This window comes from Parabacteroides johnsonii DSM 18315 (assembly GCF_025151045.1).
Taxonomy (GTDB): domain Bacteria; phylum Bacteroidota; class Bacteroidia; order Bacteroidales; family Tannerellaceae; genus Parabacteroides; species Parabacteroides johnsonii.
The window spans coordinates 3,171,933-3,229,603 of record NZ_CP102285.1 but is presented as its reverse complement, the minus strand read 5'-3'; the positions used below and the strand labels follow the sequence as shown (position 1 = coordinate 3,229,603).

The window sequence follows — 57,671 nt, the reverse complement described above, 5'->3', positions numbered from 1 at the left end:
TGCAGATAGTATAACTGTAAAGGCTGTCCGGTTTATTGAAAAGAATAAAGAGACACCCTTCTTCCTGTATGTCGGAACAAATGATGCGCATGTGCCCCGTTGGCCGCATCCTCGTTTTGTCGGCAAAAGCGGCATGGGACCTCGTGGTGATGCTTTGCTGCAATTCGACTGGACGGTAGGCGAAATCATGGCGGCTCTCGAAAAAGCGGGGATTGCCGAAAATACGTTGATCGTCCTGAGTAGCGACAATGGCCCGGTAGTGGATGACGGTTATGCAGATCAGGCTGTGGAACTATTGGGTGACCATAAACCTTGGGGTGCCTTCCGTGGGGGAAAATACAGTAGTTTCGAGGCTGGTACACGTGTGCCTTTTATTGTTAGTTGGCCGGCAGAAGTGAAACCCGGTGTTTCGGATGCTTTGGTTTCGCAAGTGGACTTGTATGCTTCTATGGCCGGTTTGATGGGAAAGACATTGGAGAATGGTGCCGGGCCTGACAGCCGGAATCAATTGGAAGCTTTTTTAGGCAAAGACAATAAAGGTCGCGATTATATAATCGAACAGGCCGGTTCGTTGTCCGTTTCCGACGGTGAATGGAAGTATATAGCTCCAAGTAAAGGGGCTGCCTATAATAAATTAACGAATACGGAACTGGGGAATAATAAGGAAGCACAGCTTTACAACTTGAAACAGGATATTGGCGAAAAGAAGAATTTGGCTGCCGAACATCCTGAAATCGTTGCAAAGCTGAAAGCTATTTTAGAGAAAGAAAAGGCTAAATAGTCTTTTAGCACAAAGTGTGAAAACGCCTGTAGGTAATCTAAAAAACATTCCTGCAGGCGTTTTTTCTTTTTTTATCAGGAATACAGCTTATCTTTGCAGAGGATTAGGCAGAAAATAAAAGGATAATGCTGGGATTGATAAGTAAAGGAATTGTTATCGGTGTACTGGTTTCCGCCCCGATGGGCCCGATCGGTATGCTGTGCATACAACGAACGCTGAACAAAGGACGTTGGCACGGGTTTGTCACCGGATTAGGGGCTGCTCTGTCAGACGTGATCTACGCTGCACTGACCTGCTTGGGGATGGGAGTCGTGGTGAATTTTGTGGAGGCGAATCAGGCTCCCTTGCAATTGATCGGCAGTATCGTATTGGGTATTTTCGGCTATTATATTTTCCAATCCAATCCTGTCCGGAACCTTAAAAAACAACGGGAGAAAAAGTTATCCTTCACTCAGGATTTTATTACAGCTTTTCTTCTTACCTTTAGCAACGTATTAATCGTATTACTATATATCGGTTTGTTTGCCCGCTTTGGTTTTGTCTTGCCGGAACATTCTGTTTGGATGCTGTTGGGAGGCATTGCTTTTATTGGGGTGGGCGCTGTTCTCTGGTGGTTCGGAATCACTTATATAGTTGCTAAGTTGAAGAAATGGTTTAACGTGCGAGGTATATGGTTATTGAATAGGATTGTGGGATCGGTCATTATTGTCTTGGCTATAATCGGAGCTTTATCCGTATTGCTGACTTCTTATTTACATTTGCCATTACTCCAAATCTATAATTGATAATGAAGAAACTGAAAGTCCCTTATTTGGAAACGCTGGACGTACTGGACCTGTCGTCCGTAGGCTTTTTGATGGAAAAGGCCCAGCGAGAGTCAATCGATGTGGTTAACTGGGAAGAATATCCCTACAAACCTATTGTGGCCTTCGACATTGCGAGATCGAAGGTGAACCTGTATATCCGCTATTTTGTCAAAGGAAACTCTTTGAAAGCGCTCTACGAAGCAGATGGATCGCCGGTTTATACGGATAGTTGCGTGGAGTTTTTTATGAAGCGGGTGGATGATCCTAATTACTACAATTTCGAGTTTAACTGTATCGGCACGTGCGATGCTTCTTACCGGGAATCGCGTGATTCGAAAAAGTCGCTGACAGCGGAAGAATATGCATCCATTCGTCGCTTTTCGAGTCTGCCGCATACTGCTTTCCCTGAGAAATTAGGGGTATATAGTTGGGAGTTGGTGGTTGCCATTCCTTTCCGGTTGATGGGCCTCGATCCTGATAACCTGCCGGAAAAGATAATGGGCAACTTCTATAAATGTGCGGACGATACGGAATTTCCGCATTTCGTCAGCTGGAGCCCGATTGGCCTTCCCACCCCGAACTTCCATTGCCCGGAGTTCTTTGGGGAAATCTATTTATAGTTGAAAGTTGAGAGTTGAAAGTTAAGAGTTTATATTCCCCTTTAACTTTCAACTTTCAACTCTCAACTTTCAACTCTTCAGTTCCTTGATTTTTACTTCCGAAATACTTGCATTGCCGGAGGTTATTACGATACGGATATCACTGGCGGTCGTGCCTTTGAACCGATAATTCTTCAGTTCGTTCGTAGCCTCTACTGTCCCTTCATATACGGTCAGGAACTGGCCTCCGCCACCGGAGAGCTGGATTTCAAATTTGGCATCTTTGCTTTTTTCTTTCCATGCAATTGCGATGCTGTTAGGCGAAGCGTTGTTTTCAAGTGCGAATGTGATATATTCGCCTTTGTTCGCTTTCCAGGCCGTAGACAGATTGCCGTCCAATACCAACGGGGCAGATTCTTGGGAAGAGCTGGCAATAACCGATTTCTGCTGCCGGGAGGTTGCTGATGTGACTGCCTGCTCTTTACCATATTCCACTACCGTAAAACGGTCGTTCAGGCGGATGTCTTCGGAGGAGGCGCCGACCATAACCTTGAAGTCTCCCGGTTCTACCACCCAATGATTGTCACTGTTCAACAGTTGCAGGTCACGCGGTTCGATCGTGAAAGTAAGCTCTTTCGTCTCTCCCGGATTCAGATGGATACGGTCGAAGCCGACGAGATTCTTCTCGTAGGTCGTAACACTGCTGAGGATATCGCGTACATATAATTGTACTACTTCATCTCCGGCACGTTTACCTGTATTCGTCACCTTGCAACGGACGGTGACCGGTTGAACCTGTGTCACGATAGCTGGCTGGATCGAAATGTCTGAGTATTCGAAAGTCGTATAACTCAATCCGTAGCCGAATGGATACAACGGGCCGTTTACGCGGGACATATTGCCGTCCAGCCCTTTGTTACGTCCGCCGTCGACCTGTGCATTCGGTTTGGTCGGGAAGTTGAACGGGATCTGTCCGACTGTCTTCGGGAAGGTAACGGTCAGCTTTCCGCCCGGATTATAGTCGCCGAATAGAGCGTCTGCAATGGCCGTACCACCTTGTGATCCCGGATACCAGGCTTCGAGGATGGCCGGAACATATTTGTCCGCCCAGTTGATAGAGATCGGACGTCCGTTGATCAGCACCAATACGACCGGTTTTCCAGTGGCTACGACGGCTTGTAGCAAGTCGAGCTGGCGGCCCGGCAGTTCGAGGCTGGAGCGTGATTTGTTTTCTCCACAGGTGCGGTTGCTGCCGCCGAGTACGACAACGGCTACATCGCTTTTCTTTGCGTTTTCGACCGCTTTGTTGATCTCGCTTTGTTCTTCGCTGGTCAGCGGGTAACGGATCAGTTCCGATTCCGGCCAATTGGCATCTACCAGGTCGCAACCTTTGGTGAAGAGCACTTCCGTACCCGGTTTCACCTTGTTTTGAATACCTTCCAACACAGTTGTCACCTCTACGGCAAGCGGACCGTAATGTGTCAAAGCGTATGCTTCTTCATCTGCATTCGGACCGCATACGGCGATTTTGGAAATTTTGTTTACGTCTAAAGGAAGAACGGCATCCTGGTTCTTCAACAGAACGAGCGATTCTTTTGAAGCCTGCAAAGCAACCTGCTGGTTCTCGGCGCTGTTTACTTCTTTGTCTGCCTGTTTCAGATCGATCTGATACGGCTGGTCGAATAACCCGACGAGAAATTTGACACGCAGGATGTCACGCACGCGGTCGTCGATCGTAGACATCGGCAGGGCTCCTTCTGCGATCAGTTCGCGAAGTGGCAGGACGTATGAATCCGGCGAACGGAACGTACAACGTATGTTCAGTCCCGCCAATACGCTTTGCAGCACGGATTCTTTCATGTCGGCGGCAGTCCCGTGCTTAGAGAAAAGATATTCGACGGCGTCGCTGTCCGATACTACGTACCCGCGGAAACCGAATTCGCCGCGCAGGCGTGTCGTCAGCCAATAATAGCTGCTTTGGATCGGGAATCCGTCGTAATCATTGTACGAACTCATGACTCCGAGGATGCCGGCCTCTTTGATGACCCGTTTCCAAGGATATACATGGAGCATCTCGACTTCGCGCGGTGACATTTGCGGATCTACGCGTGCCATTCCTTCACGTCCGCCTTTGTTGTTGCTGTAGGCTATATAATGTTTGGATGTGGCCGCGACCTGATAATCGGTCTGCATGCCTTTTGCCATTTCCACACCTAATTCGGCTACCAGGTAAGGGCTTTCGCCATAGACCTCTTCATAACGTCCCCAACGCTGGTCACGCCCGACATCGAGGATCGGGGCATAAACGTTGGTATATCCTAATAAGCGTCCTTCACGTCCGGTGATGTAGCCGACTTTGTGGACAAGGTCGCGGTTCCAGGTGTGTCCCAACCCCAACTGTGTCGGGAAGTTGGTGGCGATGTAGCTTTCTACCCCGCGTATGCCTTCGTTCGTGAAATCGGTCGGGATGCCGAGACGTGTTTCTTCGATAAAGAACCGTTGTACTTCATTCAAGGCCCAAGCATGGCGGGAAGCCGGCCAAACATACGGGTTGTCGGAAGGAGGAAGTCCCCATTGCTGGAAACCGTTCAGATGTTCGTCGATAGCTCCCATACCATCTTTCCAGAGTTGGTTTTTCCAGTCCGGTGTCGGCAGGTCGTCTTTCAGCACCCGCTTGTAGCCGTAGAGCGTAACCATCTGGCAGGTTTTTTCTTCGACGTTCATCTGCGAAAGAAGGTCCTCGACACGTGCGTCGATCGGGGCTGTAGGATCTTCATACACGTCCTTTTTCCCATTTTTGTTGAAATCTATCCAGCCATTTCGGTAGATGGACTTGTTTGTTAATTTGTAGGTATCCGGTATTCGGATTTCCTGTGGCGTTTTGTTTTGCGCCTGCGTGCAGAAGGTCCCTGATAGGACAAGGCACGACGTAAGGATGGCGAGTTTGTTTTTCTTCATGGATTATAATTTGATGTCGTTTAGTTCAACTAATTTGTTAACAATGGCGTATACGGTCAGACCACTGGCACTGTGTACCTGCAATTTCCGGGCGATGTTGCGCCGGTGCGTAACAACGGTGTGTGTGGAGAGGAACAGCCGGTCGGCTATTTCGCGATTTGTCATCCCTTTGACGACACAGACCACGATTTCTTTTTCTCGTGCGCTGAGCGTCTGCTGTTCTTCGTTTTCCACCTCCTCTTCCGGCGGCGTATGGAGGCGTTCCAGCTTGTGGCGAATCTCGTCCGGGCTGTCGTAGATGCTGATCTGGTCGTCGTAAGGCCGCAGCAGGGCATGGTCGGCAACGGCATACAGCAGGGCTATGCACTTCATCTCCGTACAGCCGGTCTCCTCCCTGAGAAGTTGCATGGTGTAACAACCGGGGAGCGATGGGTTGATAATCAGCATGTCCGGTTTGTGCGAGCGAAGTGTCTCTTGCAAAAGCTCCGCAGTGGCAATTTCGATGATCTGGATGCGGAATCCGGGAAGCCGCTTCAATACCGCTTCGAGCCCGCTACGGATGATAGCGGACGGTTCGGCAATCGCTATGTTTAATAAAGTGCTCATAGGCATCACTGTATTGTTTTTTCGAGAGCTAAGATCGCCGGCACGAAAAGGTAGTCTTCTACATGGTTGTGGGATGACAGGTCTTGTTCGGTTGCAAAAATATCAAACAGGACGCTGTTTAGCAAGTTGCTTCCGGGGCCCGGATAATATTTGATCAGGATGTTTTTCAACTCAATGATCTTCATCTCGATCTGGTCGTGATGTTTCCGGAAGATCGTGATATTGTATTTCGGATCTTTCACGCCTTTTAGCAATCCCCGTACATAAGGGAATACTGTCTTTTCCTCATACGACATATGTTTGTTTACCTCCGTTGCGTAGTCGTCGAAAAATTTGGTAATGACGAACGCCACGTCTTTCGGGCAGTCTGCAATCGCATCTGTCAGTTTGCGGCGGATATGGGGTAGCCGGAAGTCCAGAAAATAGGCGTGTGCATTATGCAGATAAGTGATCAAAGCCTCAATCGACAGGCATTTGTCAATGTTTGTCATCGGTGCGGATACCTCTTCCGTCAGAAAGTTCACGACGGTGAGGAACGTGCAGGGATCGACACCATTTTGGCGGCATACCTCTCCGATGTTCTTTTCACCGAATCCGAGTGCAATACCGAAGCGGCTCATAACAAGTACCATCGGATAATTCTCGCAGATCAGATCACTCATTTTATCGGTTTCCCGATATTTACCATTCTTATACATAGGCTTTTCTCTCTTGTCTTGGTGTTTGAATAGCCAAAGATACATAAAAAATAGATTCCGCAGGCTGTGTTTAAGGAATTAGTGGGTTCGGGAAACCAGATAGTTTCAACTAAAAAAAAGTTTGAAACTAAAGTTTCGCAGAATTGCTTGCTTTGAAACTAAAGTTTCCCCGGTTGAAACAAAAGTTTCCTCGGACGAAACTTTTGTTTCATTGAGAGAAACCGTTTGTGCCAAGTCTTGAAACCATTTGTGCCAAGTCGTGAAACTTAAAAAAATATCAGTCTTGTATAGGGGTTAAAAAGGGCTGTTTTTGGCAGTAATTCGCAAAAAAGGAGTTTTTTGCATTTGGGTGATTTTTGTAACAATCTGATTAATAGGAATGTGCTGATTTATATAATGTACGCGTAAATGAGGAATTTTAGGGGTGAAATAGGGCGTAAAATCAGATATAAGATGTTGAGCTTTAAAAGGATAGGATTTCATTTCAAAATGACTAATGAAAACGTACGTTTAAATTCGTCATTTTTCAGCTACAAAAATACAACTACTTTTTGAACCTGCAATCCTTTTCTCAAAGAAAATTTCCTTTTCTATATCCTTTCTTATCAATCAGATAGCTTAACAAGTACGAAAAACGCTCTTTTTAATACGAACTTTCCGGCACCTTGAAAAAAATGACGAATTTAAACGTACGTTTTCGATTTCAAAAGACAATAGTTAACAAACGTACGATAGAACTGAACTTTTTATAAACATTAGTATTAATATTAAATTTAGAATTATGAACAAAAAGTTTTCTACTCTTTTGGCAGGACTTGCATTGTTAGGTGCGATGAATGCCAATGCAGGGGATCCTGTAACATCCTTGAAGAAGACAGGTAATGGTTTGTACCAATTGAAAGCTGATGATGGAGTGTTGGCTATGACTCCTAATGGTGCTTTGAGATTGGAAGCAACTACTACTTCTGCAAATTTAGCAAGCACATTGTGGTGTGTTGAAGTAATAGAAGAAGGTTATGGTAAAGCTCCTATCTTTGACTTTACAAATAAGGCTACTGGCCAGCGTCTGGATATCCAGTATGCAGGTACTTTGTTAGAAGGTTTGAGCGGAAGTACACCTACTTATACTGATACTGATTCTACCCGTGTAGGTGGTGAAGTTTCAGGTTGGGCTTATTTGAACCAGTACACCTCTATTCCGGCAGCAGAACAAGCAGGTAAGACTTTGTATTCTTATTTTAAAGCTGACTCTGTAATCGGTTTGGTTGCTAATAGTACAAATATTCAGGTCACAAAATTGGCTGCTGCTGATGCTTATGCAGATGCTGCTACGGGAAATGATTTAACAAAATTTTCTCTTGTAGAGGCTGACATGATCCGTTTGCAGGCTCCTGAAATCAATACGATTTTAGGTTTACAAGCTGCTGACAAGGGTGTTGCTTTAACATTCACTCCGGACGAACAGGGTGAAAAGGTCGCTGTTGCCAATCCGTTTAACGGAAAGAATGCTGGTAAGTTCCTGACTGAAGCAACTACTGGCGCTGATGCTAATGATTATGTATTTGTATTAACTACTGATAGCTCTTATCTGCGTGTCGATACTGCTATCGTCAATGAAAGTGGCGAAAGATTCCGCGCTTTCAAGTGGTCTGATTTGAGCTATGCTAAACGTCAGGCAAGTACAGCTGCAACAAAGCCGACTTCTGCAGCCGATTCTATTAGCAGAGTAACAGGCCTTGTAGATCAGTATAAGTTTGCTTTCTCATACTATCCTTCAAAAGATAGCTTGGTAATCCAGGTTAAATCTGCAATGGATTATGATCCGAAAAGTGCTACTAATGGTTCTAATTGGGTTGCTGATGCAGCTGCAGCAGTACTTCCTACAGCTGCTGGTGCGAAAGGTGAGAACAACTTTGTGACTGTTCAGGATTTGATCAAAGATAAAGTTCGTATCGTAACAATCTATGACAAGAAAGAAACAAATATTTCTTTAGGTTATAAAGGCTGCGATGCTGTTTACAACGGCCGTACCTCTGTTGCTGATGGTCTGTATTTCATCATGAACCAGAAAGGTCAGTATTTGGCTTCTCCGATCCATAAGAATGGAACATCTTTGGAATGGGTTACTGTTAAGGCTGACGAACAGCTTCCTGCTCACATGCCGGCTTACCAGTGGGTTGTATTGAAAAAGAATACAGGTGATAAAGTAAAAGATTATTCTCCTGTAAACGTAACGAACCGTGAATATCCGACTCAGACAACTTTATCTCAGTTGATGCAGGCTGAAGGTGCAAAATATATGACTGCTTCTGATGCTCTTTATCAGAGTGAAGATTCCTTGATCTTTGTACAGGTTAAAGATGCTGAAGGTGTTAAAGGTAATGCTGCATTGATCGCTGAAGCTTATCAGGATACATTGTTAGGTTACAAGAATATTCCGGATGCCAAGTTCTTCTTGGATGAATATACATTCAAATATCTGCACCCGTATGCAACTGGTGAAAATAGCAAGTATCTGGCTAAGGGTGACGGTAAAGACTCTCTGTTGAATGTGTTGAATGGTAAGGATGCTTTCCGCTTGGTTGAAAAGAAATGGGCTACATTTGGTTATGCAGGTACTGCTGCTGAATTGAACAGAGCTGGTATCAAAAAACTTTATAGAGTTTCTTATTCTATTCAGTTGAAAGATGCATTTATGGGTGAAGCTGATGAAGCTAAATATGCAATGTCTAAATATTTCGGTGCTCCTGCTGACAGTTTCTTCTTCAAAGAAAATAATCATTATGAAGGCGAATGTTTCTATGCTATCGTAAAGGCAAACAATACAGCTATCGGTACTGTTAAAGCTGGTGTAACAGATGATATCCTGGATGCAACAGTAAAAGTTCAGCCATTGGGTGAAACAAGAACCTCTGCATTTGCAATCAATCCGGACAACACTCCGTTGTATCGTCGTTTCAACAACGTAAATCTGGATGAAAGCGCAACTGACGGTCGTGATAGCTTGAGATTCTTCGAAAATGTTCGTAAAGAATATTTGATGGACGAAAATAACCGTGAGGGTGGCTTGATGGATGCAAATGTAGACTATGTTGGTATGTGGACTGCAGACAAGGCTACTGGTTTGGCATTCCAGATCGATACAGCTTGGGTTGGTCGTGGTCATGGTTATATCAAACCTCAGTACCTGATCTCTGTAAATCATAAAGATTTCGAAGGCGTGGAAGGTTCTCCTTGTACAGAAGGTGCTCCTCATATCAAACCTGACGGAACTCTGACTGACGATCCTATGGAATGTAAACATGCTCATCCGGCAATTCCGGGCTTCGAAAGAGCTAAATATCTGGTTAGCTTCCAGGATTCAGTTGTTCTTTACGGTCAGGATAAGCCTTATGCGGATATTGCAGGTGGTTACACTCGCGTAGGTTTCGTTGAAGGTATCCGTATTGCTGATACATTGTGGGTATTGCCGGCTGAATACAGAAGCGTGGCTAACGATAAGATCGATTTCAAGGAATTGGCAAAGGTAGATTCTACTATGCGTGCTGATTATGGTGTAGGTATTAAGAACCGTCTGGATGGTGACGATCACAAGAACTACACTTGGTCATTCCGCTATGTACATCCTGAAAATGCTGCTAACGTAACAGCCGAAGGTAAAGAAAATTCATTCTTGTTCGAATCTAACAATTATGATGGCGAAAAGATCGCTCCTGAAAATGCAGCATGGTTGAAGATCCAGAACGGATGTGTAGTTCTGACAAAAGATCCTTCTTTGTTCTCTAACGCTAAGACCGGTGGTGATGGTGCCCTGATCTTCAATGTTGAAAATAAAGAAAACGACGAGTTGGCAACAGACAACGAAGAAATTGCAACATCAGAAGTAACAGTAATCGCTCAACAGGGTGCTGTACGTGTTGCTAACGCTGCCGGTAAGAAAGTTGTTGTAACTAATATCTTAGGTCAGACAGTAGCTAACACGGTTATCACTTCAAGCGATGCTACAATTGCTGCTCCTCAGGGTGTAGTTGTAGTAGCTGTTGAAGGCGAAGAGGCTGTTAAGGCTATCGTTAAGTAATAACGACATATTCATCATAAGGTAGAGATATGATCATCGTATCTCTACTTAGATTGAAATAAAGATTTTATAAATCAAATAATGACCACGTGTCCGGTCTTTCCGACCGTTCAATTACCCCGCGAGGGCGAACAAGTGGTACATTAATACTAAAGTAAAAAATAAGAACGCTGCCTGTACTTCTGTGAGGAAGGAAAGCAGACAAAAAACAAGCCCCGGGGGAGTAATTCTGCCGGGGTTTCGTTGTTATTATGATAAAGGTTTAGCCCGAATGGCTAAAGTGCTGCAAACCGTTCATCCCCATTTGCAGTCACCGCCGTACATTCCATCTCGACCAGCCAGCCGGTCCGGCAAACCGGAGCACGCACGATGATATTGGGAAGGGTGGGATGGTGCTCATCCATATATTGCTTGACTCGTGCATAATCAGCCGTATCGCGGATATAGATTACCGCCTGCATGATATCATTCAAAGTGGCATCCGCTTCTTTCAGCAGGGCTTCGATGTTTTCGATCATACGGGAAGCCTGTTTCATGACATCGCCGGCATGTACGATTTCTCCGTATCGGTCGATGCTGGCTGTGCCGGATATAAAAATATGGCGACGGTCGCCGTATGTGACAGCTGTGCCCCGTTCGAACGTAACACCATATTCATATGTGCGGTTCAAGTGTTCGGGAGCATATAGATAGCGGATTTGTTCGGGACGGATACCGGAAACAGCATATGTGTCCATTGTCACAAATACCATCGGGTCGAAATAGCGGCCCTCGATCCCTGTACTGGCGATGAAGTGAGTCTCTTCCGTCAGGTTCTGTGTCGCGAACACCTCTTTACGGGCTTTTACCACACCTGGATAATTTACGTCTACATTCTGTACGAAGATCCACGTGCGCAGGCAGTTTGCCGCCAATGTGCAATTGGCTTCCGTCAATCGCAGGATATAATCGCGGAAAATCAGGCGGGTCTGATATTCCGAATTGGCCGCCCTGTTGCACTGGTTGGCACCTAAAAGCTGGCCGTATGCACCGTGATGCGCCTCAAACAATCCGCTTGGCAATACCTGTGTCTGCACACCTGTCTGCAACCAGGCCCACAGTGCAATCTTCGTACCGTTCATCGGAGCCTGCTGTACGATTGACAGTGCGCAGTAGGGGAAAAGCCGTTCCCGTTCCATCAGTTCATCCGTCTGGTTGGTGACGTCGCTCAGGAAATAACGCCGGAAAATGGCAGCCGGATTACCCGGCAACTCTTCGACTGAACGGGTGTAAACATCTTGTATATGCTGTAACTGGGTGTGGAAATCCTCCATGCAGTCCGTCTGTTGGAAGAAGATATGGTATTCCGTTATACCTTTGGAAGATTGGAATGAGGTGATTTGTACCTCTGTCGTGCCGTATGTTTTCCTTATCAGGTTCATGTCTGTGTGTTTTTGCGGTATAAATCGTAAAAATAAGGCTATTTAATGGAAAATTGAAAATTGAGAATTGAAAATTACTTAAGGTAGAGTCAACAAGCAAGTGCAATTATAGTCATAAAAATGAAATTCATCCAAAAATCGTCATTATTAAAAGAAAAATCAATAAAGATTTGCAAACTTTAAAATAATCGTTTACATTTGTGCATATCAAAACCCTAACTATGAAAAGAAACCGAAACCTTGACAGCAAAAACAAAAAGAATTATTGACCAAAGCCAGGCTATGATTAGTAAGGCTTTTTGTACGGGTGGTATTTATACCACCCGTTTTTGTTGCTCCCATTTCTCGAAAAAATACTCTTTGGGGCTTCTGAAGCCCAGCTTTTCCCGAGGCCTACAGTTGATCTTCTTCTGTATCTCCATGACGAAACGGTCGCTCACCGTATTAAAATCAGTGCCTTTTGGGATGTACTGCCTAACCAGCTTATTGGCATTCTCTATAGCCCCTTTTTGCCAAGAGCAATAACTGTCCGTAAAATAGACGGTAGCTCTTAACTTTTTCTCTATGAGTTCATGGCAGGCAAACTCGCCGCCATTATCCGTCGTTATGGTCCTAACGCCTTTGCCCCTATAAGGGAACAGAAGACGGTTCACCACTCTCGGCAGGGAAGCTGCCTTCTTGCCATCGGGCAGCTTTTCCATCAGCAATAAGTTGCTTGACCTCTCGGTTAAGGTAAGGATCGCCCCTTTGCCCCCCTTGCCAACGATAAGATCCATCTCCCAGTCGCCGAAGCGGGTGTCATCCGCTTCCAAAGGGCGTTCGCGGATACTCGTGCGGTTGGGGATGTTCGTGACTTTTGTAGGACAAAGACGGGATATATGCCGACGATACTTCATCTTGTGACGACAATGGGAAGCAAGCTCACCACTAAAGTCCGCACGTATACGTCTATAGAGGGTCTCATGGGAGATCTTATACCCTTTCCTCTTCAAATAACCGGATATTTGCATGGGAGACCAATCTTCTTCTACCAACAAACGCAACGCCTCTTTTTCTATGGCGCTAGGAATTTTACGATTGCCGGGGAGACGTTCACGCCGTTCGCGCGACATCTCATCCGCAAGGCTATAACTATAAACACGATGACTTTTATTGCGTCTGAGCTCACGACTTACCGTACTGGCCGACACTCCTATTTGAAGAGCTATCGCTTTTTGGGTCTTACCTTCTTTTAGTCCCAAAGATATTGCATATCTTTGCTCACGGGTTAATTGTTTATACTTCATAACAATACAAAAATAATTAATCCTAAGGAGACTTCGGTCTCCTTTTTTATTGTATTGCTAATTGATTCTACGCTCTCAGGGGCTATGCACCCCTGCCGCTGGGGCAAACCCGCAGTGGTTTTTTCATGGGAAACACACTGCGAAGTTGCACTTCTAAGTTGAATTTGCAGAAAATTACTTAATAAAGTAAGGTGTGATACTGTTTGTCAACCGTTCAAGTCCTTCAACTCTATCAATTTGTTTACGATGGCATAGACGGTTAAGCCGCTGGCACTGTGTACCTGTAATTTTCGTGCGATATTCCGTCGGTGTGTGATGACGGTATGGGTGGAGAGATACAACCGGTCTGCAATCTCCCGGTTTGTCATGCCTTTCACCACGCAGACGACAATCTCTTTTTCCCGGCTGCTCAGTGTCTGCTGGTCATCGCTTTCCCCTTCTTCGGGCGGCACTTCTTCGGTGTTGAGGCGTTCCAGCTTGTGCTTCAACTCGTCCGCACTGTCGTATACGGATATCTGGTCGTCGTAGGAGCGAAGCAGGAACGGGTCGCTCACATTATATAAAAGGGCGAAGCATTTCATATCCGGGCAGCCGCATTCGTCTTTCAGATGTTGCAGGTTGAAGTTTCCGGGAATGGAAGGATTCATAATCAGAATGTCCGGCTTATAAATGCGTAAGCCCTCTGTCAGACAGTCTGCCGCTGTTATCTCGGATATCTGGATACGGAATCCGGGTAAGCGTTTCAGCAGCGTTTCCAGTCCGCACCGGATGATGGCGGACGATTCGGCTATCGCTATTTTGATGTTAGTGGACATGGCAGGTGGTTTTATTGTTTTTCTAAAGATAGAATAGCTGGTACGAAGATATAGTCTTCTACCCGGTTATGAGAAGCAAGATCCTGTTCCGTCGCGAAGATATCGAATAGGACGCTGTTGAGCAGGTTACTGTCCGGTCCCGGATAATACTTCAGGATCAGGTTCTTCAGTTCCGTAATTTTCATCTCGATCTGGTCGTGCCGCTTACGGAAGATGGTGATGTTATATTTCGGGTCTTTCTTTCCTTCCAGCAAATTACGGACATACGGAAAGACGGTTTTCTCTTCGTACGACATATGTTTGTGTACCTCTTCGGCATATTCGTCGAAAAAGCGGCGGATCACGAAAGCCACATCTTTTGGGCAACTCACGATCGCCTCTGTCAGTTTGTGGCGGATATGGGGAAGACGGAAGTTCAGGAAATAGTCGTGTGCATTATGCAAATAAGTGATAAGCGAGGAGATAGAGATATCCTTATGGACTTCTGCTGTCGGGACCGTCTCCTCTTCTGTCAGAAAGTTGACGACAGTCAGGAAAGTATGTGTGTCGATCTCATTCTGCCGGCATACTTCCCCGATATTTTTCTCTCCGAACCCCAGGTCGATACCGAAGCGGCTCATCACAAGGACCATCGGATAATTCTCGCATATCAGGTCACTCATCTTACTTGTTTCCCTGTATTTTCCGTTCTTCATGTTTCCCATATCTTTTATTATTTGTATAGTAGGTTGATTATAAGCATGCATATTGAGGTTCATCCGCCGGTACGACAGCTATGCATTCCGTTTCGATCAGCCAGCCCGGACGGCACACGGGAGCATGTACGATCAGATGGGGGAACGACGGATACCGGCTTTCGATATATTGCTTGACCACGACATAATCGGCCGGGTCACGCAAGTAGACGATCGCCTGCATAATGTCTTGCAATCCGGCACCCGCTTCCTGTAATAAGACGTCGATATTTTCCAGCATACGTTCCGCCTGTTTCAGGATATCCCCCGGATATACGATCTCGCCTTTGTTGTCGATGCTCGCGGTTCCGGAGATGAAGATTTGTTTCCGGTCGCCATAGGTTACGGCTGTCCCCCGTTCGAAAGTCACCCCGTATTCGTAGGTCGGATTCAGATGGGTGGGAGCATAGAGGAACTGGATTTGCCCGGGTTGCAAACCTTTTACGGCATAGGTATCCATCTGGACAAAAACATTCGGATCGGCATGGCGTCCTTCTATTCCCGTACTGGAAATATAATGAGTCTTTTCCGTCAGGTCTTGCGTGACGAAAACCTCTTTGCGAGCTTTGACGACACCGGCATAGTTGACATCCACATTTTGGACGAAGAACCAGGTACGGATGCAATCGTTTGCCAATTTGCATCCCTGTTCGGTCAGTTGCAACACGTAATCGTTCAGCAAAAGTCGTGTCTGGTATTCGGAGTTGGAAGCTCTGTTGCAAGAGCCTCCGGTCCAGTATTGTGTATAATGGTTGTGTTTGGCCTTCGACATTCCGTTTTTGATCGTTTCGACGGTGATACCGGTTTGGAACCAAATCCACATGGCTATTTTGCTCCCGTTCAGTGGAGCCTGTTCCACAACGGAAAGCGGGCAATAGGAATTTTCGCATTCCCAGGCCATCACTAAATCGACCTGGTTGGCTGTGTCGCTCAGGAAATAGCGTCGGAAAACGGCAGTCGCATTCTTGGGTAATGCCTCTTGGACAACTGCCGCATAGGCCTGCTGGAGGTTCTGAAGTTGTCCGGAAAACGGCAATGTTTGGTCTGTAATAGCGAGCAGGACGTGATATTCGGTTACCCCGCCTTTCCCGGCAAAAGAAGAAATTTGAACTTCGACAGCTTTGTCTGTATATGTCTTTTTGATATAATCCATGTAATATGTGCTTTCTCTTATTCTTTAGCTCCGTTATTGATCCAATCGTCAAGCAACGTCAGGGTGCTGGACGTTGTAATGATGTTGGTATGATCGTATTTGACAATGTTCTCGTGCAAGATGACGTGCAAGAAACTTTCCTCCGCACTTCCCGGCTTGACCAGCTTCAGCCCTTCCTCGCTTTTATCGGCTACGACATCGACCAGCGCCTTGTAGCTTTTACCTTCCGTAAGGTACAGCCCTGCAGCAGGTTCCGTACTCCCTCCGTGGCAAGCTGTACAGGAACGGTTGAAGATTTCGGTCTGGACGCTGTTGAACATACCGGCGTCCAGATTTCCGGCGTTCAGCCGTATAGTATCCGCCTGTTCCGTATAGTCGGCGGCATAAAAACTGGCGATCCTTTTACGTAGCTTGTTGATGACACAAACTTCGATCTGTGTGACCTCGCTGGGAATACCGGCCAAGACCATGTCTATCGTCCCGTCGTCTGTCTGGCTAATCCCTTTTGCCGTTTGGGCGAAAGCATTGTCGGGAGTGAATCCGGCCAGCACGACGCTGTAACCGCCCGGCCAGGAATCTACCCCGCTGATTTTGGCGGTCAACTTCACCGTCCCTCCCTCTCTTTCCGTCTGATTGTTTTCATCATATATCTTGCCGTCGTCGCAGGAGATGGCAAGACCGGAAAAGAGCAACAGCCCGGAGATGAATGAATAAATTTCTTTTTTCATGACGTTGAGATTAGAAAGTGTACTGAAGTAAGACAGTTCCGGAATGCATGGCCAATCCTAAGTCGTCGTTGTCGCGATCAAGCTGCGTGTCGTGTCCGGTACGCCCGATGAATTGATACATGGCTTGCAGTTTCAGGTTACAGCCGGTGAAGAAATAGTTGAATCCGACGGCCGGCATATTCAGGAAACCGTTTGTGTCCAATCCATTGCGGTTGAAGAAGTCATAGCGGGCTGTCGCCTGCAATTTATTGGTAACGAAATAACCGCCTTGCACATACCCTCCTAAGTAATTATAGCTCTCGTTGATTTTCTGCCGTTTGGTAAAACCTACGTTCATATAATAGATTTCAGCACCGAGGTACAGGCGGTTTTTCAGCATGGCGAATTCGGCTCCTGCACGGAAGTCGTTCGTACTTTCGCTCTCGCTCTCCACATTCAATGAAGTGGAAAGGCCGAACAGCATTTTGTCTTCCTTCAAACGGTTCGGACTGCCCTGGTTGGACGGCATGACGCCTTTCGGCATGTAAGTGACGCGGCCGGCATACAGCAATGACGGGATATGCCAGTCGTCGCTGAACGTTTTGGACGCTATGTTGACGGTACTTCCCGTTCCGTTGAAGATCCCCACTTCGTAGCCGAACTTCTCCTTTACCAATCCATGCACTTCCACTCCGAGATCGAATCCCATGCCGATATTCGGTGTCACGGCATTAAGAGAATAAGGCAGGATAACGGATGAGGTGAGCGATGTCGGCAATGTCGGCATTAACGTTTCGCCCAACGTAGTCAGGTAAGCGTGTGAGAACGGAGTCTTGAACTTGCCGACACGTATAGCAAAACTTTTCTTCATCTCTACGTCGAACCAAGCCTGTTGCAAGATGTTCCCTCCGCTTCCGGCTGCATTGATGGAGAGGTTGAATGTCACCCGGTTGAATGCCTTGCCCGTAAAACCGAGGATGGCATAAGGGATCGAGAAACCGCTGTTGTGTATATTATCCTGATTGTAGGCCGGGTCCAGTCCTTCATCATCGTAGTAATTGATATTGGCACTGGTCTGAACCAGCATATAAGGTTTGAAAACGAAATCCCCCTTTTTGGTGGCGATCGTAAAACCTTCTTTGCCGTTTAGTGATACGACACCGTTTTCCGTATCTTCCTCATATTGGGCTATGGCGGACAACGGCAAGAGTAATAATGCTGCAATTATGATTATCAGTTGTTTCATTTTAGTTTGTCTTATGTATAAATTATAAGGAGTTGAGGAATGCGATCACTGCCTCACGCTCTTCCTTGCTCATTTGTTTGAATAAATTTTTGGAGGCTTCTCCTTCGCCACCATGCCACATGATGGCTTCGGTCAGGTTGCGGGCACGTCCATCGTGGAGGAAATAAGTATGACCGTTGACTTTCTCCTGCAGTCCGATACCCCAGAGCGGCGTGGTACGCCATTCGTTTCCTCGTGCCAAGCCGCTGACATAATTGTCGTTCAACCCGACTCCCATGATTTCCGACCCCATGTCATGTAGTAGGAAATCCGAATAAGGATGAATGGTTTGTCCGCCGAGCCAAGGCAAACGTGTGCCGTTGAGCAGAGTGGAACCGCCCGCTTGCGTATGCAGCGTAGTGACGTGGCAGAGATGACATTTTGCCTCGTAAAACTTTTGTTCTCCCAAGATGACCTGCGGATCGTTTATGTTGCGTCGCGCCGGAACGCCGAGGCTTTGCATATAAAGGTCCACATCTTCCATATCGGCGGTCGATATGTCGAGCTGGTCGTACGAGAGTCCCATCATGCTGCCCTGGTTGATCTGAGCCTGCCCTTCGCAAATCTCTTCCGGATAGCGGCTGTTTGTCACACCCATATCGCTTGAGAAGCCCAGTTCGACGGTCAGGTCGAGATGCTGTGCCTTGTTACCGGAAAGGCCGACACCGGTGACGCCCTTTTCGGTGATATAGTTGCAACGTCCACTGATGCCATATTCAGGATAATTGCTTTTGGCTGCGAGCGCTTCGATTTCCCGGCGGTCGATAGCCATCATCTGTCCCATGCCGACGTGGCGTAACGGGATGCGTACGGTACAGAACAAATCTTCCGGGGCGATACTGTCTTTATACCATTCGGTTATCGTGTAATTAGGTTTGCATAGTTCGTAAGTCTCCCCGTCGGGGAAAGAAAAAGTCTGTTTGTCGTATGTGACGGACAGCTTACCTTCTGGTTTGACGCCGTAGATGGCCTGATCGTGCAATACACGCCCATAGTCGCGGAAGAAAGCACCGTTGCGACGGGAGATATAAACCAGCATGGAAGAGAAACCGTAGTTGCCTGATCCGCCGTTCTCCCACAATGTCGGTTTGGTTCTTCCTGCATTGCGGTGGCAACTGCCGCAAGAATAACCGGCATAGACAGGTCCGAGGCCACCTCCGTCGCCGTTGTTACTGGTGCGTACGTCGTCGTAGAGGCCGTCGCCGTTGTTGAAACGGATCGAGTTGGCTCCTGTTATCCAGTCGGCGTTCGTATCATAGGCGACCGATGAGTTTAGGAAAATCGTTGAAGTCCCTGCTGACAGCGCATATCCGTTCGGGACATCTATTTTATCCATATCCATTTTATCGTCCTCTTCACAAGCTACGCATGAAAAGAGCAGGAATAGCGAGGATGCTAACAGGTAAGATTGCTTCATATCATTTTATTGGTTTTCTGAATTTGTTTCCGAATAACGCGAGTCACATTGTGTAATAACTCTGAAACCCTGAAACAGCGGGCATTTGTCTGCTGCTTCAAGGTTTGTCATGATCTATTATCAAGTTTGTAGTCTCAGAGGCATGTTTATTTTGCTCCGTCGACAGTACGGGGTTGTCCGTCTTTGAACAGGAGATATTCCAATGTATGGTAACCACGTACGCTCTGTGCAGCTCCGATGGCTTCGTCTTCTTCGTCGAAGTTTCCGCTCCATTCCAGATCATCCCAGTTCTGGGAATTCAATACCTGTACGATACCGTTCTGGTCCAGAGGCCAGCTGTCCATGTTCGGGTCCAAGCCTAAGTTGGCAACCGGGCCGATAAGGAAAGCTTCGCTCTTTTCCCACGGTTCGCGGGCCGTAATCCATAAGTTGCAGGCCTTTTCGAAGTTGTCGTTGCTCGGGTTCTGTCTGAACTGGTTTACCGCATCCAGCAAAAGCTTGTTCTTTTCCTGCAAGTCTTTATAAGTCGGAAGAACGACTGCATCGACAAACTGTTCGGCTATCGCATCCAAATCATCGTCGTATTCAGGGTCGCCGAAAGTCTGGTTTACATACGGCTTTACTTCGTTCAACAGCAGGTTGGCCAGTTCCATGCAGGTGTTCATTGCAGCAACAGCCTCTTCGCTGTCGATGTTGTTGCGGAACGGTTGCGGAATAGCCTGAATCGCCTTTGCAGAAGCGAAAATCAGTGTTTTGATTTCTTCGTCGAGATCCGGATTGGTAGAAGCGATCAGTTTAGAAAGCGAGTGCTCTGCGATATCCCCTTCATCGTCGAAATCCTTGTAAGAGTTGAAGGCGCTCAGGTTTCCGTCTACTTTGGACACGTCGTTGTCGTCGATACGGCCGTAGTAGGTGTTACGGATGGAGAAAATATTGTTCGTATAGTCGTCTCGCGAGTGCCAGCTATACCATGATTCGACGGCATAAAGACCGCCTTCCTTGTCACCGCTGGTATATTTGGTATACGGGTCTTTGATCTTGGCATCACCGACTTCGTTGGCGATGTTCCACATACCGCTTTCGATCATTTCCTCGATACACGAAAGAGGGCTTTGGTAAGCGCCGGCAGTCTGATCTTTGAAGATCGTGGCGTATGGACCGTGTGAACCTTGCTCGTCGACATAATCCGTTACCCAGGAATTGTAGAGCGTGGTCGCATCGTTGTTCAGCAACATTGCCACGTTGTACATATAGTTACCCCATGCAACGGCGTTTTCGGAACTGTAGTCCAGGCTGACCGGATCTTTTCCGCCACCATCAGGCGTGGGATCGTCGTTGTCGCTACATGCTCCCATCGAGAATGTCATGGCGAGCGATAAGGCTGCCAGATAGAAATAATTTTTCTTTTTCATTTTATTGATAAGTTATTAAATTGTTTATGTTGTTTTTATTTGCTGAGGAACCAGCCGATGTAGGCGATAGCCAGGCTGAATTCGTTTTCACTGTTATATTTACCGCCTCCGATTTTGCGTGTCGTGTAGTCCGCTTTTACGACAAGGTTAGGTAGAGCGTACCAGTTGGCGCCGGCTGTCCACATACTTACTTTGTTGCGTAAGTCCATCGTGTGTTTGCCTTCGCCTTTCTCCTGCGGGTTGTAGTATTCGTGGCGAACGAACGGATAGATTACAGGCACATTCCTGTTGTCTTTGCAAACCGCACGCAGGTTGAAGCCCACTTCACCGCCGTAGCTGACTGCACGTTTGGCGATCGGGGTTGTCTGTGTGTAAGGAGAACCGCCACTCTGGTGGTTGTTGACGTTGCTGAGGTCGTCGGCTTTACTCAGATTACCGTATATCATGTTGGCACGTGCGGTGACATATTTGTTTTTATATTGCAGGTCGGCCGTATAGATGCGCAAAGGTATGTTCCCATATTTGACGTAGGTCTCCGGTTTGTCGGAATTGGCTCCTGTGTTGTGGCAATAGTAGAAGGAACCGCCTATTTTCAATCCCGGTACCCCTAAATAGTTCAGGCGGGCCACGTAGCCCGGCGAGGTGAAGTTGTCTGTTTCGAACAGTCCCTGCTTGCCGCCGGCAACCCATGTATTACGGTCGAAACCGTTGGCGTTCAATCCGGCAACGACCAAAGCCTGATAGTTGAAACGTGTGTAGCCTCGGCCGAACGTACCGAACACTTCGATACCGTTTTCATGCCAGGTGGAAGGAAGGAGAGTCGTTTCGCCTTCCGGACGGGAAGTCCCGAAGAAGTTGATCGGCTCGTGCTGCTCGTTGGTCAAGCCGACCGGGACGATCAGGTGGCCGGCGCGGACATTGAAGGCCGGGTGGACAAGACGTGTGATGTGGAATTGTTCCAAAGCGACTTCACCGCCTTTTTCCACCTCCATTTCATATTCTCCGTTTTCTGTGTTCTCTATCTCATAGGCACTTCCCGTACCTCCTGCCTCAAATTCTATTTCTGCTCCTAATATCCATTGGGAATTGAATTTGTAATCGAAAGCCAGGACAAAACGAGGAATGGAGATCGAATTGCGATGGTCTTTCTTGCTTCCGTTGTCCGTACCCCGGAAGCGGTTGATGCCGTAGTCCATAAAGTTCGCGAGGATTTCCCCATATCCGCCGAAGCGGAATTTGTTATATCCGGAGGCATAAATATCTGCGGATTGTTCCACTGCGGATTTTCCTGTCGTTGTTTCTTCTTGTTCCTGTGCAAAAGCCGTTGCACAAGAGGTTAGTAGAGTGATTGCTAATAAATTAGTTAACCTTTTCATTGCGTTTTTTAATTTTTGGCAAAATTAGAGGGGCTACGAACGGTGTGCAATCGCAATTAGTAGGTAAAAAGGTGTCGATGTTACCTATTTGTAGGTATTGTGTGCATTTTTACAAGAAAAATATCATGAAATCCCTATAATTAGGGAGGGTAAAGACAAATATACATATTTGTAGGTATTGTGTTAATGATTGTCCGCTCATACCTTTGCTTCTGTCAATTATGTATCATGATTAGGTATAATCGTCGACCGGAACCTTATCGATAGAATGTCAATGTAATGTTTATTTTAAAGTAAATAACAACAGCGGGGATTTTTATTGGTTTTCCTTGCAACAAAAGAAGAACTGTTTTGAGAAAAACGGTTCTTTTTGTTTAAATATCACCCTGATTAGGTAGCAAAAGGCATTTTTTTACTCACATATAGGTATTGTAGGAGGCCGGAGGTGCCCGTATCTTTGCAATGTCATTAAGAAAGTAACACTATTAGTATAATCGCTATATCAAAACCTTTTGCTAATTATGTAAGCATATAAGATGATTAACTATATCGGAAAGTTTTTATTGGTTATTTTCGATATAAAAAAGAAGCCCCTCTGTGAAGAGAGGCTTCTTTTTTATTAGGGAATCGGTTCCTTTCTTTACAGGGGTATCAATTGTTCGACGAGGGATAATTTGTGTGACACAGTAGTGCCACACAAATTCCATCGGCATGGCACAGCAGTTTCATCGGCATGGCACAGTCGTTCCCTTGGCAGGAAACAGCCGTTACATAGGTATGGCACAACAGTTACATCGGTATGTAACCGGTCACAGGCTACCAGTCGTATGTTTCGAAATAGGCATCGAACTTGCCTGGATCACCGATGCCACACTGTTCCAGTATATTCAAAATGCTTTTTTGCTCGTTCGGTGAGAGAGGCCGTTCGCCTTTGCGCACTCGATAGTATGTTCTGCGCCCGAAATGGTTCAAGAGCCTGCTGGCAGCTTCTTGCATTTGCCGGTAGGGCATCCGCTCCAGCATCCCGATGAAACCGAGTGCATAAGTCTGCTTGCCGGAAGGGCGGAAATAGGGGCAGTCGCCGGTTTGGTTCTTTTGGTATTTGGGACTGATGACCCGCCATAGTCTCACTTTATCACTGATTTGTTGCTCGGCGATGCGCCTCAGGCAGCCAGTGGCTTTCGGGCAGTCTTGGTTCATGCAGAGTAGGTAAGCGTCCGGGATGGCGGAGGCGTTGATTTTTTCTTTCATATATTATATAATGTGTTGTAGTCATTTGATCCGTTTGTGACGGACGCTGATGTAAAGATATATAATAATGTAAGGTTTTGCAAGTCTTGATACCATTATTATGCTAAGCAGCCAATACACCGTATTTTGTATATCTTTAACAAAAGGGGAGGCTTTTCCAAGAGGAAATTACGAAATCTGCAGTTTTTGCCGTTTTTCGCCTCCGATGAGGATAAAAGGAGATTAGTTTGTATATGATTGATAATCTTTATTTTAATGGAGATGTGTGGAGACTTGGCGAGTGGTTGAAAACAGTTACTTTTCTGTATGGTTTTAGTTGCTTTTTTGTAATGTAAGTCGTTATTAATAAGAAGTATAGGTATGTGAAAAGAAAAATGGCGAAAAAACGTACGTTTTTTTCGCCATTTTCACTGCACAAAAATACAACTACTTTTTAAACCTGCAATCCTTTCTCCCAATTATTTTTCCTTTTCTATATTCTTTCTTATCAATCAGATAGCTTATCTTGTACAAACCTATCGCCTTTTTACCACGAACTGCCTGAAATCCAAAAAAAAATGACTAAAAAAAACGTACGTTTTCTCTCGTCAAAATACAGGAATTTGGTAAAAACCTGTTAAACAGGAAGTAAGAACGATATTCAATATACATATTATTATTAATTAAACATTTTAGATTATGAACAAGAGATTTTCTACTCTTTTGGCTGCCGCCCTGGTGGCCGGTAGTTCTTTCTCGGTTTACGCACAGTTAGATGGGCGTAGTATCGAGTGGGGAAAGCAAGTAAGTGGTCGTGCTTATTACTTGGCAGGGGTACATTCGGATACCAAACAAGAACTTCAGGCTTTTACGCTGAATGGGTATGTTAATGATGAAAATGTGACAGCCGCTAATTCTGCAGAAAATGCACAGTGGACTGTTGAGACTAAAACAGAAAATGGCGTTTCTTACTACGCATTTAAAAACATTTCCGGTGAACAGTATTTGGCTTTTAAAAAGGACAATGGTGTTTATGTTGTCGCAGGTAAGAAAGAAGCAAATGATGCAACGAAAACACTTCGTTGGTTTTCTTTAGGAACTGATAATAAATTGCAAGCTGCTATTTCTGGAGAAACTCTCTATTTGGGTTTGAAATTGGCTACAGATGGAGTCAATTGGGAACCGACATTAACTTCAGGTGGTAGCAACCTGGTTGTTAAGGATTGCTGTACCCTCTACGAAATCTACAACAAACAAGTCTCTGCAAAAGACTTTGCAAACAAGTTCGGAGATAACTTTACACTGGAGTTCCCGGAAACATTGGAGGATACGGATGTGTTTGAAAATGTAAGCGTTAAAGAAGTTGAAGGTGACGCTCTTGGCTTTAAATTGGTTGACGATAAAGGTACGAAAGATGAGGATGATGATGAATACATCGTTTTGACAAGCGAACGTGTTAAAAACTCTGAATTGGCTAACCCGGAAAACGGTTATTACTACAAACGTATGACTGGTGCTGAGTTTAAAAAGGCTGTTGATGATGAAAAAATCAATGGCAAGAACATTATTTTTTACGCAGAAGAGTCTGCCACTAATATCGGAAAAGGTGCTTACGCAATCGTCCAGAAGGGTGTAAAAGTAAGTGATGATGCTACAAATGTTAATGTTACTTTTGGTAAAGTGACAAACGATGAGACAGTTCGCCAGCTGGCTTCTGTTGCTTATGATTCTCACTCTAAGTTCATGGCTGTTACGGTTGGAAAAGGTACACGTGTTGCTGCTACAGAAGTTGCAAACGAAAGAATGTTGATTGTAAATGTAACAGCTACAGTTAAGGATAGCAAGAAAACTTATGCTTTCGGTATGAACGAAGCATGTTCTGCTGTTCAGCTGTATGATAAAGTATCTTCTGCCGAGTTCGCTCATCCGCAAGGACAGTGGTTGGTTTCTGGTAACAAGAACAACAATACGATCGAACTGATCAACGTACACAATCCGGCACAGAAAGTTACAGGTATTGCCTTGTATGAAGCTGAAGGCGAGAACACATATAAAGTGATGATCAGTGACTATGCTAATGTTGAAACCATCACATTGGCTAAAGTTGCTGATTACGATAAAGCTGCTACCAACGGTTACTATAATACGTTGTCTGCTAAGGGACAGAAATTCGCGTTTGTGACAAACGGAACGTTTGACAATGAAGGAGATGAAGCTGTTGACTTGTTTATGAAAATTGGTGCAGATGAAAGAAAAGATGTAAGTGTTGTTCCTCACGCAGGTTCTGAATGGGAGCTGATCCGTAGCGAAGAGGCTACAGTAGTAGAAACTGGAGCATACAGCTTCTACAATGGTGAGAAATGGGTTGTTGTAAAGGGTAAAAATGGTAAAAAGGCTGATGGCGCTGACTACCCTGCCGACACACTTCGCCAGGCTTACTCCTACTCAATTCAGGCTGGAGAATTGAAACTGGGTTCAGGCTGGAATACACAATTAGTTGCAACAGATAAGACAACATTCCTTTTGAAGGAAAAGGGCAAAGGCACGTATGCAATTGTATATGCACCAAGTACAACAGCGATTGCTGGTTATACTAAAATAGACGGTAATAAAGTTGTTAATGGTGGTACTGGTGAATCTATCGCCCTCTTTGATATCATCGACCTTGATGCCGCTCCTTCTTTGGAACCGGACAGCAAGCACATGACATTTGAAGCAGTCGATAGAGCAAACTTCATTACAGCCGATGCTAATAACGCTGCTGTTTTGGCTACAGAAGCTGCCGCCTTGTGGATTGACTCCGTAAACGTAGAAGGTTTCGCTACTCCGAAATTCTTTATCTCTTACGCAGGCAAGATGATGGTGACAGGTGAAAGACTGGCTGAAATTGCAGAACAGGCTTACGAGTACGATAAGATCGACAAGAAAGAAAAAGACGCTATCGTAGCGAGCACCAAGTATAGCAATGGCGTAAACCGCATCATGTTCATGGATGCTGCACGTGTAGCTGGTGAAGATACATTGATGATCGGCGACCAAAAAGTCGCAGGTAAAGCTATTGATGCATTCAAATTCACGATCACAGAAAACGAAGATGGCGACTATGTTTTGAAGAACGTTGAAGATGGTTCATATGTATATGTAATCAACGGTAACTTGGTCTATGGCAAGAGTGCTAAGGAAGCTGAAGCATTCGTAATCGAAGTAACTTCTACTCCGACAGCTAACGAAGGCATTGCAACATCTGAAGTGAAAGTTCTTGCCGGTAACGGTAACGTAACGATCGCAGGTGCAGCCGGTAAGAAAGTTGTTGTAAGCAACATCTTAGGTCAGGTAGTAGCTAACACGGTTGTTTCTTCTGACAATGCTGTAATCGCTGCTCCGGCAGGTGTAGTAGTTGTAGCAGTTGAAGGCGAAGCCGCTGTAAAAGCTATCGTTAAATAACGATTGATACTAAAAAAAACAATACTGTTGTCTATCGTAAGGGCGGAGTAGAACCCCGCCCCTACAGACACAATGACATTTTATAATCAAATAATTCTTCGGTTGCGCGGAGGCGAAAGCCTCCAACTACCCTGCGACAGGCGAACAAGCGACCGTATTTAATATTAATAATACTAAAGTAATGAAATTAAAAGTTCTACTGCTTTTCCCTCTGTGAAGACCGGACGGCAGACAAAAAACAGGCCCCGGCGGTATTCGTACTGCCGGGGCTTCGTTGTTCCCTTATCCCTATTTGTAGGTATTTTCCCCAGTTTAACATCCCTCGTCCTTTACAATCCTTTTCAGATAGGGGGAAAAGACGTATCTTTGCACGCCTAAACCGAAATAGACAAGATAAGCTTATGAAGTTTGAAAACGAGAACTGGGCGCAGTTCAAAGGAGAAACCTGGAAAAAGGAGATCAACGTAAGAGACTTTATCCAGAACAATTATAAACCTTATGACGGTGATGATACGTTCCTCGTACCCTCTTCGGAGAAAACGAAGAAAGTGTGGAACAAGCTGACCGAAATGTTTAAGGTGGAAAGGGAAAAAGGAGTATATGACGCCGAAACGAAACTTCCTCAGGGGATTGACACATACGGACCCGGTTACATTGATAAGGAGAACGAAGTAATCGTCGGTCTGCAGACAGACGCCCCGTTGAAACGAGGTATCTTTCCGAAAGGTGGTATCCGCATGGTCGAAAACAGTCTGGAAGCCTATGGCTATCATCTGGACCCGATGACAAAAGAAATCTTCACCAAATACAGAAAGACGCACAACGAAGGTGTTTTTTCAGCCTATACGGACGAGATGGTAGCTGCACGCCGTTCTGCCATTATCACCGGACTGCCTGATGCTTACGGACGCGGACGTATCATCGGTGATTACCGCCGTGTGCCTCTGTACGGAACTCAGATCCTGATCGAAGAGAAGAAACGTTTCCAGAAACGTCTCGATATCCAGGAACTGACGGAAGAGATCATTCAAAGCCGTGAGGAGATAACGGAACAGATCAAAGCGTTGAAAGCATTTGAGAAAATGTGTGCCGGTTATGGTTTCGATGTGACACGCCCGGCCAAGGATGCCCGCGAAGCTGTGCAGTATTTGTATCTGGCTTACCTGGCTGCCGTAAAGGATCAGGATGGAGCGGCCATGTCTCTCGGACGTACTTCCACGTTCCTCGATATCTATATCGAAAAGGATATTCGTGAAGGCAAGCTGACGGAAGAAGAGGCACAGGAATTGATCGACCAGTTTATTATCAAACTGCGTATTGTCCGTTTCTTGCGTACTCCGGAATACAACGACCTGTTCTCCGGTGATCCTGTTTGGGTGACAGAATCGCTGGGCGGACAAGGTGTTGACGGCCGTTCGTTGGTGACAAAGACATCTTACCGTTATCTGCATACCTTGTATAATCTCGGCCCGGCGCCCGAACCCAACTTGACGGTGCTTTGGTTCAACAATGCACCGGATAACTGGAAAAACTTCTGTGCGAAAGTATCGATCGATACCTCCGCCATCCAGTACGAGAACGACGATCTGATGCGTCCGGACTATGGCGACGATTACGGTATCGCCTGCTGTGTGTCTCCGATGAAGATCGGTAAGCAGATGCAGTATTTCGGAGCTCGTGCCAACCTGGCAAAGTGCCTGTTGTATGCGATCAATGGCGGACGTGACGAGAAATCGGGCGTGCAGGTGGCTCCCCGCTTCGAGCCGATCACCAGCGAATATCTGGATTACAATGAAGTGATGGAGAAATACGAGCAGATGATGCGCTGGCTGGCTAAAGTCTATGTCAATGCACTGAAGATCATTCACTACATGCACGACAAATATGCGTATGAAGCATTCGAAATGGGGCTTCATGACGGAGATGTGGAACGTATCCGCGCAACCGGTATTGCCGGCCTTTCTATCGTTGCCGACTCGCTGGCTGCCATCCGTGACACAAAAGTGAAAGTAATCCGTGACGAACGTGGTTTGGCTGTCGACTTCGAACGCGAAGGCGAATATGTGCCTTTCGGAAACAATGACGATCGTACGGACAGTATTGCTGTCGACATTACCGAGAAGTTCATGGAATACCTGCGCCAGCATCAGACATACCGCAAGGCCACCCCGACACAGTCTATCCTGACGATCACTTCAAACGTGGTCTACGGAAAGAAAACCGGAACGACCCCCGATGGCCGTCCGGGTGGTACGCCGTTCGCTCCGGGAGCCAATCCGATGAACGGACGCGATACGAAAGGGGCTGTCGCCGCTTTGGCTTCTGTTGCCAAACTGCCGTTCCAGCATGCGCATGACGGTATTTCCTATACATTTGCCGTTTCACCGGCCACCTTGGGCAAGGAGCGCGATATTCAGGTGAGTAATTTAGTGAGCCTCTTGGATGGCTATTTCACGCCTGATGGCGGCCAGCATCTGAATGTGAACGTGTTCGATAAGGACCTGCTGTTAGATGCGATGGAGCACCCGGAGAAATACCCGCAGCTTACGATCCGTGTTTCGGGCTATGCTGTCAATTTCGTCAAGCTGACACGCGAACAGCAGCTCGATGTCATCTCGCGCACTATCAACAGCAGTTTATAATTGTCAATTGTCAATTCTCAATTGTCCATTGATTAATATGTTGGGATACATACATTCTTTAGAGAGTTTCGGGACCGTTGACGGTCCCGGAATTCGCTTTGTCGTTTTTATGCAAGGGTGTCCGCTTCGTTGTCTGTATTGCCACAATCCGGATACCTGGGAGGTGAAGCGTGAGACACCTTATCAACTGGAACCCAAAGCGTTGCTTGCCGAAGTGCTGCGCTATAAGAATTTTATCGCTAAAGGTGGTGTTACTGTTACTGGTGGCGAGCCTTTGTTACAACCAGAATTCCTTAAAGAGTTTTTCCGCCTTTGCCGTGAGAACGGTATCCATACGGCGTTGGATACTTCCGGCTATATCTGTTCCGGCAAAGCTTTGGAAGTCCTTGAATATGTCGATCTGGTTCTGTTGGACATCAAGACGATCGATGCCGGGCTTCATCCCCGTCTGACAGCTGTGAAACTTGATAACACTTTACGTTTTCTTGATGAGTTGGAGAAACGCGACATTCCCGTATGGGTCCGCCATGTGGTCGTTCCCGGTCTGACAGATAATGATGAGGATCTGGAAAAATTAGCCGGATACGTCAGCCGCTATAAGGTGATTCAGAAAGCCGAGCTTCTGCCTTATCACACAATGGGAACTTATAAATATGAGGCGCAGGGCCTGGATTATAAGCTGAAAGGTGTGGAACCGCTTTCGGCAGAGCGCCTGGCCAATGCTAAAACGATCTTTAGGAAACACGGGATAAACGTATAAGACTAATCGAGCGTCTGCTCTTTGATGATGATCGGTTTGCGGCTGATCCGGTTGACTGTGCGGACACTGTCACTTTCAACACTGGTTACATCTCCTTCGCAGTTGGTGAAATAGATGTAATGTCCCATATCCATGAAACGATAAACCTTACACCCTTCATGTTCGAACAGGTATTCGACTTGATAGGAGGAATTGTTTGCTGGTTTTTCCCGCGTAAGGGGTATTTGTGAGACGCATGAAGAAAGCCATGCGCTGCAAATGAGCAGCAGGCCCGCTGAAAATGTATACAAACTTGCTCTTCTCATCTTCGAATATTTTTAAGTTAACATCCAAAGGTAACAATTAAAGAATCACATGGTATGGCCGAAAGGTATTTTACCTATAATTAGGTATATTTTGGTTGTTCCGGAAAACATAACTTTGCTTCATATTGTCATAGTAGATGAGTGTACTTGCTGATAGGGGTCCGTCTATCGGCAGATAAAAATTATCAATTTGAAAAATTCTTTCAATCAGTACCTTACGATTTACCTTTGCAGAGTAATCAAAAAATAGTAGTAACAAATTAAATAGTAAAAATCATGGAACCAATTATCAATTCACAAGTACCCGAATTCAAAGTTCAAGCTTTTCAGAATGGTAATTTCAAGACCGTAAGTAACGAAGATATCAAGGGCAAATGGGCCATCTTTTTCTTCTATCCTGCCGACTTTACATTCGTATGCCCGACCGAATTGGTCGATATGGCTGACAAGTACGGCAAATTTCAGGAAATGGGTGTCGAAGTATATTCTGTAAGTACAGACTCACACTTTGTGCATAAAGCATGGCATGATGCTTCCGAAACAATTCGCAAAATCAAATATCCGATGCTGGCAGACCCGACAGGTGCTTTAAGCCGTGCGTTTGGTGTGATGATCGAAGAAGAGGGTATGGCTTATCGCGGTACATTCCTGGTAAATCCCGAAGGTAAGATCAAGATTGCTGAAATCCATGATAACGGTATCGGCCGTAATGCAGACGAATTGCTTCGTAAAGTTGAAGCTGCCCAGTTTGTTGCTTCTCACCCGAATGAAGTTTGTCCTGCAAAATGGAAAAAAGGCGAAGCAACATTGAAGCCGAGTATCGACTTGGTCGGTAAGATCTAAAGTTATGTTAGACTCTGCAATGAAAGACCAGCTTTCGGGAATTTTCTCCGGACTGGTGTCCCAATATGTATTTGATATACAAGTCGCTCCTGATCATGAAAGTCGTCAGGAGCTGATAGACCTGCTTAGTGATGTGGCATCTTGCTCGGATCATTTGTCATGCAACATTGCCGATGGAGAGGGACTTCAATTTGCAATTGTAAAAGACGGGATGCCTACTGGTATCCGGTTTCGTGCAGTACCCAACGGCCATGAATTTACATCCCTGCTGTTGGCTGTCCTGAATAGTGATGGAAAAGGTAAAAATATACCGGACGAAAGTATCTGTGCACGTGTCAGAGCCTTGAACGGTCCGATCAAGCTGACGACTTATGTTTCTCTTACTTGCACCAACTGTCCGGATGTGGTGCAGGCACTCAATGTCATGGCAACTCTCAACAGCCGCATCACCCATGAAACGGTGGATGGCGCCATCAACCAGAAAGAAGTTGAGGTGATGAAAGTACAGGGAGTCCCTTCTGTTTTCGCCGATGGCAAACTGATCAATGTGGGCCGTAGTGATTTTGGAGAATTGCTTTCCAAACTCGAAGCCCAATACGGAATTAATGAAGGGATTGTTGATAACTCTGTTGAAAAACCTGTTAAGAACTATGATGTGATAGTAGTGGGAGGTGGACCTGCCGGTGCTGCCTCTGCCATCTACTCGGCACGTAAAGGCTTGAATGTTGCAGTGATAGCCGAACGTATCGGTGGACAGGTCAAAGAAACAGTCGGTATCGAGAACCTGATCTCCGTACCTCAGACTACCGGAAAGCAGTTGGCGAACGATCTTCTGACACATATCAACGACTATCCGGTCGATATATTGGAGCATCGTCGTGTAGACAAAGTCGAACTAGACGGAGCGGCGAAACTTCTGACCACTTCTACCGGTGAACGTTTTTCTGCTCCTGCTGTTATCGTGGCGACAGGTGCAAGCTGGCGCAAGTTGAATGTTCCGGGCGAAGCGGAATATATCGGGAGGGGGGTCGCTTTTTGTCCTCACTGCGACGGTCCATTCTATAAAGACAAGCACGTAGCGGTTGTCGGCGGTGGAAATTCGGGTATTGAAGCGGCTATAGATTTGGCAGGCATTTGCTCGAAAGTGACGGTGCTGGAGTTTATGGACGAGCTGAAAGCCGATCAAGTGCTGCAGGAAAAAGCGAAGAGCCTGCCGAATGTGGAAATTTTCTTGCATTCCCAATCTTTGGAAGTGATCGGTAACGGCGATAAGGTGACAGGTCTTCGTGTAAAAGACCGTAAGACGGAAGTGGAGCGGGTGATTGATCTGGATGGTATCTTCGTCCAAATTGGTCTGGCTGCCAATAGCGGCGTGTTCCGCGATGTTGTCGAAACAAATAAACCGGGTGAGATTGTAATCGATGCGCATTGCCGGACAAATGTTCCCGGTATCTATGCGGCGGGCGATGTCTCGACTGTACCCTATAAACAGATAATCATAGCGATGGGAGAAGGGGCAAAAGCGGCTCTGTCTGCTTTTGAAGACCGTATGAGAGGTTTAATCGGTTAATATTTAGTATTTGCTATGAATGAAGGAGGTGCGCCAAAACACCTCCTTCATGATCTTTTGTGCCTAAATATCTACTTATTGCAAATTGATCTCATCCACAAACAAGAACGCCGGATTACCTGCACCTCCGTGCCATGACGGAAGTTTGTCGCTCTTGATGATGACTTCGACATAGCGGGCTTTTACCGGGGAGAAGGAGATTTCCTGCGGATAAAGGCCGTCTTTGTCGTTTTTACCTAAAGACGGGATTGTTTTGGATGCTACCTCCTTGAAGTTCTGTCCGTCGTCCGATACCTTTACGGTAACGCCTGCCGCCCCCATAATCCAGTCCCCTTTCACAACATTCGTGTTGAAAGAGACTTTGCTGAATTCAGTCGGTTCTTTCAGGTCGATAACGGCGTCCAAATCCTTGCCTTGGAATCCTAACCAGCGTCCGGTCTTGTAGTTGTCGTTGCCGCTCAGACCATCGGTCAGTTCCGGGCCTCCGTTGAAGTTATACCCTCTGCTGGGAGCTACTTTCAATGTGACCGGCTTAGCCGTCGCCTTGTTGAAGTCGATCTTTTCAGAGAAGATGCGGCTGTTTCCAGTCGGGCGGACAGCTACGGCTTTAACTTCTGCATTTTGCTTGATGCGGAGAGGGGCTTCGTATTTCGGGCTGGTTGCTGTCGGTTCGCTGCCGTCAAGCGTATAATGGATATCGGCGGTACCTTCGGTTTCGAGTGTCACGACGATTTCACCTTTGTCACCGTCGGTAGCGAAAGAGGCGCGAATGTCGAAGATATGTTTGGCGTAGTTGTAACCTAAGCGGTCGTAAAGTTCGGTCATACGAACCAAGCGCGGCAGGAACGCTTTGAAATCCTTCGGAGCGTTTGTCCATTGCACTTCTGCCAATGCATCCATACGCGGCAATACCATATATTCGACCTGGCTGAATGTCGGGATATATTCTGTCCAAAGGTTTGCCTGCACACCGGTTACATATTTCTGGTACTCTTCCGGGATTCCGGCAGTCGGTTCGAATGAATAGACGCGTTCCAACGGCAGGTAACCACCGATGGCAAGCGGGTCGTGTTCTGTGTCGGTTGACTGATAGTAGTCGAAATACAGGTAAGAGTTAGGTGTCATAATCACATTATGTTTTTGTTTGGCAGCTTCGATACCTCCGTCTACTCCGCGCCAGCTCATCACCGTTGCGTTCGGAGCCAGTCCGCCTTCCAGGATTTCGTCCCAACCGATGATATGGCGTCCTTTGCTTTCGACGAATTTCTCCATACGTGAAATGACATAGCTTTGCAGGTATTCTTCGGCCGTATGCTTGCTGTCTCCTTTGATGCCTTCCGCCTTGATGCGTGCCTGGCATTTCGGACAACTCTTCCAACGCACTTTCGGGCATTCGTCACCGCCTACGTGGATATATTCGGACGGGAAAAGGTCGATCACCTCGCCAAGCACGTCTTCAAGGAAGGTCATGGCTTTTTCATTACCGGCACAGATCACGTCGTCGGAAACCCCCCACTGTGTCCATACTTCATACGGTCCGCCAGTACAACCTAATTCAGGGTAGGTCGTGATGGCAGCCAGCTGGTGTCCCGGAAGGTCTATTTCGGGGATGATCGTAATGAAGCGTTCTTGAGCGTAAGCAATCACGTCGCGGATTTCATCTTGCGTGTAGAACATACCTTCGCCATACGGTTTACCGTCATATTTGCCGGAGTTACGGCCGATGACGGTTTCTTTGCGTTGCGCCCCGATCTTGGTCAGTTCCGGATATTTCTTGATCTCGATGCGCCATCCCTGGTCGTCTGTCAGGTGCCAGTGGAAACGGTTCATGTTGTGCAAGGCGAGCATATCGATGAACTTCTTGACCGAGTCGGTCGGGAAGAAATGGCGGGAAACATCGAGGTGCATACCGCGATAGGGGAAACGCGGATAGTCGTTGATGCAGATGGAAGGAAGTTCGACATCCATTCCTACGGCTACGGCGGGGATAGACTTGCGCAAGGTCTGTACGCCATAGAAAATGCCGGCGTTGGATGCTCCGGCGATCTCGATGCCGTTCTCGCTGACCAGCAGACGGTAGCCTTCCGGATGCTGGATGTCGGAAGCGATCGACAGATGAATGCCTCTGTCTGCGTTTCCGGCGATAACTTTCGGTTCATATCCCGTAGCCTCTTTGATATAGGAGGCAAGGAAACGGGCGGTCTGTTCCATTTCCGTATCACCTTCCTGATAGGAGATTGGGGTAGACGGTTTCAACAGGAACGGAGTGTTTCCACCTTGGGTTATCTCTTGCGGAAGCGGGATAACGGCATAGTCTCCTTGTGCTTTTTTACCATCCGAACAAGCCACGGCTCCGGCCAGGGCTGTCAGGATACATGCATACTTCGTTAGTTTGTTCATGCGTTTAAAATGTTATAAGTGAAAAAAATAATGATTCTTATTTAGTCCAGTAGTCCACGACGGTGACGGCAGAAGCCTTGTCTCCTAATACTTTCCCGAAAGCCTTATGCGCCGGGTGGACGAGGTAGGCGTCGCGGTCCGCATCTGAATGAAACGTCAGGAAGAAGCAGTGCGTCAATCCCTGTTGCAATCCTTCGGGACTGCAATCCGTCCCCCATTCGTACCCTTTGATCAGGTCTATCTGGGAAGGAAGTGCGCAGAAAGCATCTTCGACTTCTTTGATCTGTTGGGCAGATACTTCGGGTTTGAATCCGAACATGACAACGTGGCGAAGCATTTTCTCCTGCTTGGGAGTATTGCTGCAACAGAACATCAGGGCCGAGAATGCCAGGATTGTCAATGATGCGAAGATTGTCTTTTTCATGATGACCAGGATTAATTTATGATTATGCAAAGACAAAGATAAAGATAAATAGTAGACTCCCCTATAATATAACAGGCTTTTCTTTGATCGGACTACTATATTGTTTCTGTTTCATGCCGATGAAACTTTTGTTTCCCGTAGGTGAAAATAAATTTTCATGCAAGGGAAAATTTATTTTCACCCTATGGAAAAAAGTGAAACCTTTTGATCGGTCTTGAAAAAGTCCTGCACCTTTTTCACTGTAGTGCACTGTGTATAGGCATCGTGACAGTAGATGATCGCCTGTTTCTTTAAGGTCGCCTCTTCCAGCATTCGCACTTTCTCGTTGTAGGATACGACGGGACAAGTGTCGTATGCGGAGATCCAGAGAGGTGAAACACTTGCCGCCAACGGGATGACATCGCCTGCGAAGACGTATGTGCGCTTAGGTGTCGTGATGTAAGGTGCGATTTGTCCCGGTGTATGTCCGTCGAACAGCCGTAGGTCGATACCGGGGCAAAGATTCGTGTCGCTTTCGATGAGGCGGAGCTTGCCGCTGTCGTAGGTGGCTTGCATATTCTCGATGAAATAGGAGTCGGCTTCGAGCGCATTCGGATGAAGGAAATTCTCCCATTGTGTGCGGCTAACCCAGTGGGTGGCATTCGGAAAGGCCATTTTAAAGAGAGGCTTTCCGTCCGGTTGCTCTTCTTTTTGTGTCGTATATCCGCAATGGTCGAAGTGAAGATGCGTGAGTATGATATCCGTAACCTCCTCACAGGCAACGCCTCGTCTTTGAAGTTCTTCCTTCAGATCGACGAGGTCGAAGAAGTTGTAATAGCTGAGTTGTTTCAGATGTTTGTTGCCCGCCCCGTTGTCAACAAGTACGATCTTCCCGTTCCCGTCGCGCACCAATAGAGTGCGCATGGCCAAGATGCATCCGTTTTGTTCATCGCTTGGATAACGGCGGCTCCAGGCGGTCTTGGGAATCGCACCGAACATGGCGCCTCCGTCTGCATGGAAAAAGCCCGTGTCTATAAGTTGAATATCCATAAATTATGCTTTTTCCAACAAAGATAGGGAAGTTTTTTCTTTCAAACCCATGCGAAGGGTAAATGAAATTGTGTACATTTGCAGGCAAAATCTGAGTGATGCGAAAAGTTCATTTAATCTCCGTAACCGAGCCTCTGTTGTTTGACTTAGCCCTGGCTATTCACCAAAAAGGATATGAAGTAAGCGTATCCGGTGTCGGACTGGCTGATACGACTCTTGCCAGACTGGAAAAAGAGGGGTGTACTTGTCATGGGGACGGATGGTTTCCGGAGAGATTAACTAAAGATATACATTTTGTGGTATTAGGGGCCGCAGTCCGGCAGGATAACCCCGAATTGATACGAGCAAAGGAACTGGGATTATTAGTGCTTTCGATACCTGAATTCATATTTCAGCGGACGAAAGAGAAGACGCGGGTTGTTGTTGCCGGCAGTCGGGGAAAGAAGACGATCATCTCGATGATTGTTTGTGCCCTGAGGCGGCAGAAACTTGCGTTCGACTATGCGTTGACCAGCGAAGTTCCCTTGTTGCCTGATCGTGTACATCTGAGCTACGAAGCCCGGATCGCGATTATCGAGGGTGACGAGCATGTCACGTCCGCTTTGGAGAAACGGTTCCAGCTTGAATTCTATCGTCCGCATATTGCTATTCTGACCAATCTGATGTGGACTTCCGCGACTGACCATGCCACGCCGGAGGCCTATCACACGACTTTCCGTACGTTCGCCTCTTCCATCGAGCGCGGGGGAAAGCTGATCTATTTTGACGGCGATCCTGTTGTCAAACAGCTTGCCCAGGGAGTACGCGAGGATATAACGGCTATGCCCTACGATCAACATGTCGTGGTCGAGAAAGAAGGAAAGACTTATTTGCAGACTCGCTACGGGGATTTTCCTATCTATATTCCGGACCGCTTCTTCTTGATCAACTTGAATGCTGCCCGCCTGGCCTGCCGCCAGTTAGGTGTAAAAGATGCGGATTTTTATCAGGCATTATCCGAATATAGTGTATCTTTGCTCCCATGATTATAGCGAGACAAAAAAGAAAGGAAAATATAGCCGAATATTTGTTGTACATGTGGCAGGTGGAAGACCTGATACGTGCCAATAATTTCGATATGGACTCGATTCGCCGCACGATCGTGGAACGTTACGACCAGCCGGACGATGTAAAGGAAGAGATTGCCAAATGGTATGAGGAACTGATCGAGATGATGCGTTCCGAAGGGGTGAAGGAAAAAGGACATATCCAGCTGAATAAGAATGTGATTATTGCTCTGACCGACCTGCACCTCCGCCTTCTGAAATCGTCGAAGGAAATGGTGTACGGGGCGGCTTATTATAAAACACTCCCCTTTATCGTCCAGCTCCGTGCCAAATCGGGTGGCGAGGACTTGCCTGAGTTGGAGACTTGTTTCAATGCTATTTACGGTTTCCTGATGCTGAAGATGCAAGGAAAGGAAATCAGCCCCGAAACGATGGAGGGGATCAAACAGATCAGCTCGTTCCTGGCGCTTCTGGCCGAGAAATATCGTGAAGATATGAATGGGGAACTGAAATTAGAAGAATAAGACAAGATGAAAACAATTTTAGTAACAGGAGCTAACGGGCAACTGGGCAATTCGATCCGTCAGTTGGCTGCCGGATATCCGCAATATGCGTTTGTGTTTACGGATGTGGATACGCTCGATATTTGTGACGCTCAGGCTGTGGATGCTTTTGTCAAGGAGAAGCAAGCCGATTATATCATCAATTGTGCTGCCTATACGGCTGTGGATAAGGCGGAAGATGACGAAGCTCTTTGTTTCCGTATCAATCGGGATGCCGTTCGAAACTTAGGAGAGGCGGCGCGTATGGCTGGGGCGAGGGTGATCCATGTTTCTACCGACTATGTATTCGACGGTACGAATCATTTGCCTTATGTGGAAACGGACGCGACTTGTCCGGCTTCTGTCTACGGGCGTACGAAACTTGCCGGTGAACAGGCTTTGCAGGAGGTTTGCCCGGATGCGGTAATCATCCGTACGGCATGGCTGTACTCCGAGTTCGGTAATAATTTTGTCAAGACGATGTTGCGTCTGGGAAATGAGCGGGAGCAGTTGTCTGTAGTGTTCGACCAGATTGGTTCGCCGACGTATGCCGGTGACCTGGCGGCTACCATTTTAGCGGTGTTGGTGCAGGCGGAGGCGGGTGCTTTTGTTCCCGGTATCTATCATTATTCCAACGAAGGAGTTTGCAGCTGGTATGATTTCGCCGTGAAGATTATGGAGTTGGGCGATGCGCCCTGCCATGTTCTCCCGATCGAGTCCAAAGATTATCCTGCGAAGGCTGCCCGTCCGCATTTCAGCGTCCTGAACAAGACTAAGATTAAAACGATCTATACAATCAGCATACCCCATTGGGAAGCGAGTCTGCGTGAATGTATGAAAAGAATAACAAAATAAGATAAATAACAATGAGTCAGTATTCAGAAGAGATTGAAAGAAGAAGAACGTTTGCTATTATCAGCCACCCGGATGCCGGTAAGACGACCCTTACCGAAAAACTGTTGCTCTTTGGGGGGGCCATTCATGTGGCAGGTGCCGTAAAGTCTAACAAGATCAAGAAGACAGCTACCTCCGACTGGATGGAAATTGAAAAGCAGCGTGGAATCTCCGTCGCAACCTCCGTGATGGCTTTCGACTATTCCGGTCATAAAATCAATATCCTCGATACTCCTGGCCACCAGGACTTCGCCGAAGATACGTTCCGTACGCTGACGGCTGTGGATAGCGTTATTATCGTGATCGATACCGCAAAAGGTGTGGAAGCCCAGACCCGTAAGTTGATGGAAGTCTGCCGTATGCGTAAGACTCCCGTGATCGTGTTTGTCAATAAGATGGACCGCGACGGTAAGGACCCGTTCGACTTGCTGGACGAGATCGAAGAGGAGCTGCATATCAATGTGCGCCCGCTGAGCTGGCCGATCGACATGGGACAGCGGTTCCGTGGCGTCTATAATATATATGAACAGAAACTGAATCTCTATACTCCGAGCAAGCAATATGTGACGGAGAATGTGGAATTTAAGGATATCAACAGCCCGGAACTTGAAAACTATATCGATGCCGGACAGGCAGAAAAGCTCCGTTCCGATATCGAACTGATAGAAGGGGTTTATCCTGAATTCGATGTCGATACTTATCTGAAAGGAGATATTGCTCCCGTGTTTTTTGGTTCTGCCTTGAATAACTTCGGGGTGAAAGAGTTGCTGGATTGCTTTATCAATATCGCTCCTTCTCCCCGTCCTGTATCGGCTGTGGAACGGGTGGTCGATCCAGAAGAGGATGCTTTCTCCGGCTTCGTTTTCAAGATCCATGCCAATATGGACCCTAACCATCGCAGTTGTATTGCTTTCGTGAAGATTTGTTCCGGACGTTTCGAACGTAATGCCAACTACAAGCATGTCCGTTTCGGAAAGATGATGCGTTTCAGCAGTCCTACAGCTTTCATGGCGCAGAAGAAGGAAGTGGTGGACGAGGCTTTTGCCGGCGATATCATCGGTTTGCCTGATACCGGAAACTTCAAGATCGGCGATACACTGACCTCCGGTGAAGAACTTCACTTTAAAGGATTACCGAGCTTCTCTCCTGAAATGTTCAAATATATCGAGAATGCCGACCCGATGAAGGCCAAGCAGCTGAACAAGGGTATCGAACAGTTGATGGATGAAGGTGTCGCCCAGCTCTTTACCAACCAATTCAACGGACGTAAGATTATCGGTACGGTCGGACAGTTGCAGTTCGAAGTGATTCAGTACCGCTTACTTCACGAATATGGTGCACAGTGTAAGTGGGAACCGATCAGCCTCTATAAGGCTTGCTGGATAGAAAGCGACAATACTGCCGCTCTTGAAAACTTCAAACGCCGTAAAGCCCAGTATATGGCTCTCGATAAGGAGGGACGCGATGTCTATCTGGCCGATTCCGGTTATGTACTGATGATGGCGCAACAGGATTTCCCGGATATCAAGTTCCACTTCACGTCGGAGTTCTGATAAGGTTTATAATCTACAAGTTTATATAAAGTAAAATGAAGAAGTTATTTGTTTCATGCATGATTGCCTTTATGGCGATTTGCTCGGTTGGTGCACAGGAGGTGTATATCGGCGGCGGTTTTACAGTCGGTAGTACAGATGATGAGTTTGTTTTTCAGATTTCACCGGAAGTAGGATGTCACTTAACTGACCAATGGGCTGTGGGTGGTGAAATCGGTTATATGCATTACGATAATTATAACCGTTTCCAGTTTGCTCCGTATGCTCGCTACACGTTTTATAAGACGGGTATTGTGGGGTTGTTTGTCGATGGGACGGTTGGGATTGCCGCTGGTGACGGTGATACTGGTTTCCGGTTGGGATTGCGTCCGGGACTTTCTTTGAAAGCGACGGAACATCTATCTTTTGTCACTAAAGTCGGATTTCTTGGTTATAGCGATTCGTATAACGGAACTTCTGATTTTGCAGGTGTGAACTTCGACACGGAAAATATCAGTATCGGTTTCCATTATAATTTTTGACAGGAAGTATCCTGATGAGAGGGAAGGAATCGGAAAGGGCGGAAGACGGCTTTTCCGGTTCCTTTTCTTTTAGGTGTAAGTCATAAGATCTGTTTAATCTCCTCCAAGTTTCCTACCGTGTAAGTCGGTGTAAACCCTTTTGTCGGCAGTCCTTCCGGGTTCAGCCACAGTTGGTCGATTTTAGAGTTATAGGCACCGATGATATCCGCTTCCCAACTGTCGCCGATCATCAGGCTTTCGCTCCGGCGGGAGTTGGTGTTTTTAAGGGCGAAATCGAAAATGCCTTTATGAGGTTTCTGGATGCAGGCGTCTTCGGAAAGGATCATCTTTTCGAAATAGGGGGCCAGGCCCGAATTGCTGAGTTTTTTGAACTGGACTTCCCGGAAACCGTTGGATAGGATATACATGCGATAGGAGGGACGCAGGTATTCCAATAGCTCGATTGCGCCTGGCACCAAGCGTGTCTTACGGGTTGTCCGTTGCAGGAAGTCGTTGTTGATCTCCAGTACCGATTTTGTGTCTTCTATCCCTAAAGGGCGGAGCATATGGCGAAAACGTTCGATGATCAATGTCTGGCGGTCTATTTCATTGTTGCGGTACTGTTCCCATAGCAGGTTGTTGTGCGGCCAGTAGATATCGAAGAAAGCCTCGAAGGAGGCATAATACCGGTCAAAGTGGTGAGCGGTATATACTTCTTCGAGGCATTCCTTATTATTATGGTACGTGTCCCAAAGGGTATCGTCCAAATCAATAAAAAGACTTTTGTATTTCATTATCCTACTTCAATCACCAAATACTTGCCAAGGCTCCAGAATGCTTTTTCGTCTGTGATCTTCAATGTCATATTGCCGTCTTCGTCCTTTACAAATTCATAAGAACCTTCCGGGTGATTGGATTTCAGTTTTGCTTTACCTGCGAACAATGGGATTTCCTTCACTTCGCGGATATCGATAGAGATGAAATAATCTTTGTTGAAGCCGCTCTGCAATACTTTGGATTTAGCAAATAAGCCACCTCCGGAAAGGATCTTCTGGTCTTTCAGCTCTTTTGCCGTACCGAAGCAATAATAAGCAGTATGAAGTTTCTTGTCCTGTTCCTGCAACTTTTCGGATTGGGCTGCAGTCGTAGTTGACAAGTCTTCCACGTCTTCATTCAAAGAAGCAACCATTTCATCCAATTCCTGGATGCGAACATTCTTCTTAGCCAGATCTTCCTGTAGCGTGACAATCATATTGGCTTTCTGGTCAAGTTCGGAAGAAAGGCGGCTGATTGTTTTTCGCAAGGCGGAAGACTGGATTCCGCTCTTTTTCAGTTTCTCTTCCAGTTCGCTGATCTGCTGTTTGTTCTTTTTCAGTGTTTCGCTGATCAACTGCATATTTTCTTTGATCTGTTCGCGGCTACTCTTATTCAGATCTCCTTTTTGCTGCTGTATGTTGAGATAATTTTCTGCATCACGGATAGACTGGATATCAGCCTCTACGTCATTGAGGGTACCGAGAATTTCATCCATCTCGGCATTGCTTTTAGTGTTTTCGATTCTCAGAGAGTCGTTTTCTGCTTTCAGCTTCTTATATTCTGCTGAATTCTGTCCGCAGGAGGCCAGCATGGCTGTGCAAATCGTTGTTGCAATTAATACTTTCTTCATGTTCTTTCTGTTGTTACGTTAAACTTCTGTTCCTGTCTCTGTCTCTTTGTCCTTTTTATCTTTTAAGCCTGCTAATACGATAACAATTTCACCTTTTGGTTCGTTCACGGTGAAATGGGCGATCACTTCTTCCAGCGTGCCGCGTACGGTTTCTTCGTGTATCTTCGATATTTCACGTGAAACGGAAACCGGGCGGTCATTCCCGAAAAACTCGGCTAATTGAGTCAATGTTTTGACCAGCCGGAAAGGCGACTCATAGAAAATGATAGTGCGATACTCCGTCGAGAGTTCTTTCAGGCGCGTCTGTCTGCCCTTCTTCTGGGGAAGAAAGCCTTCAAAACAAAATTTCTCGTTAGGCAATCCTGAAGCAACTAATGCCGGGACGAAAGCTGTGGCTCCCGGCAGACATTCCACTTCTACTCCTTGGCGTACACATTCACGCACTAACATGAATCCGGGATCGGATATTGCGGGCGTACCGGCATCCGACACCAACGCAATGTTTTCGCCTGCCTTGATACGGGTAGCCACTTGTTCGACTGTTTTATGCTCGTTGAACTTATGGTGCGACTGCATTCTGTTTTGTATCTCGAAATGTTTGAGTAGGATACCGGTAGTACGCGTGTCTTCCGCCAGAATGAGATCGGCCTCTTTCAGCACGCGGATTGCCCGGAACGTCATGTCTTCCAGATTTCCGACGGGAGTGGGTACTACTGTTAATTTTGCCATAGCACTTTTTAATTGACAATTGATAATTGACAATTGACAATTAAAAAGACAAAGACAAATACATTGTCAATTGTCCACTGTCAATTGTCCATTGCTTAGAGGAAGCGTTTTTCAAGCAGCTTGATAAAGTCTGCTACCGCTTCATCTTCTATATTCCATTTTAATTCGTTATTCAAATAGGTGACCGACTCTTCGTATGAATGAAGATCGTTCAGGTCGTTGATTGCTTTGTTCATCCGTGCCTCATCCCCTCCGAATAATTCGCGGCGGAAACGGAAGCGGTCATTCAGGCTGAATGCCTTACGGAAGTCCGAAAGATTTTTCTTCTCCAACAGGTCGTTGAGGAATAATCCGGGACGTTCTGCGGGGATCACTTTTTCGGGCGTTTCCACAACGGGAGCCTCCGATTCTTCAACAGGATTTGACTCCGGTTGGGCCGGGGATTCCTTCTCTGTGGGAAGTCCCTGTCTGATTTCCTCTGCGGGAGTCATTATGGGGGCCGGTTGAACAATCACCGGTTCTTCTTCGGGCTTTTCCTCCAAGGGGACCTCTTTTGCGGTTTCTTCCGTTACGGCCCGTTCGGTTTCCGGTTCTTGGGTGACTGGCTTTGTTTCTGCCCGTACCGTCTGTACCGAGGTGGCGACCGATGGGGGAATAGACTGAATCAACGCCTGATGTTCTTCCATCTGTTTGCGTAGCATTTCGATCTGAGCCGTTTCCAGAGCATGCAGATCCTTCAGAATCTTATGGGTGAGGTCGAAAGTCTGGCCGAAAAAAGACACCGGATACACTTCTGCATCCCGCATGCCGGCAACCAACGTTTCAAGCTCCCGGATATCCAGGAGCAGATAATCTATTTTTTCTTTATTCGCCATTCCTTTTACCATTCATGAAAACCTGCAAGCAAGTTTTCGTTTATATTGCAACAAAAATAGGCATTTCTTATATATGTAACGTATTTATTATATGAAATATTGTTATTCCTTTCGTTGTGAAGTTAGGACAACCACATCAAAATATTCCATTGTCAGGGATCAAGTCGTCCTCGGAAGGTTCTATTTAAGTGACAATAGCCATGCCTCTGTTGTCAAACAGCCTAATCATAGAGCTTTTGGCCTTGGTCGAATACCCTTTCGCCCTTGGTCAAAAGCTCTTTCGACACTTGTCAAAAACCTTTTCGACTAAGGGCGAAAAGTAAAAGAGTGGTAGTAATAGTTATAGATACCTGTAGTTTAATGAATTTAGTTGACTGCTATCAGTCTAAAAAGTAAAAGGGGTGTCAATACGGCCGACTGTTACTCTTCGAACTCCTCCGGCAAATTCACCAGATAGAGCCGGTGGGTTGCACGCGTAAAGGCGGTGTAAAGCCAGCGATAGAAATCTTCCCCAAGCATTTCTTCCGTAATATAGCCGATATCCAGAAATACATTCATCCATTGGCCGCCCTGCGCTTTGTGGCAGGTGATGGCATAGGCGAATTTGACTTGCAGGACGTTGTAGTGGGGATCAGCTTTCATCTTTTTCATCTTTCCCGCCTTTGTCGGGACATCGTCGTAATCTTCGAGGATGGTATAGAAGAGCTTGTCATTAAGCTCTTTGGGCAGTGCGGGGGCATCTGTCTGCAAGGTGTCGAGGAGAATCTTGACATCCATTTCAAGATCGTAGTCCTGGAAACGGACCGATACGTCGGCAAAACGGAAACCGTAGAGTTCGTAAGTTCTTCGTACACGCAGCACCTGTATGATCTCGCCGTTTGCGATGAAGTCCATCTCCTTGTTGTCGGCTGTCCAGAAATAGTTATTCTTGGCAATCATCAGCCGGTCGCCGGACGAAAGTTCTTCTTCCCGGTACAGGATGCGATTGCGGATACCATTATTATATAGGGTAGCCCGCTTATTAGAGCGAGAAATAATCATGGTCTCTTCGATTCCGTCCCGACTGTAAGCCGAAGATATTTCTTCGATCAGTTCGTCTCCGTTTACCTTTCTGAAATCGGTGAAGCCTTTCAGCTTTAGTTTGGGGAAAATCTCGACCGTTTCGTTCCGCAAGGCGTCCCGAAGGCGGGTTGCATTGAACAAGATCCCGGAGTCTTCGCTTTGGCGGACAACCTGGGTGAGGGTGATTTCCTGTACCTGTAAATTATATCCCCGCAGGATTTCCGGGTTGAGGGCGGGGCTTTCGATTTGCATGACGGGAGGTAACTGTGCCACATCGCCCATTAGGATCAGGCGGCAGTTTTCGCCGGAATAGACATACTGGATCAGGTCGTCCAACAGGCGTCCGGTGCCAAAAACAAACGAGTCCAATCCCTCATTGGCTATCATGGAGGCTTCGTCTACAATAAATAGTGTGTCTTTATGCAAGTTGTCAGCCGGATGAAAACCTGTCGGTTCGTTTGAAAAGGCTTTCTGACGATAGATCTTTTTGTGTATCGTAAACGCTTTCTGTTCGGCATAGCCGGAAAATACCTTTGCCGCCCGTCCGGTTGGGGCGAGCAGGATGCTTTTCTGTTTTAGCTCCGCCATCGTCTTCACCAGGGCTCCGACCAAAGAAGTTTTACCGGTTCCAGCATATCCTTTGAGTAATAAAAGCGAATCCGGTTCTTTCGAAAGAAGGAAATCGGATAGGACATTTAACGCTAAAACCTGGTCTTCGGTCGGATTATATGGGAAATTTTGTGTAATTTGGCGGCTTAAATAACTATTTATCATTTTGATCGCAATAATTTTCGCGATAAAGGTAGTGTATTAAATATTCTTTTTTAAATTTGCCGAACGAAATAAATTCAAAAAACAATATAAACCATGAAAGTTACATTAAAGATTTTATTGGCTGTGGCAGTAGTACTGCTTGCGTACATGTGTTACAGAAGTGTTATGGGTCCGATCGAATTCGATAAGACGAGAGAACAACGTGAAAATTTGATCAAAGCTCGTTTGATCGATATTCGTAAAGCACAGATCGAATACAAGAACATCCACAAGGTACATGCAGCCAATTTTGATGAACTGAGTAAGTTTTTAAAAGATGAAAAATTGCCGTTCCTTATCAAGGAAGGTGTATTGACGGACGAACAGCTCGAAAAGGGTATGACTGAACAGGAAGCCGTTAAGAAAGGTTTGATCAGACGTGATACTGTTTGGGTGACAGCTGTGGACACATTGTTCGGTAGTGGTTATAATGTAGATGATATGCGCAATGTACCGGGTGCGAACGTGCAGTTCTCTATGGATACGGCTACTCTTACTTCCGGTTCCGGTTATACTGTAAAAGTATTCCAGTGCGGTGTTCTGTATGACGACTATCTGGGCGATTTGGACAAACAGTTGGTTTACAACTTGAAGGATAAGGCCGAAAAGATGAACAAATATCAGGGTCTGCGCGTAGGTTCTATCGAAGAAATCAATAACAACGCAGGTAACTGGGAAGATTAATGATTGCCTATGGCTATTAATCTGTCTGATAAGTTAACAGCTGATTATTCGGAAAATTATATAATGTCCATCCGGCTTCGGTCGGGTGGACTTTCTTTTTCCGCATACAGTCCTTCGGTAAATGAGAGTTTCTTTTATAGAGACATCGAATTCGACCGGACAAAGCCTTATGTCTCTTCCCTGAAAGAATGTTTCTTTGAAAACGATTTCCTGACCTGGTTCTACAAACAGGTCAATGTGGTTTGTGTCACTCCCCAATATACGCTTGTGCCGAAAGAAGTTTTTCAGGAAAAGCAGAAAGCGGAGCTGCTGGCGTTCACATTCTCGTCTCCCGAAGGACGTTGCCTGAGCAATGAACTGAAAGACGAACCGGCAGAACTGGTATTCGGGGTGGATGAAGAAGTATATGAGTTTTGTTCCCGTTCGCTGGTCAATCCCCGTTTTGTCCATCATGTCAGTCCGCTGCTTTCGTTGTGGAAGAAGCAGAGCCGTGCCCGCTTGCCTCGCCAGCTATATGTCGTGCTGCATCGCCGGAGAATGGATGTGGCGTGCTATGCACAGGGGAACCTGCTTTTCGTGAACTCGTTCGAGTATGAACATGCGGACGATATCTTGTATTATATATTATATGTATGGAAGCAGACTGGAATGGATCAACAGAAAGACCAGTTGCGTCTTTTCGGCGATGTGCCTTTGCGGAGTGAAATAACGAATACGTTGCGGAATTATTTACAATACATCGATCCGCAGGAGATCCCTTCCGAAGCCTATCTGATGGGGCCGGAGGTGTTGCAGGCTCCGCTGGATCTTATAGCTTTATCTTTATGCGAATTATAAGTGGAATATACGGACGGCGCCGTTTTGATGTCCCGTCTACCTTCAGTGCCCGTCCGACGACGGATTTTGCGAAGGAAAATATCTTTAATGTGATCTCCAACCATATCGACCTTGAAGGGTTGGACGCACTCGACTTGTTTGCCGGGACGGGAAGTATCTCTTTCGAACTGCTTTCACGTGAGTGCCGGAGCGTGACAGCCGTCGAAAAGAATAATGCGCATGCTTCTTTTATCGCCAAAGTAGCCAAAGAGTTGAAAACGGATTCGCTGACGCTGATTCGCGGCGATGTCTTCCGTTATCTCCATTCGGCTCCGGCCCGGCATTTCGATTTCATCTTTGCCGATCCTCCTTATGCTCTGAAAGAATTACCCGAAGTGCCGGAACTTGTCTTCGAACGTGATCTGCTGCGAGACGGGGGAATCTTCGTGATGGAACATCCGAAGACAAATGATTTCTCCGGGTTACCCTATTTTTATCAGCACCGCGTCTACGGTTCGGTGAATTTTTCTATCTTTATCAAAGAAGATATTAAAGAAGAGGAGAAAACAGACGCATAAACGATTCGGCTATGCGTTGTTTGATCGGACGCTTCAGCCAGCGTGATGGAACCAGTCTTTCGCAACTATGCATGTCGTGCAGGAATACCTTCTTCATCTGTAAGGCAAACGAAGGTTGGTAAACAAAGGCGTTGATCTCGAAATTATGCTCGAAACTGCGGAAGTCCATATTGGCGGAACCGATGCAGGTCAGTTCGTCGTCTGCCACCATCAGTTTAGAATGTAGGAATCCCGGTTTATAGAAATAGACTTTGACGCCTGCTTTTACCATCTCATCAATGAAAGAGTGAGTCGCCATGTTTGCCGTACGCGTGTCCGAACGCTTTGGGAGCATCAGCCGTACGTCGACACCTCCCAAAGCTGCTATCTGCAAAGCCTGGTTCAGCCCTTCGGTCGGAAGGAAATAAGGGGTCTGGATAAATACATATTTCTTGGCATTGGCAACCGTGAAGATGGCCGCCTGCAAGAGCGTGCGCCACTGTCCGACGGGGCCGCTGGTGCAGATCTGCATGATATTATCGTCCGAATAGACCGGAAGCGGTGGATAGTAAATCTTGTCGTTCAGGAGTTTCTTGCTGACCACGTACCAATCGATCAGGAAAGCCGCCTGCAAACCATGTACACCTTTTCCGATAATCTTGAAATGCGTGTCCCTCCATGTCCCCCAACTGGTTCCTTTCGTGTAGCGGTCTGCAATGTTCATGCCGCCCATAAAGCCGACTTTACCGTCTATGACAACGATTTTCCGGTGGTTCCGGTAGTTTACTTTGCTGGTGAAGACCGGGAACGCTACTTTCAGGAAGGCGTTGACCTCGATACCGGCATCCGACATTTCCTTGAAGAACTTGTCTTTCACGTTCCAGCAACCTACATCGTCGTAAAGAACACGGACTTCGACTCCTTCTTTGGCTTTTTCGATCAACAGTTCTTTGACCTTATTACCAATTTCGTCGTCGCAGAAGATATAATATTGGATGTGTATATGATGGGTTGCCCCCGCAATCTCTTGTAAAAGGTCGTGAAACTTGTCTGCCCCGTTCGTATAGATCGTGATGTCGCTTCCATAGAGCAGGGAGGACTGGTTGCTGTTTGTCAACAGTGTGACCAATGGCTGATAGGGAGCTGGAACGGAGCAGGCATCTTGCGGGAGTTTCCCTTCCTGCGGCCGCTTCATGATGCGCTTATAGGTGCGCCGGGAGATAATCCGTTGCTTCCGGTTATCCTGTCCGAAGAAGAAATAGAACAGGAGCCCGATACCGGGAGCAAGGAGCAACACGATCACCCAGGGAATCGTTTTCAACGGATTCCTATTCTCTGTGATGATAACCAGTACTAACCCAAGAATGGTGACGCAGTATAATATGATGAATATTATACCCACTATCCATTGTATATGTATGTGTACGAGTGCCAGCATTCCGGGTGCTTTTTGTATCTGTCAGTATGTTGCAATTCGTAAAGATAGAAAGCTAATGCGGAAATTGCAAATGTAAAAGCTTTGTTTTTATAAACATATAAGGAATACATTGTTCAATCTTTACTACATTTGACGCATTAAATATAGAATAGATCATGATTACTTATGTTATTATCGGGATCACGGTTGTCGTGTCCTATATCTGTTTCGGCGACCATGAGTTGTTCCGGAAGTTAGCATTCATACCGTATCGTACCGTTCATAATAATGAATGGTACCGGTTGATTACGCATGGTTTTGTGCATGCCGACATGACGCACCTGCTTGTGAATATGTTCACCTTCTGGTCGTTCGGGACATATATGGAGAGTGCTTTCGGCTATTTGGGGTTGGGTACAGGCGGCTATTTAGGATTGTATTTTGGTGGGATGGTTGCTGCTTCCCTTTATGATCTGGCCCGTCGTCGCAATGATCCCTATTATGTGTCGATAGGCGCTTCTGGTGCTGTGTCGGCTGTCTTGTTCACTTCCATCTTTTTGGACCCGTGGGGAAAAATTCTGTTTTTTGCCGTACTGCCGATTCCGGGAATTATTTTTGGTGTGATCTACTTGGCCTATTGCCAGTATATGGCGAAAAAGGCGGGAGATAATATTAATCATAATGCCCACTTTTATGGAGCACTTTACGGTTTGATTTATCCGGCTATATTGGAACCTTCGTTGATCAAAAGGCTCTATCTGTTACTTTTCTCTTGAAAGAAAAGTAACAGATAAATCATCAAAATCTTCCACCCGGAGGCGGGCCCATCGGACCACCATGTCTCGGCCCTCTTCCGCCCGGTCCCTGCACATCGTTCATGCTGGCTCCTCCTTTAAAGATGCTGAAACGGTAGATGAAATGCACCATAAAGTAGCTACCCAAGGTATTGTATTCGGAATCTTGTGTATAGCTGGCAGTCACACTACGGGAGATATTGCTGCGTTGTTTCAGTATGTCGTATATCTTAAAACGGAGTGTAGCCTGTTTCCCTTTCAGGAATGACTTGGAGGCGGCGGCGTTCCATAGCACTTCGTTTTGCTTGAAACCATCCGAATAACCGGAGTTGGTGGACCAGTTGATATCGCTTTCCACTTTGAAATCGAGTGGGAGATAGATCGTTGTCGTTCCGCCTACACCGTAATTGAATGCGTTCAGGTCGGTTTGTCCTTGAAGTGAGTTCTGTGTCCCGTTGTAACGGATGTTGCCGTTGAGCCCGAGGTCCAGATAGTCGGAGCGGAAATCGATTCCGGCACGTTCCATTAAAACCAGATTTTTGTTTGTGTTTTTCTCATCGTTGATGAACCCGTTGCTGTTGGCATAAGAGGCCATTGTCATGGAGTTGATCGAGAACTTCCGGTTTTTGAGCGGTGTGTTGAACAGGACGCGGATGTTTCCGTTGTAGTTCCCGTTTACATTGTCGTAGGTCGTCATCTTCTTACCTGTATTGCCGACATAGACGGACTTGTTGACGATATCGTTGATCACGTAGTTGAGATTCGCCATCACCATCAGGGCCGTTTGCTTTTCGGGCACGAATTTCTGGAAACGGATGAACAGGTTGTTTGTGTAGGTCGGTTTCAAATCTGGGTTACCCATTGTCGTATTCAACGGGTCGGAGATGTCGGCTACGGGTTGCAGTTGCGTCATGCTGGGCTGGCTGGTACGTCCGCGATAATTGATGCGGAGGTTTGTCCGCTTGTTGAATTTATAGTTGAAGCGGACCATCGGTGAAAGGTTCACCACATTGCGCGACAACTTGGAGAGAACCGTGTCACCCACGAAGTTCTCGCTCGTACTATGAGACGGGTCTACCGTCAAACCGACCGTGTAATCATATTTGGCTCGGACGGCTTTGAAGGCGAGGCTGACCTGCTGGTTGATGAAATTGTTGCGGTAGCTCTTGCTGTAGGCTGTGTCTAAGACATTGTAATCTTCGCTTCCCTCTTCGCGAGTGTAAGAGTTTTTCAGAGATTCCTGTTTGTTTTGCCGGATGCTGTAGGTTGCCTGGATGAAGTTGTTGTGGCCGATCGGTTCTACCCAGGATAGATAAGCCCGGTAGTTAAACCCTTTGTTGTCGTAGCGGAAGCGTTGGTCCACCAGTTCGTTGTCCATCCCCTCCGCCATCATCAGATACTCGGTGTTCGAATAGTTCAGCCCTTTATTGTAGGAATCGCTTAGTCCTCCCGACAGAGATCCGCTGAAAACACGTCCTTCGCTGTTTAGCTTACGGCTGAATTCCAGGCGGGCGTTAAGGTTATATCCGCTTCCGTCGGAAAGATATTCGGATTCGCCTATGTTGACCGTGTCGCGGTTTCCGCTCAGTGTGTTGAAAGTGCTCCCTTCGCGACTATGGCTGTCGCTATAGCTGAAACTCGGACGGAAGATGATCTGGGTGAGCGAGTCCGGTTTCCATTCCATGCGAAGGTCGGCGGCTACATTGTCGCTGCGTGTGTTGCTATTGTTATTCTCGTTGTAGAAAGAGGTGCTGTCACCCGGTAGTATATTCTGCCGGTTGCTTTTGCTGATTGCGTCGTTGTCGGAATGGGAATAACGGAGGTTGCCTCCGACCGTCAACTTCGGGTTAAACTCCTTACTGAAATTCAGACCGATATTGCCGGATGTCGTGATCCCGTTGCCGGCTCCTCCGCCCCGGCGTCCACGTGGTCCGCCCATCCCTGAGAACATACTGGAGGCAAGGTCCGAGAATCCCATATTATTCGTGTTGTTGATTCCTCCCATCAAAGTCAGCTGATCGTTGTTGATAAAACGGTTCACCATGAAGTTTCCTTCGTACCGGTCTTCGCTACCGTAACCGGCAAAAGCGTTTCCGAACCAGCCTTGTTTCATGCCGGGCTTGACGGTTAGGTTGATGACGGTTTCCTCTTCTCCGTCGTCGAATCCGGTCATCTTGGCCATATCGCTCAGCTTGTCCAACACCTGTACTTTGTCAATCATTTTGGATGGCAGGTTCTTGGAGGCCACCTTAGGGTCATCGGAAAAGAACTCTTTTCCGTCGATCAACACCTTTTTGATCTCTTTCCCGTTGACGGTAATTTTCCCTTCGCTGTCCACTTCCACACCGGGCATCTTTTTCAGCAAATCTTCCAACATGGAACCTTCTGTAGTCTTGTAGGAATCGGCGTTGTACTCCATCGTATCGTTGCGTACGGTTACTTCCGGTGCTTTCCCGATCACGACAGCTTCGCCCAATAGGATCGCTCCGTCGGCAAGTGCAAGTTTACCTAATTTGACAGGATTGTTTTTTCCCGTGATGCGCAGGGGCTGGTAGAGCGGATCGAATCCGACAAATGATACGTGCAGCAAGTAGCTGCCGTTTTTAATGTTCTTGAGTACGAAACCTCCGTTGCGTGATGTGGCGACACCTCCGATCATAGAACTGTCTTTGACGCTTAACAAACGGACCGTTGCCTGTTCGATCGGTTCATTGGTCCCCTCCTCAATCACCGTTCCGGTGATGTCTACACCTTTTTGTGCATATGCAGGCATAGTCAACAGAATTAAAAACAGAATTAAAAAATACCTTCCCGATTTCATAACTTTTGTTTTATCTTATCTGATATTAAATACGAAAAGATAGACACGGAAGTTCTCTGTAAGTTTAATAAGCTTTGGCTTGATTTTAATTTATTAACGAATAAGTGGTGTCTGACAGATTGATGCTGTTCTCCTATTTTTGCTGTCTATATGAATGTTAAAAAATATTACCCGCAGTACTAATTTTAAAAATATGGGGTACTAATCTGATTTTGATGGGATGGAAGTGACAATTTGTCAAAGCAGGTTTATCCCAGAATATTTATCAAGAAAGGCAGATAATCTTTCAATTTAAGACGGAGTATCTTAAGTGCCTGCGATATCCTGTATTCGACGGTTTTTACCGATACTCCGAGTTTTTGGGCAATTTGCACATTCGTATTTTCCCCGAATCGGCTCATAGCAAATGTTTCCCGATAGGTTTCGGGCAGGTTCTCGATTGCTTTCTGTATGTTTTCTGTCAGTTCATTTACAAAATAGTAGTCCGGGTCTTCAAACTGGTCTTTTATCTTCTCATATATCTGGTTATGGATACGCTCGTGATACAGGTTTTTCCTGATCGCATTGAGGCAACGATGTTTGGTGGATATAAATAGATAGGATTTCAAAGACGTCTCAATCACAAGATTTTCCCGTGTTTCCCAAAGAAAAAGCATCAACTCCTGCACAAGCTCTTCAGAATCATCATCAGAAATATACTGTGACGCGTATTCGCAAAGGGGGGAGTAATACTTGATAAACAGTTGTTTGTAAGCATCCTGGTCTCCTTGTTGCAATAGTATTATCAGGTTATTTTCATCCATATCCCTTGGTTTTTATGAAAAAGAGCGTGGAAATGTTCTTGCTTATTCGGACTCCGAGGCTCTGGTATGCCCAATCCCCATAATAAGCCTGAACATCCCACGCCTATAAGGGCGCAGGCATTCAGACTACTATTTTGGGATTTTAGAAATTTACCAGATTTCGGAGTCCAAAATAATATCTAAACGCTTCTACGTTATTTTCGATTTCCTTATACAAATGTAGGGAAAAAATGAATAAAACTACAATAACGGTCCAATTCTTTTTTGCCAACCCGTCTATTTGAAATAATTATACAATGTTGTTTAGGGTATCCTCATTTGGTATTTGTCATATATATAGAATGGAAAAAGAACATACATATATGGCTGTTGGTGAACCGGAAAGTTCAGTTATTCTGAAATACATCCGGGGTACTGCTTCTGAAGAAGAGAAAGCGGAAGTTGATCTTTGGCTGAAGAAACATCCGGACAACGAGGAGGCATTATTACAAATTGCCCGCATTTATTATGCTTGCCGGACACAAGAACGGATTGTTTCTCGAGATCCTTTAAGGGCGTATTGGAAAGTAGACAAAAAGCTAAAATCTCAATCGCATTTGAAAGAATCTCAGAAAAAAGACCACTATGCCATTTTTCATCGCATCGTAATAGAACTATTAAAAGTTGCAGCTATTGTACTGATTTTGCTCGGTGGAAACTTCTTGTTACAAAAAGATGATCAGATGGAATCTTTTCCTTCGTTTCAGACTCTATATGTTCCGGCGGGTCAGCGTGCAGAATTGGTTTTGCCTGATAGTACGAAAGTATGGCTGAATGCAAACTCGAAACTGGTCTATCCGACCAGTTTTAAAGAAGGAATTCGACAGGTTGAATTGGATGGAGAGGCTTATTTTGATGTGAAGCATAATGGAGATAATCCTTTTGTTGTTAGAACTAAATCGATGAATGTGACGGTGCTGGGAACGGAATTTAATGTGTCTGCTTATTCTGGCATCGAGGAATTCAATATTGCATTATTGAGAGGAAGTGTCGAGTTGAATTCGTCGGATCGTTCCGGAAAATATAGGATGAAGGCTGGTGAGCAGATCTTTTACAGAGAAGGAAAATATGTCTCGGCCCAAATTGGCAATATGGATTATTTTAAGTGGAAAGAAGGGGTTCTCAGCTTTAATAACCAGCCGATACATGTGATAATCGATAAATTACGCTTGTATTATGATATCAGAATAGAAGTAGCGGATCTACCTTTCTTGGAAGAACGCTATTCCGGCAAATTCCGAGTAAAGGAAGGTGTCGAACAAGTACTGAAAGTCTTGCAGTTAGAGCATAAATTTACCTATGTAAAAGATAATGAATTGAATCTGATAACGATAAAATGAATCGCCTATGGGAAAAGAAATATAGATAAAATTAAAACCGGATTATGGTTCCAGCATAATCCGGTAAAATGTCAGCCAGTTGACATAACCAGTAATTAAATCGAGTACTAACATTTTGATACTGCAAAGTTATGAAAAAAAAGTGTACAGGGACAGACTATACCCTGTTATTAAGTGAATTTAGACATACATGTAGAGTGATGAAGTTAATCTTAAGCTTTTTGTTATTATGTGTATCGACTGTCTTTTCTGAAAACGTGAGTTCCCAGATAGCTCGTGTCAATATTGTAGCAAACAAGTTGTCTGTAGAGGAAATTATCAAGCAGATAGAAGATCAGACTGACTATCTTTTCGTATACAGCAATGAAAAGGTAGATTTGAGTCATCGGGTTTCTCTTAATGCTTCGGATATTTCCGTGATTAATGTCTTGAACCGTATTTTTGAGAACTCGGATATCGGATATGCGATAGAAGGGAATAATATCTTGTTGATGAAGAAAGATGTTCTTCAACAGCAAAAAGGGAAAGTTTTGAAAGGTACGGTGAAAGATCAGAGCGGCGAACCGGTGATCGGTGCTAATGTTGTTGTAAAAGGGACGACGAATGGTACTGTTACGGATGTAGATGGAAATTTTACATTGGAAGTTTCCAATACGGATGTTTTACAGGTTTCATTCATCGGGTATATGACACGTGAGGTTCCGGTAAAAAATAGGAATATATTGAATGTAAATCTGATTGAAGATACGAAAAGCCTGGATGAGGTAGTGGTCGTAGGTTACGGAACTCAGAAAAAGGTGAATTTGACAGGTGCTGTAAATGTGATTTCTAATGAAGATTTTGAAAATCGCCAGGCTTCTACTGTCTCTCAATTGTTACAGGGGGCTGCACCTGGATTTAATTTTGATATAGGTACACAAGATGGATTTGAACCCGGAGCAACCATGAATATCTCGATTCGTGGTATGGGATCGTTGAATGGGGGATCGCCTTATGTCGTGATCGATGGCTTTCCTGGTGATTTGAATAATTTGAATCCGGAAGATATCGAATCTGTTTCCGTTTTGAAAGATGCTGCTGCCTCTGCCATTTATGGTGCGAGAGCTCCTTACGGTGTTATCTTGGTTACAACGAAAAAAGGAAAAAAGAATGAAAAAGTTAGCGTTTCTTATACTGGTAATTTGATTGTGAAGACTGCTCAGAAGCTACCGGAAAGCCTGGATTCTTATACTTGGACCCGAATTTTGAATGAGGCGGGAGATAATATGGGGGGACATCCATTTAGCAACGAGACTATCGATCGTGTTATAGCCTATCAAAAAGGAGATTTTGAATATATTAGAAATTCAATTCCTGATTGGCCGGAAGGTGCTACCATCTTTGGCGCGATGCCGGAAGGTAATGTTTGGAATAATGCTAATTTAAATTATGCTAATACGGATTGGTGGGATATTTATTTTGGAAACAGTGTGAACCAGAAACACGATATCTCTTTGCATGGAGGTACGGATAAGGTCTCTTATTATTTCTCAGCTGGTTATATGGATGATAGTAGTGTTTTGAATTATGGAACGGACTATTTCAAAAGAATGAATACATTAGGTAAAATCAGCGTAGCTATTACCGATTGGTGGGATTTCGGATATGAAACACGCTTTGCTAAAAAGATTCGAGAAAAACCGAATATGACGAATGAGGGCGATTATTCTTTTTTGTATCGGCATATTTCTCGAAATTATCCTATTACCCCCTTATATGATGGATTCGGCAATTATATGTTTGAATCTCATATCCCTTCGATTGAAGCAGGGACAGATAAACAGGACGACATTGATTTCTGGAATAACTTTCGGATGGAGCTTCGTCCATTGAAAGGTTGGAAAATTAATGCGGATTTTGCTTATAATGTGTATAATCAAGAAATTTCGGAAGTAGAAAAGT

General features: G+C 45.9%; 46 protein-coding genes (2 of these 46 cut by a window edge). 20 read left to right on the top strand and 26 right to left on the bottom strand.

The features are described from left to right. From NQ564_RS13540 to NQ564_RS13530, 3 genes are all read left to right on the top strand, one after another. Nucleotides 1-781 carry the 3' portion of a sulfatase family protein gene (locus tag NQ564_RS13540; RefSeq protein ID WP_008146001.1) on the top strand. The gene continues 758 nt to the left of window position 1, outside the view, so 781 of the gene's 1,539 nt are visible here — the last part of the coding sequence; its start codon lies off the left edge, out of view; the stop codon is at nt 779-781. Nucleotides 782-906: 125 nt separating this feature from the next. Further along, nucleotides 907-1,566, top strand: a complete 660-nt coding sequence (locus tag NQ564_RS13535; RefSeq protein ID WP_008145999.1) for a LysE family translocator — start codon at nt 907-909, stop codon at nt 1,564-1,566. Between the two features lie 2 nt (nt 1,567-1,568). After that, nucleotides 1,569-2,207, top strand: coding sequence for a carbohydrate-binding family 9-like protein (locus NQ564_RS13530; RefSeq protein ID WP_005644479.1), 639 nt, complete (start codon nt 1,569-1,571; stop codon nt 2,205-2,207). 69 nt (nt 2,208-2,276) lie between these two features. Here NQ564_RS13530 and NQ564_RS13525 read toward each other — a convergent pair whose 3' ends face one another. The 3 genes from NQ564_RS13525 to NQ564_RS13515 are packed head-to-tail and all read right to left on the bottom strand — an operon-like array spanning nt 2,277 to nt 6,448. Then, nucleotides 2,277-5,144 (bottom strand): beta-glucosidase, encoded by a 2,868-nt coding sequence (locus NQ564_RS13525; RefSeq protein ID WP_008145996.1) that lies wholly within the window; start codon nt 5,142-5,144, stop codon nt 2,277-2,279. Between the two features lie 3 nt (nt 5,145-5,147). Beyond that, on the bottom strand, nt 5,148-5,750 hold the full coding sequence (locus tag NQ564_RS13520) for a response regulator transcription factor (protein ID WP_008156681.1): 603 nt from the start codon (nt 5,748-5,750) through the stop codon (nt 5,148-5,150). A 5-nt stretch (nt 5,751-5,755) separates the two neighbouring features. Further along, nucleotides 5,756-6,448: a hemerythrin domain-containing protein gene (locus NQ564_RS13515; protein WP_008156683.1), complete on the bottom strand. Its 693-nt coding sequence runs from the start codon at nt 6,446-6,448 to the stop codon at nt 5,756-5,758. 781 nt (nt 6,449-7,229) lie between these two features. On the opposite strand from NQ564_RS13515, the gene NQ564_RS13510 reads away from it, so the two are divergent. Continuing rightward, entirely contained in the window at nt 7,230-10,526 is a 3,297-nt protein-coding gene (locus tag NQ564_RS13510; RefSeq protein WP_008145990.1) for a DUF6383 domain-containing protein, read from the top strand. A gap of 275 nt (nt 10,527-10,801) precedes the next feature. Here the strand turns inward: NQ564_RS13510 and NQ564_RS13505 are convergent, their stop codons facing one another. The 11 genes from NQ564_RS13505 to NQ564_RS13455 all read right to left on the bottom strand — a co-directional run bounded on the left by NQ564_RS13505 (nt 10,802) and on the right by NQ564_RS13455 (nt 23,383). Further along, on the bottom strand, nt 10,802-11,947 hold the full coding sequence (locus tag NQ564_RS13505) for a Rid family hydrolase (protein ID WP_008145989.1): 1,146 nt from the start codon (nt 11,945-11,947) through the stop codon (nt 10,802-10,804). A 314-nt stretch (nt 11,948-12,261) separates the two neighbouring features. After that, the gene (locus NQ564_RS13500) at nt 12,262-13,233 is read right to left on the bottom strand and encodes an IS30 family transposase (RefSeq protein WP_227963160.1); all 972 of its coding nucleotides are present in this window, start codon (nt 13,231-13,233) and stop codon (nt 12,262-12,264) included. A gap of 206 nt (nt 13,234-13,439) precedes the next feature. After that, on the bottom strand, nt 13,440-14,048 hold the full coding sequence (locus tag NQ564_RS13495; protein WP_008145988.1) for a response regulator transcription factor: 609 nt from the start codon (nt 14,046-14,048) through the stop codon (nt 13,440-13,442). A gap of 11 nt (nt 14,049-14,059) precedes the next feature. Continuing rightward, entirely contained in the window at nt 14,060-14,752 is a 693-nt protein-coding gene (locus tag NQ564_RS13490; RefSeq protein ID WP_021863115.1) for a hemerythrin domain-containing protein, read from the bottom strand. Nucleotides 14,753-14,780: 28 nt separating this feature from the next. Beyond that, a complete protein-coding gene (locus NQ564_RS13485) occupies nt 14,781-15,935 on the bottom strand; it encodes a Rid family hydrolase (protein ID WP_008145986.1) in 1,155 nt (384 codons plus the stop codon). Between the two features lie 17 nt (nt 15,936-15,952). Beyond that, nucleotides 15,953-16,663 (bottom strand): hypothetical protein, encoded by a 711-nt coding sequence (locus tag NQ564_RS13480; protein WP_008145985.1) that lies wholly within the window; start codon nt 16,661-16,663, stop codon nt 15,953-15,955. A 10-nt stretch (nt 16,664-16,673) separates the two neighbouring features. Then, a complete protein-coding gene (locus NQ564_RS13475) occupies nt 16,674-17,888 on the bottom strand; it encodes a porin (RefSeq protein WP_008145984.1) in 1,215 nt (404 codons plus the stop codon). Nucleotides 17,889-17,910: 22 nt separating this feature from the next. After that, nucleotides 17,911-19,344 carry a di-heme oxidoredictase family protein gene (locus NQ564_RS13470; RefSeq protein WP_008145983.1) on the bottom strand — a complete coding sequence of 478 codons (1,434 nt, stop codon included), beginning with the start codon at nt 19,342-19,344 and terminating at the stop codon, nt 17,911-17,913. 146 nt (nt 19,345-19,490) lie between these two features. After that, nucleotides 19,491-20,756: an imelysin family protein gene (locus tag NQ564_RS13465; RefSeq protein WP_008145982.1), complete on the bottom strand. Its 1,266-nt coding sequence runs from the start codon at nt 20,754-20,756 to the stop codon at nt 19,491-19,493. Between the two features lie 35 nt (nt 20,757-20,791). Next, nucleotides 20,792-22,132 (bottom strand): hypothetical protein, encoded by a 1,341-nt coding sequence (locus NQ564_RS13460; protein WP_008145981.1) that lies wholly within the window; start codon nt 22,130-22,132, stop codon nt 20,792-20,794. A gap of 816 nt (nt 22,133-22,948) precedes the next feature. Next, on the bottom strand, nt 22,949-23,383 hold the full coding sequence (locus NQ564_RS13455) for a DUF6078 family protein (protein ID WP_008145978.1): 435 nt from the start codon (nt 23,381-23,383) through the stop codon (nt 22,949-22,951). A 678-nt stretch (nt 23,384-24,061) separates the two neighbouring features. Between NQ564_RS13455 and NQ564_RS19360 the strand changes: the two genes are divergently transcribed. From NQ564_RS19360 to pflA, 3 genes are all read left to right on the top strand, one after another. Then, complete coding sequence (locus NQ564_RS19360) at nt 24,062-26,806, top strand: DUF6383 domain-containing protein (protein WP_087375688.1); 2,745 nt, start codon at nt 24,062-24,064, stop codon at nt 26,804-26,806. Nucleotides 26,807-27,207: 401 nt separating this feature from the next. Continuing rightward, nucleotides 27,208-29,448 (top strand): formate C-acetyltransferase, encoded by a 2,241-nt coding sequence (pflB, locus tag NQ564_RS13445; RefSeq protein ID WP_021863112.1) that lies wholly within the window; start codon nt 27,208-27,210, stop codon nt 29,446-29,448. Nucleotides 29,449-29,485: 37 nt separating this feature from the next. Then, nucleotides 29,486-30,208 carry a pyruvate formate-lyase-activating protein gene (pflA, locus tag NQ564_RS13440; protein ID WP_008145972.1) on the top strand — a complete coding sequence of 241 codons (723 nt, stop codon included), beginning with the start codon at nt 29,486-29,488 and terminating at the stop codon, nt 30,206-30,208. 2 nt (nt 30,209-30,210) lie between these two features. On the opposite strand, the gene NQ564_RS13435 is transcribed toward pflA, so the two are convergent. Next, nucleotides 30,211-30,513, bottom strand: a complete 303-nt coding sequence (locus tag NQ564_RS13435; RefSeq protein ID WP_008145970.1) for a DUF4884 domain-containing protein — start codon at nt 30,511-30,513, stop codon at nt 30,211-30,213. A gap of 276 nt (nt 30,514-30,789) precedes the next feature. On the opposite strand from NQ564_RS13435, the gene ahpC reads away from it, so the two are divergent. Beyond that, nucleotides 30,790-31,356 carry an alkyl hydroperoxide reductase subunit C gene (gene ahpC / locus NQ564_RS13430; RefSeq protein ID WP_008145969.1) on the top strand — a complete coding sequence of 189 codons (567 nt, stop codon included), beginning with the start codon at nt 30,790-30,792 and terminating at the stop codon, nt 31,354-31,356. Nucleotides 31,357-31,360: 4 nt separating this feature from the next. Continuing rightward, a complete protein-coding gene (gene ahpF, locus NQ564_RS13425; protein WP_008145967.1) occupies nt 31,361-32,926 on the top strand; it encodes an alkyl hydroperoxide reductase subunit F in 1,566 nt (521 codons plus the stop codon). Nucleotides 32,927-33,001: 75 nt separating this feature from the next. On the opposite strand, the gene NQ564_RS13420 is transcribed toward ahpF, so the two are convergent. The 3 genes from NQ564_RS13420 to NQ564_RS13410 all read right to left on the bottom strand — a co-directional run bounded on the left by NQ564_RS13420 (nt 33,002) and on the right by NQ564_RS13410 (nt 36,779). Further along, complete coding sequence (locus NQ564_RS13420) at nt 33,002-35,326, bottom strand: glycoside hydrolase family 20 protein (RefSeq protein WP_008145965.1); 2,325 nt, start codon at nt 35,324-35,326, stop codon at nt 33,002-33,004. A 37-nt stretch (nt 35,327-35,363) separates the two neighbouring features. Further along, nucleotides 35,364-35,750, bottom strand: a complete 387-nt coding sequence (locus NQ564_RS13415) for a Dabb family protein (RefSeq protein ID WP_008145963.1) — start codon at nt 35,748-35,750, stop codon at nt 35,364-35,366. A gap of 177 nt (nt 35,751-35,927) precedes the next feature. Next, nucleotides 35,928-36,779 carry an MBL fold metallo-hydrolase gene (locus tag NQ564_RS13410; protein ID WP_008145959.1) on the bottom strand — a complete coding sequence of 284 codons (852 nt, stop codon included), beginning with the start codon at nt 36,777-36,779 and terminating at the stop codon, nt 35,928-35,930. Nucleotides 36,780-36,877: 98 nt separating this feature from the next. On the opposite strand from NQ564_RS13410, the gene NQ564_RS13405 reads away from it, so the two are divergent. Genes NQ564_RS13405 through NQ564_RS13385 form a run of 5 tightly spaced genes read left to right on the top strand, consistent with a single transcriptional unit; the run spans nt 36,878 to nt 41,335 of the window. Further along, entirely contained in the window at nt 36,878-37,804 is a 927-nt protein-coding gene (locus NQ564_RS13405) for a Mur ligase family protein (RefSeq protein WP_008145956.1), read from the top strand. Continuing rightward, nucleotides 37,801-38,349 (top strand): DUF4924 family protein, encoded by a 549-nt coding sequence (locus NQ564_RS13400; RefSeq protein WP_008145954.1) that lies wholly within the window; start codon nt 37,801-37,803, stop codon nt 38,347-38,349. The genes NQ564_RS13405 and NQ564_RS13400 overlap by 4 nt, the downstream gene beginning before the upstream one ends. 6 nt (nt 38,350-38,355) lie before the next feature. Then, nucleotides 38,356-39,222, top strand: coding sequence for a dTDP-4-dehydrorhamnose reductase (gene rfbD / locus NQ564_RS13395; protein ID WP_008145953.1), 867 nt, complete (start codon nt 38,356-38,358; stop codon nt 39,220-39,222). A gap of 11 nt (nt 39,223-39,233) precedes the next feature. Further along, a complete protein-coding gene (locus NQ564_RS13390) occupies nt 39,234-40,814 on the top strand; it encodes a peptide chain release factor 3 (protein ID WP_008156819.1) in 1,581 nt (526 codons plus the stop codon). 35 nt (nt 40,815-40,849) lie between these two features. After that, a complete protein-coding gene (locus tag NQ564_RS13385; protein WP_008145948.1) occupies nt 40,850-41,335 on the top strand; it encodes an outer membrane beta-barrel protein in 486 nt (161 codons plus the stop codon). 80 nt (nt 41,336-41,415) lie between these two features. On the opposite strand, the gene NQ564_RS13380 is transcribed toward NQ564_RS13385, so the two are convergent. The 5 genes from NQ564_RS13380 to NQ564_RS13360 all read right to left on the bottom strand — a co-directional run bounded on the left by NQ564_RS13380 (nt 41,416) and on the right by NQ564_RS13360 (nt 46,420). Next, a complete protein-coding gene (locus tag NQ564_RS13380) occupies nt 41,416-42,108 on the bottom strand; it encodes a YjjG family noncanonical pyrimidine nucleotidase (RefSeq protein WP_008145945.1) in 693 nt (230 codons plus the stop codon). Then, nucleotides 42,108-42,980, bottom strand: a complete 873-nt coding sequence (locus NQ564_RS13375) for a Cbp1 family collagen-binding glycoprotein adhesin (protein WP_008145943.1) — start codon at nt 42,978-42,980, stop codon at nt 42,108-42,110. The genes NQ564_RS13380 and NQ564_RS13375 overlap by 1 nt, the downstream gene beginning before the upstream one ends. An 18-nt stretch (nt 42,981-42,998) precedes the next feature. Next, nucleotides 42,999-43,709 carry a 16S rRNA (cytidine(1402)-2'-O)-methyltransferase gene (gene rsmI, locus NQ564_RS13370; protein WP_008145941.1) on the bottom strand — a complete coding sequence of 237 codons (711 nt, stop codon included), beginning with the start codon at nt 43,707-43,709 and terminating at the stop codon, nt 42,999-43,001. A gap of 95 nt (nt 43,710-43,804) precedes the next feature. Beyond that, nucleotides 43,805-44,584 carry a hypothetical protein gene (locus tag NQ564_RS13365; protein WP_039848015.1) on the bottom strand — a complete coding sequence of 260 codons (780 nt, stop codon included), beginning with the start codon at nt 44,582-44,584 and terminating at the stop codon, nt 43,805-43,807. 420 nt (nt 44,585-45,004) lie between these two features. Beyond that, nucleotides 45,005-46,420 (bottom strand): ATP-dependent DNA helicase, encoded by a 1,416-nt coding sequence (locus NQ564_RS13360; protein WP_008145938.1) that lies wholly within the window; start codon nt 46,418-46,420, stop codon nt 45,005-45,007. Between the two features lie 93 nt (nt 46,421-46,513). Between NQ564_RS13360 and NQ564_RS13355 the strand changes: the two genes are divergently transcribed. Genes NQ564_RS13355 through rsmD form a run of 3 tightly spaced genes read left to right on the top strand, consistent with a single transcriptional unit; the run spans nt 46,514 to nt 48,537 of the window. Continuing rightward, on the top strand, nt 46,514-47,143 hold the full coding sequence (locus NQ564_RS13355) for a hypothetical protein (RefSeq protein WP_008145936.1): 630 nt from the start codon (nt 46,514-46,516) through the stop codon (nt 47,141-47,143). Between the two features lie 9 nt (nt 47,144-47,152). Beyond that, nucleotides 47,153-47,980, top strand: a complete 828-nt coding sequence (locus NQ564_RS13350) for a DUF3822 family protein (protein WP_008145935.1) — start codon at nt 47,153-47,155, stop codon at nt 47,978-47,980. Further along, nucleotides 47,968-48,537, top strand: coding sequence for a 16S rRNA (guanine(966)-N(2))-methyltransferase RsmD (gene rsmD, locus NQ564_RS13345; protein WP_008145933.1), 570 nt, complete (start codon nt 47,968-47,970; stop codon nt 48,535-48,537). Before NQ564_RS13350 ends, rsmD begins: the two co-directional genes overlap by 13 nt. On the opposite strand, the gene cls is transcribed toward rsmD, so the two are convergent. Further along, complete coding sequence (gene cls / locus NQ564_RS13340) at nt 48,509-49,954, bottom strand: cardiolipin synthase (protein WP_008145931.1); 1,446 nt, start codon at nt 49,952-49,954, stop codon at nt 48,509-48,511. The genes rsmD and cls overlap by 29 nt on opposite strands. A gap of 155 nt (nt 49,955-50,109) precedes the next feature. On the opposite strand from cls, the gene NQ564_RS13335 reads away from it, so the two are divergent. Next, nucleotides 50,110-50,709, top strand: coding sequence for a rhomboid family intramembrane serine protease (locus NQ564_RS13335; RefSeq protein ID WP_021863100.1), 600 nt, complete (start codon nt 50,110-50,112; stop codon nt 50,707-50,709). 22 nt (nt 50,710-50,731) lie between these two features. Here the strand turns inward: NQ564_RS13335 and NQ564_RS13330 are convergent, their stop codons facing one another. After that, a complete protein-coding gene (locus tag NQ564_RS13330; protein WP_129650174.1) occupies nt 50,732-53,548 on the bottom strand; it encodes an outer membrane beta-barrel protein in 2,817 nt (938 codons plus the stop codon). Nucleotides 53,549-53,796: 248 nt separating this feature from the next. Then, nucleotides 53,797-54,351, bottom strand: a complete 555-nt coding sequence (locus NQ564_RS13325; protein ID WP_129650172.1) for an RNA polymerase sigma-70 factor — start codon at nt 54,349-54,351, stop codon at nt 53,797-53,799. A 341-nt stretch (nt 54,352-54,692) separates the two neighbouring features. Between NQ564_RS13325 and NQ564_RS13320 the strand changes: the two genes are divergently transcribed. After that, nucleotides 54,693-55,730 carry a FecR family protein gene (locus tag NQ564_RS13320; protein ID WP_008145923.1) on the top strand — a complete coding sequence of 346 codons (1,038 nt, stop codon included), beginning with the start codon at nt 54,693-54,695 and terminating at the stop codon, nt 55,728-55,730. Between the two features lie 131 nt (nt 55,731-55,861). Then, on the top strand, nt 55,862-57,671 hold the 5' portion of the coding sequence (locus NQ564_RS13315) for a TonB-dependent receptor (RefSeq protein WP_129650170.1). 1,775 nt of this gene lie beyond the right edge of the window; only the first 1,810 of its 3,585 coding nucleotides appear in the window; it begins with the start codon at nt 55,862-55,864; its stop codon lies off the right edge, out of view.

Coding starts and splice junctions, on each gene's coding strand:
- NQ564_RS13365 (WP_039848015.1), bottom strand. CDS start 44,584: ATGGCGAATAAAGAAAAAATAGATTATCTGCTCCTGGATATCCGGGAG.
- NQ564_RS13320 (WP_008145923.1), top strand. CDS start 54,693: ATGGAAAAAGAACATACATATATGGCTGTTGGTGAACCGGAAAGTTCA.
- NQ564_RS13400 (WP_008145954.1), top strand. CDS start 37,801: ATGATTATAGCGAGACAAAAAAGAAAGGAAAATATAGCCGAATATTTG.
- NQ564_RS13480 (WP_008145985.1), bottom strand. CDS start 16,663: ATGAAAAAAGAAATTTATTCATTCATCTCCGGGCTGTTGCTCTTTTCC.
- NQ564_RS13460 (WP_008145981.1), bottom strand. CDS start 22,132: ATGAAAAGGTTAACTAATTTATTAGCAATCACTCTACTAACCTCTTGT.
- NQ564_RS13455 (WP_008145978.1), bottom strand. CDS start 23,383: ATGAAAGAAAAAATCAACGCCTCCGCCATCCCGGACGCTTACCTACTC.
- NQ564_RS13360 (WP_008145938.1), bottom strand. CDS start 46,420: ATGATAAATAGTTATTTAAGCCGCCAAATTACACAAAATTTCCCATAT.
- ahpC (WP_008145969.1), top strand. CDS start 30,790: ATGGAACCAATTATCAATTCACAAGTACCCGAATTCAAAGTTCAAGCT.
- pflA (WP_008145972.1), top strand. CDS start 29,486: ATGTTGGGATACATACATTCTTTAGAGAGTTTCGGGACCGTTGACGGT.
- NQ564_RS13475 (WP_008145984.1), bottom strand. CDS start 17,888: ATGAAACAACTGATAATCATAATTGCAGCATTATTACTCTTGCCGTTG.
- NQ564_RS13350 (WP_008145935.1), top strand. CDS start 47,153: ATGGCTATTAATCTGTCTGATAAGTTAACAGCTGATTATTCGGAAAAT.
- NQ564_RS13335 (WP_021863100.1), top strand. CDS start 50,110: ATGATTACTTATGTTATTATCGGGATCACGGTTGTCGTGTCCTATATC.
- NQ564_RS13495 (WP_008145988.1), bottom strand. CDS start 14,048: ATGTCCACTAACATCAAAATAGCGATAGCCGAATCGTCCGCCATCATC.
- cls (WP_008145931.1), bottom strand. CDS start 49,954: ATGCTGGCACTCGTACACATACATATACAATGGATAGTGGGTATAATA.
- rsmI (WP_008145941.1), bottom strand. CDS start 43,709: ATGGCAAAATTAACAGTAGTACCCACTCCCGTCGGAAATCTGGAAGAC.
- NQ564_RS13325 (WP_129650172.1), bottom strand. CDS start 54,351: ATGGATGAAAATAACCTGATAATACTATTGCAACAAGGAGACCAGGAT.
- NQ564_RS13530 (WP_005644479.1), top strand. CDS start 1,569: ATGAAGAAACTGAAAGTCCCTTATTTGGAAACGCTGGACGTACTGGAC.
- NQ564_RS13355 (WP_008145936.1), top strand. CDS start 46,514: ATGAAAGTTACATTAAAGATTTTATTGGCTGTGGCAGTAGTACTGCTT.
- NQ564_RS13535 (WP_008145999.1), top strand. CDS start 907: ATGCTGGGATTGATAAGTAAAGGAATTGTTATCGGTGTACTGGTTTCC.
- NQ564_RS13525 (WP_008145996.1), bottom strand. CDS start 5,144: ATGAAGAAAAACAAACTCGCCATCCTTACGTCGTGCCTTGTCCTATCA.
- NQ564_RS13410 (WP_008145959.1), bottom strand. CDS start 36,779: ATGGATATTCAACTTATAGACACGGGCTTTTTCCATGCAGACGGAGGC.
- NQ564_RS13490 (WP_021863115.1), bottom strand. CDS start 14,752: ATGGGAAACATGAAGAACGGAAAATACAGGGAAACAAGTAAGATGAGT.
- NQ564_RS13380 (WP_008145945.1), bottom strand. CDS start 42,108: ATGAAATACAAAAGTCTTTTTATTGATTTGGACGATACCCTTTGGGAC.
- NQ564_RS13435 (WP_008145970.1), bottom strand. CDS start 30,513: ATGAGAAGAGCAAGTTTGTATACATTTTCAGCGGGCCTGCTGCTCATT.
- NQ564_RS13385 (WP_008145948.1), top strand. CDS start 40,850: ATGAAGAAGTTATTTGTTTCATGCATGATTGCCTTTATGGCGATTTGC.
- NQ564_RS13465 (WP_008145982.1), bottom strand. CDS start 20,756: ATGAAAAAGAAAAATTATTTCTATCTGGCAGCCTTATCGCTCGCCATG.
- NQ564_RS13500 (WP_227963160.1), bottom strand. CDS start 13,233: ATGAAGTATAAACAATTAACCCGTGAGCAAAGATATGCAATATCTTTG.
- NQ564_RS13470 (WP_008145983.1), bottom strand. CDS start 19,344: ATGAAGCAATCTTACCTGTTAGCATCCTCGCTATTCCTGCTCTTTTCA.
- NQ564_RS13515 (WP_008156683.1), bottom strand. CDS start 6,448: ATGTATAAGAATGGTAAATATCGGGAAACCGATAAAATGAGTGATCTG.
- ahpF (WP_008145967.1), top strand. CDS start 31,361: ATGTTAGACTCTGCAATGAAAGACCAGCTTTCGGGAATTTTCTCCGGA.
- rfbD (WP_008145953.1), top strand. CDS start 38,356: ATGAAAACAATTTTAGTAACAGGAGCTAACGGGCAACTGGGCAATTCG.
- NQ564_RS13390 (WP_008156819.1), top strand. CDS start 39,234: ATGAGTCAGTATTCAGAAGAGATTGAAAGAAGAAGAACGTTTGCTATT.
- rsmD (WP_008145933.1), top strand. CDS start 47,968: ATGCGAATTATAAGTGGAATATACGGACGGCGCCGTTTTGATGTCCCG.
- NQ564_RS13520 (WP_008156681.1), bottom strand. CDS start 5,750: ATGAGCACTTTATTAAACATAGCGATTGCCGAACCGTCCGCTATCATC.
- NQ564_RS13485 (WP_008145986.1), bottom strand. CDS start 15,935: ATGGATTATATCAAAAAGACATATACAGACAAAGCTGTCGAAGTTCAA.
- NQ564_RS13415 (WP_008145963.1), bottom strand. CDS start 35,750: ATGAAAAAGACAATCTTCGCATCATTGACAATCCTGGCATTCTCGGCC.
- NQ564_RS13375 (WP_008145943.1), bottom strand. CDS start 42,980: ATGAAGAAAGTATTAATTGCAACAACGATTTGCACAGCCATGCTGGCC.
- NQ564_RS19360 (WP_087375688.1), top strand. CDS start 24,062: ATGAACAAGAGATTTTCTACTCTTTTGGCTGCCGCCCTGGTGGCCGGT.
- NQ564_RS13420 (WP_008145965.1), bottom strand. CDS start 35,326: ATGAACAAACTAACGAAGTATGCATGTATCCTGACAGCCCTGGCCGGA.
- pflB (WP_021863112.1), top strand. CDS start 27,208: ATGAAGTTTGAAAACGAGAACTGGGCGCAGTTCAAAGGAGAAACCTGG.
- NQ564_RS13405 (WP_008145956.1), top strand. CDS start 36,878: ATGCGAAAAGTTCATTTAATCTCCGTAACCGAGCCTCTGTTGTTTGAC.
- NQ564_RS13505 (WP_008145989.1), bottom strand. CDS start 11,947: ATGAACCTGATAAGGAAAACATACGGCACGACAGAGGTACAAATCACC.
- NQ564_RS13330 (WP_129650174.1), bottom strand. CDS start 53,548: ATGAAATCGGGAAGGTATTTTTTAATTCTGTTTTTAATTCTGTTGACT.
- NQ564_RS13510 (WP_008145990.1), top strand. CDS start 7,230: ATGAACAAAAAGTTTTCTACTCTTTTGGCAGGACTTGCATTGTTAGGT.